Annotated in this window: 49 protein-coding genes and 1 tRNA gene (2 of these 50 cut by a window edge); 28 read left to right on the forward strand and 22 right to left on the reverse strand. The window is 62.4% G+C overall.

Features of this window, described 5'->3' with window-relative positions; translation table 11 throughout:
• The 4 genes from NKJ28_RS15490 to NKJ28_RS15505 form a co-directional block, all read left to right on the forward strand.
• Positions 1-428, forward strand: the final stretch of a protein-coding gene (locus tag NKJ28_RS15490) for a succinylglutamate desuccinylase/aspartoacylase family protein (RefSeq protein ID WP_352636377.1). The gene continues 580 nt to the left of window position 1, outside the view; only the last 428 of its 1,008 coding nucleotides appear in the window; the start codon falls outside the window, past its left edge; its stop codon occupies positions 426-428.
• 55 nt (positions 429-483) lie between these two features.
• Entirely contained in the window at positions 484-1,662 is a 1,179-nt protein-coding gene (locus tag NKJ28_RS15495) for a hypothetical protein (RefSeq protein ID WP_352636378.1), read from the forward strand.
• A gap of 371 nt (positions 1,663-2,033) precedes the next feature.
• Positions 2,034-2,186, forward strand: a complete 153-nt coding sequence (locus tag NKJ28_RS33005; RefSeq protein ID WP_502896956.1) for a helix-turn-helix domain-containing protein — start codon at positions 2,034-2,036, stop codon at positions 2,184-2,186.
• Positions 2,186-3,493, forward strand: a complete 1,308-nt coding sequence (locus NKJ28_RS15505) for a type II toxin-antitoxin system HipA family toxin (RefSeq protein ID WP_352636379.1) — start codon at positions 2,186-2,188, stop codon at positions 3,491-3,493. Before NKJ28_RS33005 ends, NKJ28_RS15505 begins: the two co-directional genes overlap by 1 nt.
• A gap of 267 nt (positions 3,494-3,760) precedes the next feature.
• On the opposite strand, the gene NKJ28_RS15510 is transcribed toward NKJ28_RS15505, so the two are convergent.
• On the reverse strand, positions 3,761-4,204 hold the full coding sequence (locus NKJ28_RS15510; RefSeq protein WP_352636380.1) for a MarR family winged helix-turn-helix transcriptional regulator: 444 nt from the start codon (positions 4,202-4,204) through the stop codon (positions 3,761-3,763).
• A 97-nt stretch (positions 4,205-4,301) separates the two neighbouring features.
• Here NKJ28_RS15510 and NKJ28_RS15515 point away from each other — a divergent pair, with 97 nt between their 5' ends.
• Positions 4,302-5,903, forward strand: a complete 1,602-nt coding sequence (locus tag NKJ28_RS15515; protein WP_352636381.1) for an FAD-dependent monooxygenase — start codon at positions 4,302-4,304, stop codon at positions 5,901-5,903.
• Positions 5,904-6,136: 233 nt separating this feature from the next.
• Here the strand turns inward: NKJ28_RS15515 and NKJ28_RS15520 are convergent, their stop codons facing one another.
• The gene (locus tag NKJ28_RS15520) at positions 6,137-6,649 is read right to left on the reverse strand and encodes a phosphatidylglycerophosphatase A family protein (RefSeq protein WP_352636382.1); all 513 of its coding nucleotides are present in this window, start codon (positions 6,647-6,649) and stop codon (positions 6,137-6,139) included.
• A 235-nt stretch (positions 6,650-6,884) separates the two neighbouring features.
• On the opposite strand from NKJ28_RS15520, the gene NKJ28_RS15525 reads away from it, so the two are divergent.
• The 3 genes from NKJ28_RS15525 (at position 6,885) to NKJ28_RS15535 (ending at position 8,493) form a co-directional block, all read left to right on the forward strand.
• Positions 6,885-7,511: a CDP-alcohol phosphatidyltransferase family protein gene (locus NKJ28_RS15525; RefSeq protein WP_352569917.1), complete on the forward strand. Its 627-nt coding sequence runs from the start codon at positions 6,885-6,887 to the stop codon at positions 7,509-7,511.
• Positions 7,512-7,579: 68 nt separating this feature from the next.
• Complete coding sequence (locus NKJ28_RS15530) at positions 7,580-8,014, forward strand: antitoxin Xre-like helix-turn-helix domain-containing protein (RefSeq protein ID WP_352570002.1); 435 nt, start codon at positions 7,580-7,582, stop codon at positions 8,012-8,014.
• The gene (locus NKJ28_RS15535) at positions 8,011-8,493 is read left to right on the forward strand and encodes an RES family NAD+ phosphorylase (RefSeq protein WP_352569916.1); all 483 of its coding nucleotides are present in this window, start codon (positions 8,011-8,013) and stop codon (positions 8,491-8,493) included. Before NKJ28_RS15530 ends, NKJ28_RS15535 begins: the two co-directional genes overlap by 4 nt.
• A 51-nt stretch (positions 8,494-8,544) precedes the next feature.
• Here the strand turns inward: NKJ28_RS15535 and NKJ28_RS15540 are convergent, their stop codons facing one another.
• The 6 genes from NKJ28_RS15540 to NKJ28_RS15565 all read right to left on the reverse strand — a co-directional run bounded on the left by NKJ28_RS15540 (position 8,545) and on the right by NKJ28_RS15565 (position 13,944).
• Positions 8,545-9,564: an LLM class flavin-dependent oxidoreductase gene (locus tag NKJ28_RS15540; protein ID WP_352569915.1), complete on the reverse strand. Its 1,020-nt coding sequence runs from the start codon at positions 9,562-9,564 to the stop codon at positions 8,545-8,547.
• A 161-nt stretch (positions 9,565-9,725) separates the two neighbouring features.
• Positions 9,726-9,932: a hypothetical protein gene (locus tag NKJ28_RS15545; protein ID WP_352569914.1), complete on the reverse strand. Its 207-nt coding sequence runs from the start codon at positions 9,930-9,932 to the stop codon at positions 9,726-9,728.
• A gap of 18 nt (positions 9,933-9,950) precedes the next feature.
• On the reverse strand, positions 9,951-11,093 hold the full coding sequence (locus tag NKJ28_RS15550; protein ID WP_352569913.1) for a DegT/DnrJ/EryC1/StrS family aminotransferase: 1,143 nt from the start codon (positions 11,091-11,093) through the stop codon (positions 9,951-9,953).
• A gap of 252 nt (positions 11,094-11,345) precedes the next feature.
• Positions 11,346-12,269: a carbohydrate kinase family protein gene (locus tag NKJ28_RS15555; protein ID WP_352569912.1), complete on the reverse strand. Its 924-nt coding sequence runs from the start codon at positions 12,267-12,269 to the stop codon at positions 11,346-11,348.
• Positions 12,266-12,712, reverse strand: coding sequence for an RbsD/FucU family protein (locus tag NKJ28_RS15560; protein ID WP_352569911.1), 447 nt, complete (start codon positions 12,710-12,712; stop codon positions 12,266-12,268). Before NKJ28_RS15560 ends, NKJ28_RS15555 begins: the two co-directional genes overlap by 4 nt.
• A gap of 2 nt (positions 12,713-12,714) precedes the next feature.
• A complete protein-coding gene (locus tag NKJ28_RS15565) occupies positions 12,715-13,944 on the reverse strand; it encodes an ROK family transcriptional regulator (RefSeq protein WP_352636383.1) in 1,230 nt (409 codons plus the stop codon).
• A gap of 229 nt (positions 13,945-14,173) precedes the next feature.
• Here NKJ28_RS15565 and NKJ28_RS15570 point away from each other — a divergent pair, with 229 nt between their 5' ends.
• From NKJ28_RS15570 to bglA, 10 genes are all read left to right on the forward strand, one after another.
• Positions 14,174-15,190 carry a sugar ABC transporter substrate-binding protein gene (locus NKJ28_RS15570; RefSeq protein WP_352449223.1) on the forward strand — a complete coding sequence of 339 codons (1,017 nt, stop codon included), beginning with the start codon at positions 14,174-14,176 and terminating at the stop codon, positions 15,188-15,190.
• An 88-nt stretch (positions 15,191-15,278) separates the two neighbouring features.
• Positions 15,279-16,361 carry an ABC transporter permease gene (locus NKJ28_RS15575; protein ID WP_023679302.1) on the forward strand — a complete coding sequence of 361 codons (1,083 nt, stop codon included), beginning with the start codon at positions 15,279-15,281 and terminating at the stop codon, positions 16,359-16,361.
• Positions 16,358-17,146 carry an ATP-binding cassette domain-containing protein gene (locus tag NKJ28_RS15580; protein WP_023679303.1) on the forward strand — a complete coding sequence of 263 codons (789 nt, stop codon included), beginning with the start codon at positions 16,358-16,360 and terminating at the stop codon, positions 17,144-17,146. The genes NKJ28_RS15575 and NKJ28_RS15580 overlap by 4 nt, the downstream gene beginning before the upstream one ends.
• A 175-nt stretch (positions 17,147-17,321) precedes the next feature.
• Positions 17,322-19,790 carry a glycogen/starch/alpha-glucan phosphorylase gene (locus NKJ28_RS15585; RefSeq protein ID WP_352636384.1) on the forward strand — a complete coding sequence of 823 codons (2,469 nt, stop codon included), beginning with the start codon at positions 17,322-17,324 and terminating at the stop codon, positions 19,788-19,790.
• 146 nt (positions 19,791-19,936) lie between these two features.
• Complete coding sequence (glgB, locus tag NKJ28_RS15590; protein ID WP_352636385.1) at positions 19,937-22,150, forward strand: 1,4-alpha-glucan branching protein GlgB; 2,214 nt, start codon at positions 19,937-19,939, stop codon at positions 22,148-22,150.
• A gap of 35 nt (positions 22,151-22,185) precedes the next feature.
• Positions 22,186-23,451: a glucose-1-phosphate adenylyltransferase gene (glgC, locus tag NKJ28_RS15595; protein ID WP_023679306.1), complete on the forward strand. Its 1,266-nt coding sequence runs from the start codon at positions 22,186-22,188 to the stop codon at positions 23,449-23,451.
• 3 nt (positions 23,452-23,454) lie between these two features.
• A complete protein-coding gene (gene glgA, locus NKJ28_RS15600; protein ID WP_352636386.1) occupies positions 23,455-24,900 on the forward strand; it encodes a glycogen synthase GlgA in 1,446 nt (481 codons plus the stop codon).
• Between the two features lie 3 nt (positions 24,901-24,903).
• Complete coding sequence (locus tag NKJ28_RS15605) at positions 24,904-26,532, forward strand: alpha-D-glucose phosphate-specific phosphoglucomutase (RefSeq protein WP_352636387.1); 1,629 nt, start codon at positions 24,904-24,906, stop codon at positions 26,530-26,532.
• On the forward strand, positions 26,532-28,565 hold the full coding sequence (gene glgX / locus NKJ28_RS15610; RefSeq protein ID WP_352636388.1) for a glycogen debranching protein GlgX: 2,034 nt from the start codon (positions 26,532-26,534) through the stop codon (positions 28,563-28,565). The genes NKJ28_RS15605 and glgX overlap by 1 nt, the downstream gene beginning before the upstream one ends.
• Positions 28,555-30,183 (forward strand): beta-galactosidase BglA, encoded by a 1,629-nt coding sequence (bglA, locus tag NKJ28_RS15615; RefSeq protein WP_352636389.1) that lies wholly within the window; start codon positions 28,555-28,557, stop codon positions 30,181-30,183. The genes glgX and bglA overlap by 11 nt, the downstream gene beginning before the upstream one ends.
• A gap of 16 nt (positions 30,184-30,199) precedes the next feature.
• Here the strand turns inward: bglA and NKJ28_RS15620 are convergent, their stop codons facing one another.
• Together NKJ28_RS15620 and NKJ28_RS15625 are read right to left on the reverse strand one after the other, a co-directional pair.
• Complete coding sequence (locus NKJ28_RS15620) at positions 30,200-31,984, reverse strand: pilus assembly protein TadG-related protein (RefSeq protein WP_352636390.1); 1,785 nt, start codon at positions 31,982-31,984, stop codon at positions 30,200-30,202.
• Between the two features lies 1 nt (position 31,985).
• Complete coding sequence (locus NKJ28_RS15625; RefSeq protein WP_352636391.1) at positions 31,986-32,465, reverse strand: TadE family protein; 480 nt, start codon at positions 32,463-32,465, stop codon at positions 31,986-31,988.
• Positions 32,466-32,846: 381 nt separating this feature from the next.
• Here NKJ28_RS15625 and NKJ28_RS15630 point away from each other — a divergent pair, with 381 nt between their 5' ends.
• The 4 genes from NKJ28_RS15630 to NKJ28_RS15645 all read left to right on the forward strand — a co-directional run bounded on the left by NKJ28_RS15630 (position 32,847) and on the right by NKJ28_RS15645 (position 38,255).
• Positions 32,847-34,439 carry a peptide ABC transporter substrate-binding protein gene (locus NKJ28_RS15630; protein WP_352636392.1) on the forward strand — a complete coding sequence of 531 codons (1,593 nt, stop codon included), beginning with the start codon at positions 32,847-32,849 and terminating at the stop codon, positions 34,437-34,439.
• A gap of 160 nt (positions 34,440-34,599) precedes the next feature.
• Positions 34,600-35,523, forward strand: a complete 924-nt coding sequence (locus NKJ28_RS15635) for an ABC transporter permease subunit (RefSeq protein ID WP_352636393.1) — start codon at positions 34,600-34,602, stop codon at positions 35,521-35,523.
• Complete coding sequence (locus tag NKJ28_RS15640; protein ID WP_352636394.1) at positions 35,516-36,634, forward strand: ABC transporter permease; 1,119 nt, start codon at positions 35,516-35,518, stop codon at positions 36,632-36,634. Before NKJ28_RS15635 ends, NKJ28_RS15640 begins: the two co-directional genes overlap by 8 nt.
• A gap of 1 nt (position 36,635) precedes the next feature.
• A complete protein-coding gene (locus NKJ28_RS15645; protein ID WP_352636395.1) occupies positions 36,636-38,255 on the forward strand; it encodes an ABC transporter ATP-binding protein in 1,620 nt (539 codons plus the stop codon).
• A 70-nt stretch (positions 38,256-38,325) separates the two neighbouring features.
• Here NKJ28_RS15645 and NKJ28_RS15650 read toward each other — a convergent pair.
• Positions 38,326-38,402 (reverse strand) — tRNA-Pro (locus tag NKJ28_RS15650).
• 205 nt (positions 38,403-38,607) lie between these two features.
• On the opposite strand from NKJ28_RS15650, the gene NKJ28_RS15655 reads away from it, so the two are divergent.
• Positions 38,608-40,122: a phosphomannomutase/phosphoglucomutase gene (locus NKJ28_RS15655; protein ID WP_502902194.1), complete on the forward strand. Its 1,515-nt coding sequence runs from the start codon at positions 38,608-38,610 to the stop codon at positions 40,120-40,122.
• A 17-nt stretch (positions 40,123-40,139) separates the two neighbouring features.
• Entirely contained in the window at positions 40,140-42,410 is a 2,271-nt protein-coding gene (locus tag NKJ28_RS15660) for an AGE family epimerase/isomerase (protein ID WP_352636397.1), read from the forward strand.
• On the opposite strand, the gene betB is transcribed toward NKJ28_RS15660, so the two are convergent.
• From betB to betI, 5 genes are read right to left on the reverse strand one after another with little or no spacing between them, the layout of a single operon-like run.
• On the reverse strand, positions 42,374-43,837 hold the full coding sequence (gene betB / locus NKJ28_RS15665) for a betaine-aldehyde dehydrogenase (protein ID WP_352569894.1): 1,464 nt from the start codon (positions 43,835-43,837) through the stop codon (positions 42,374-42,376). The two genes, NKJ28_RS15660 and betB, sit on opposite strands and share 37 nt — an antisense overlap.
• 59 nt (positions 43,838-43,896) lie before the next feature.
• Positions 43,897-45,549 (reverse strand): choline dehydrogenase, encoded by a 1,653-nt coding sequence (gene betA / locus NKJ28_RS15670; protein WP_352636398.1) that lies wholly within the window; start codon positions 45,547-45,549, stop codon positions 43,897-43,899.
• Between the two features lie 3 nt (positions 45,550-45,552).
• The gene (locus NKJ28_RS15675; protein ID WP_502897384.1) at positions 45,553-46,560 is read right to left on the reverse strand and encodes a threonine/serine dehydratase family protein; all 1,008 of its coding nucleotides are present in this window, start codon (positions 46,558-46,560) and stop codon (positions 45,553-45,555) included.
• Positions 46,560-48,089: a choline-sulfatase gene (gene betC, locus NKJ28_RS15680; protein WP_352618566.1), complete on the reverse strand. Its 1,530-nt coding sequence runs from the start codon at positions 48,087-48,089 to the stop codon at positions 46,560-46,562. Before betC ends, NKJ28_RS15675 begins: the two co-directional genes overlap by 1 nt.
• Complete coding sequence (betI, locus tag NKJ28_RS15685) at positions 48,086-48,676, reverse strand: transcriptional regulator BetI (RefSeq protein ID WP_352454288.1); 591 nt, start codon at positions 48,674-48,676, stop codon at positions 48,086-48,088. Before betI ends, betC begins: the two co-directional genes overlap by 4 nt.
• A 224-nt stretch (positions 48,677-48,900) precedes the next feature.
• On the opposite strand from betI, the gene NKJ28_RS15690 reads away from it, so the two are divergent.
• Complete coding sequence (locus NKJ28_RS15690) at positions 48,901-50,067, forward strand: acetyl-CoA acetyltransferase (RefSeq protein WP_352454289.1); 1,167 nt, start codon at positions 48,901-48,903, stop codon at positions 50,065-50,067.
• A 26-nt stretch (positions 50,068-50,093) separates the two neighbouring features.
• Positions 50,094-51,098, forward strand: coding sequence for an asparaginase (locus tag NKJ28_RS15695; RefSeq protein ID WP_352576889.1), 1,005 nt, complete (start codon positions 50,094-50,096; stop codon positions 51,096-51,098).
• Here NKJ28_RS15695 and NKJ28_RS15700 read toward each other — a convergent pair.
• On the reverse strand, positions 51,091-52,467 hold the full coding sequence (locus NKJ28_RS15700) for a TIGR03808 family TAT-translocated repetitive protein (protein WP_352636399.1): 1,377 nt from the start codon (positions 52,465-52,467) through the stop codon (positions 51,091-51,093). The genes NKJ28_RS15695 and NKJ28_RS15700 overlap by 8 nt on opposite strands.
• A 92-nt stretch (positions 52,468-52,559) precedes the next feature.
• On the reverse strand, positions 52,560-53,150 hold the full coding sequence (locus NKJ28_RS15705) for a TetR/AcrR family transcriptional regulator (RefSeq protein ID WP_352636400.1): 591 nt from the start codon (positions 53,148-53,150) through the stop codon (positions 52,560-52,562).
• 156 nt (positions 53,151-53,306) lie between these two features.
• Between NKJ28_RS15705 and NKJ28_RS15710 the strand changes: the two genes are divergently transcribed.
• Both NKJ28_RS15710 and NKJ28_RS15715 read left to right on the forward strand, forming a co-directional pair.
• The gene (locus NKJ28_RS15710; protein ID WP_352636401.1) at positions 53,307-54,185 is read left to right on the forward strand and encodes a class I SAM-dependent methyltransferase; all 879 of its coding nucleotides are present in this window, start codon (positions 53,307-53,309) and stop codon (positions 54,183-54,185) included.
• A gap of 74 nt (positions 54,186-54,259) precedes the next feature.
• Positions 54,260-54,733 (forward strand): GreA/GreB family elongation factor, encoded by a 474-nt coding sequence (locus tag NKJ28_RS15715; protein ID WP_352449075.1) that lies wholly within the window; start codon positions 54,260-54,262, stop codon positions 54,731-54,733.
• Here NKJ28_RS15715 and NKJ28_RS15720 read toward each other — a convergent pair.
• From NKJ28_RS15720 to NKJ28_RS15735, 4 genes are all read right to left on the reverse strand, one after another.
• Positions 54,730-55,119 carry a type II toxin-antitoxin system death-on-curing family toxin gene (locus tag NKJ28_RS15720; protein WP_352576897.1) on the reverse strand — a complete coding sequence of 130 codons (390 nt, stop codon included), beginning with the start codon at positions 55,117-55,119 and terminating at the stop codon, positions 54,730-54,732. The two genes, NKJ28_RS15715 and NKJ28_RS15720, sit on opposite strands and share 4 nt — an antisense overlap.
• Positions 55,116-55,337 (reverse strand): AbrB/MazE/SpoVT family DNA-binding domain-containing protein, encoded by a 222-nt coding sequence (locus tag NKJ28_RS15725; RefSeq protein WP_352636402.1) that lies wholly within the window; start codon positions 55,335-55,337, stop codon positions 55,116-55,118. The genes NKJ28_RS15720 and NKJ28_RS15725 overlap by 4 nt, the downstream gene beginning before the upstream one ends.
• Positions 55,338-55,410: 73 nt before the next feature.
• On the reverse strand, positions 55,411-57,534 hold the full coding sequence (scpA, locus tag NKJ28_RS15730; RefSeq protein ID WP_352636403.1) for a methylmalonyl-CoA mutase: 2,124 nt from the start codon (positions 57,532-57,534) through the stop codon (positions 55,411-55,413).
• Positions 57,531-57,671: the end of a methylmalonyl-CoA mutase subunit beta gene (locus tag NKJ28_RS15735; protein WP_352569883.1), read on the reverse strand. 1,302 nt of this gene lie beyond the right edge of the window; 141 of the gene's 1,443 nt are visible here — the last part of the coding sequence; the start codon falls outside the window, past its right edge — the gene reads right to left on this strand; the stop codon is at positions 57,531-57,533. The genes scpA and NKJ28_RS15735 overlap by 4 nt, the downstream gene beginning before the upstream one ends.

Here is a 57,671-nt window from a genome sequence, read left to right on the forward strand (position 1 = left end):
TGGGTGCGGCGCGCCGGGCCGGCGCCATCGGCGTCAGCGGAGAGTTCGGCGGCGGTGGCACTGTCACGGTCGATACGATGGAGATTACCGCCCGCGCACTCGACGCCCTGATGGCCGCCTTGGGAGTGGTTGAGGCGCCGGTTCTTGCACCGGCAACCGGGCCTTCGGCGCCGACGCGGCTTCTTTCGTTGTCTCGGCATAGTCAGGGCCTTTATGCCACAAGCCGTGGTTGGTTCGAGCCGGCAGTCAGGCTGGGCGACAGCGTGACTTCAGGCCAACTGGCGGGCTGGTACCACGACCTCGAACGGCTCGACCTCGCCGAGCAAGCCCTGCACTTCGTCGAAAGCGGCATTGTGCTTTCGCGCCGGCTGCACACGATGTGCGAGGCGGGAGACTGCCTCATGCAGGTCGCCGAGCCGGTCGACTGATAAGAAGCCCTCCCGACCATACGCTCATATCGGGATCAAGACTGAGGATAACCGGATGCAACTGTCCATGTGGACCTATCCTTGGGATGTCCAGGATCTGGGCTTGGAGACGGTCGAGCGCGATCTTGTCGAGCGTGCCGGGCTCAACATGATCAGTCTGGCGACTTCGTATCACGCTGGCCGGTTCCTGCAGCCGCGCAGCCCGCGCCGGAAAGCCTATTTTCCGGAAGACGGAACCATCTATTTCAAGCCAGATGCGGCACACTGGGCCGACCTTGCCATCCAGCCCAAGGTGGCGGACGTGATCATGGAAGGCGGCGATGTGCTTGGCGACCTTGTCCGCCGGCGCGAGGTAGGCGGGCTCGGCGTTTCGTGCTGGACGGTCTGCTTGCACAACACCCGGCTCGGCATGCTTCATCCGCAGGCCGTAACCCGCAACGCCTTCGGCGATGCCAACTACTACAATCTCTGCCCATCACATCCGGAAGCGCGCGCTTATGTCCGCGCGCTGATCGCCGATATCTCGCACAGCTACAGGCCGGACCGGATCGAGCTTGAAAGCCCGTCCTTCATGGGCTTCGCCCACGAATACCATCATGAGAAAGATGGTGTCGGGCTGACGCCGGAAGACGATTTTCTGTTGTCGATATGTTTCTGTCCGTCCTGCCTTGCGCGCGCGGCCGAGGCCGGCGTCGACGGCGAAGTAGCGCGCAAGCTCGTCGGGCAATGGATCGTCGAGACCTGCGAGCGCGCCGTGCCCGAACAGCGCTTTCCAGACTTTCCGGGGAGCGGCCTCGACACTTTTTTGCCATGGCCGGAACTCCATGGCTACCTGCTGTGGCGGTTCGAACCGGTGACCAGCCTGGTCGCCGAACTGCGCGAGGTGGCCAATCCGGCGACCCGCGTTGTCATCATCGATTTGAAAGACGGTTGGCTTGGCGGCTGCGATCTCGCGGCGCTCGGCAAGGTCTGTGACGGGGCAATCCTGTGTGCCTACGACATGCAGCCCGGCGATGTCGCCAGCCTGATGGCGGCCGGACGCGCAGCCCTTGGCGTGGAAAAGTTCCTCGGCGCCGGCTACCGGCTGTTCTATCCGGAAATGGCAGGCCCCGACATCCTCACCGCCAAGGTGAAAGCTGCGACGGCGCCGGATGTCGACGGCATCAATTTTTACAATTATGGCCTTGTCCCTGCCGCACGACTCGATTGGGTGAGTGCCGCAACATCCGTTTGAAAAACCGATCCGTTGCCCCAGTCTGCTAAGACTGACCTCACTTTGCCGTGGAGCTTTATGAGCATGCCGACTATTCGCTTCGGTCACATTGGCCGGCGGCGGCCGGACAAGCTGAAAGCATGACCGTGACGGTCCATGCGGATCGAAGATCATACGCCCCCACCATAATTTTGCTGCCTATACGCTTCCGAGTATACACAATTCTGATACGGCGAAGCGTATATTGAAATTTACCTACGCGAGCGTATAATACCATGGCCAGAGAGGTAGCTGTGGACCAAATCGCCCGAACACCCAAGCAAATTGGAGATGCCGTCCGCCGGCAGCGTCGCAAGCTCCGCCTGAACCAGACCAATGTCGGGGACCAAACGATGCTGCGTCAGGCGACCATCTCGGCCGTCGAGAGTGGCGCGCCTGGGACCCAGCTCGGGACGCTTTGCGACATTCTCGCAGCGCTCGACCTCGAATTCGTCGTCCGCCCTCGGACCAAGGCAAAGCCGGCCGAGATCGAGGACATCTTCTGATGGCTCGTCCGCGGCGGCACATCCCGCTAAATGTCTTCTTGAACAGCCGTCTCGTCGGGCGGCTGAATAGACAATCCAGCGGCGCGATCGATTTTCAGTACGATCCGTCCTGGCTTGCTTGGGAGCACGCGCTGCCCGTCTCGCTATCACTGCCTCTGCGTGAAGATCGTTATATCGGTGCGCCCGTCATCGCCGTCTTCGACAATCTCCTGCCCGACAACGTCCCCATTCGCCGCCGTATGGCGGAGCGTGTTCATGCTCAAGGAATAGACGCCTACGACCTGCTTGCCGCTGTCGGACGCGATTGTGTCGGCGCATTGCAATTCCTGCCGGATGGTGTCGAGCCAGGCCCCGCCGGTATTGTCAACGGCAAACCCGTTGACGATACCGAGATTGCTCATCTTCTCCGCGATCTGGCATCGGCTCCCCTTGGGCTTGGCGAGGACGAGGACTTCCGGATCTCGATCGCTGGCGCTCAGGAAAAGACTGCGCTCTTGTTCTGGAAAGGACGTTGGTACAAGCCGCTGGCGACGACTGCCACGACGCACATCCTCAAACCACAGATTGGACGGTTGCCAAATGGCATCGACCTTTCCTTCAGTGTCGAGAACGAATTTTTCTGCCTCAAGCTGACAAGCGCCCTAGGACTCCCGAGCGCCGTCGTCGCAATCGAGGAGTTCGAAGGCAATCGCGTGCTCGCGGTCGAGCGGTTCGATCGCCGATGGACCAGTGACAATCGTCTCCTGCGTTTGCCCCAGGAAGACTGCTGCCAGGCCCTTTCTGTGCCGCCGTCACTGAAATACGAATCCGACGGCGGGCCTGGCGTTCCGGCTATCCTCAATTTGATGAAGGGAAGCGACCAACCGGAGGTAGACCAAGCTGCGGTTTTAAAGGCCGTGGTTGCCTTTTGGCTTCTCGGCGCCACAGATGGGCACGCCAAGAATTTTAGCGTCTTTCTTTCTCCCGGCGGCCGGTTCCGCATAACGCCGCTCTATGATGTGATTTCAGCGCAGCCCAGCCTTGATGCGGGACAGATCAAGCGCAACAAAATGAAACTGGCGATGGCTATTGGTGACACACGCCACTACCTCGTCGACAGCATCATGCCACGCCATTTTATCCAGACCGCCGCCAAAGCAGGGATCGGTCCGAAACCCGTCAAGGCGATCTTTGATGAGCTGCGCCAACAGGCGCTAGCGGCGGTCGAACTGGTTTCTGCATCGCTCCCAAAGGATTTTCCTGCGGAAGTCGCTGATGCCATCGGCAATGGGGTCAGGGCTCGTGTACGCAGACTGGAAGAGGCGTGATGCTGAAAGTCGAGACGCAACCAGACTGATGTCGCCATCTTCTCAGCAGCAGCAGCATCCCGGCGGCCACGGCCGCCGCTGCGTCGTCCAGCATGATGCCGAACCCACCCCTTACCTTCTCATGCGCGATAGGATGGGCCAAGGTTTGACCACGTCAAAAAAACCGGAAAGCAAGGAACCTGCCGACCACCAGAGCGGCGCGAGCGGCAGCATGGAAAGTGTGACGCGGCGCTACGCGATCCTAGCCAGTGCCTTTCCGGGATAGGATCAACTCACGGATTTGCCAGCCTGTAACTTTCTTACGAGGCCGATCAACTGATCCAGATCCGCGCGTGTAAGCGCAAGCATCTCGGCAGGGGGCTTGTGATATTCCCTTGTCAATTCCTCAATGGTTGCAGCACCCTTGGCCGTAAGCTTGACAAGCTTCACACGGCGATCGCCTGGCGACGGAATCCGTTCGGCGAGCCCGGCCTGCTCAAGCCGGTCGACCAGCCAGGTCGCCGTCGAAGGGTCGCAGTGCCATTGAGCGGCCAATGCGCCGATCGGCTTGCCCGCATCTTTGTCGAGCGTGAAGAGGGCGCGCGAGTCGTTGGGCGTCAGGCCCAATTTCTGCTGGATCGCCAACCGGTCCGGTGCGGACCGCATCAGGAAATCAAACATCAGGCGCCATGCCTCGGTGGCGTGCTGCAAGCGATCTTGGCTCGGTCTCATTCCACGCTCCTTCGAGTCTTGACACATACTTGGACCAATCATATGATTTGATCAATCAAAATGTTTTTGTGGTCAAACCAATGAGAGGAGATCCGAGATGACCAATACCACGGTTCTCGTCGTCGGAGGCGGCCTGAACGGTCTGACGGCGGCCGCCCTATTGGCTCACAACGACATTGCGTGTGTCCTCGTCGAGCGTCATCCCGACACGTCAATCCAGTACAAGTTTGCCGGCATCTCCCCGCGCAGCATGGAGATATTCCGAAGCCTCGGCCTCGAGGCGGAGATTCGTACAAATCGGACGGGGGACCAGCAGGCAGGCGCTATTGCGCGCGCCAGGAATCTCGCCGATCCGGAGATTCAATGGGGCGGACCGGCGTGGCCGGATGCAAGTGCCCTCAGCCCCACGCAACCGGCGACGTGTGATCAGCACGTCCTGGAACCGATTCTGCGCCGCTACGCCGAGCGGAACGGTGCAGACGTGCGTTTCAGCACGGAGCTGGTGACTTTCGATCAGGACGAGACCGTCGTCCGCGCGGAAATTCGCGATATCGCGACCTGCGCAAAGGAGGTCATCTCGGCCGACTATCTGATCGTCGCGGACGGTGCGAACGGTTCCCTGCGAGAGAGGCTGGAGATCAGCCGCAGCGGGGCAGGCGGCCTTCAGCACTGGATGAATGTAGTCTTTGACACGGACATGCCTCCGACGATAGGCGGCAAGCGCTTCACGTCGTGCTTCGTGACGGACCTCAACGGGATCTTCACGCCCAGGGAGGGTGGACGATGGCTTCTGGCGCTCCAGTACTTTCCCGAAAAGGGCGAGAACCCCCAGAATTTTGATGAAGCCAAGTACAGGGAACTGATCATACGAGGTGCGGGCCGGTCGGACATCACGACGAGGCTTGTCGATGCGCGCTCCTGGGAAGTGGCCGTCCTCACAGCGCGCCAATTCCGCCGAGGCCGCGCGTTTCTTGTGGGGGATGCCGCACATGTGATGCCCCCAACAGGCGCTTTCGGTGGCAATTCAGGTATCCACGACGCCCATAACCTTGCCTGGAAGCTTGCGATGGTAGCACGCGGGCATGCCGATCCCTCGTTGCTGGATAGCTATGACATGGAGCGCCGGCCGGTCATCGAGGCTACGTTGGCGCAAGCGCTCGCCCGCCTACAGAAATGGTTCGACGATCCGTCGAAGCGGCTGCCTCCTCCTGTTGCGATCGTCGAGGATTACGACGTGGTATTTGGCCAACGCTACACTGCAGGCATCGTGGCTCGGGAATCCACACCGGACGATCACCCGTTCCAAAAATCCGCCAAGCTGTCGGGTCGCCCTGGCACGCGTTTACCGCATTTCGCGGTCGGGCGCGCCGGCCGGCGGATTTCGAGTCTCGATTTGTGCGATCGCGATCTTCTTCTCCTCTGCGCCGACGAAGCATGGTGTCAGGCCGCTGACGCCGTAAGCCAACGCCTCCGTATGCCGCTGACCTGCCACGCCTTGGGTGCCAATGGGGATCTGATTGACTTGGACCATCGGTGGCCTTCCGCGCTCGGGGTTGAAAGCGGCGGTGCCGCCTTGGTCAGGCCGGACGGCTTTGTCGCGTGGCGGTCAATGCACGGTGTGCCTGATCGCGTACAGGTGCTGATCGAAACACTTGACGGGTTTGGTTTCCGTACGCAGGCACACGAACACCATCGGTGAGCGGCGGCGAGTGCCGATGCCTCCTGCGTTCTGGCACGCCGATGTCGTCGCCGGGAATGCGGGCGATGCCAAGGGCGCAGACGGCCAGCGCACGAAGCCCGGCCGCTACGACTCCCTTGCCGATCCTATCGCCTGGAATGGCCGCGATCCTGTGGCTTCGCATCGGTCCGGTCTTCCCTTGTGGCGCTAAACTCCGATGAACCACCGTGGCCTTGGCAGACCGAATGTCGCCGTTACCGCAAATGGTCAATCAAACCGTTCAGCAGGAGCAGCAACGCCCCAGCGACGACAGCCGCGGCCGCGTCGTCCAGCATAATGCCGGCCCCACCCCTTACCTTGTCATGCATGATACGGATGGGCCAAGGCTTGACGACGTCGAAAAACCGGAAAGCAAGGAAGCCTGCTGCCCACCAGAGTGGGTCGATCGGAAGCATGGAAAGTGTCGCGGCGGCGCCGAAGGTCTCATCAATGACGACGATCTGCGGATCCTCCGCCCCGGTACGGGAGATAACATGCGATGACGCCCATACGCCAACGGCGAACAGGGCCGCATAGGCAAGCACGGTCAGCCAAGGCGATGCAGGTATCAGAGCTGCGGCAACAGCCACTCCAACTATTGCGCCGACCGTGCCCGGCCATATTGGAGATAATCCCGCGCCGACAGAGGTCGCGAGCAGGTAGGCGAACTTGGGTGGAAATTTATGCATCGAGTTTCGGCCGGCTTCCCACGGATCGCAAGCGATCATAGTCACATCGTTCGGGTGCTGCCGCCAGACTGCCGTTCGATTTGCTCCGTCAGCTTGGCGAGCGCCTTATTCCGCCGGCCGCATTCGCCAAAAAGAAATCGCTGTTGCGGCGAGTTGAGAATGTTGCTGAGCCCGGTCTCGGCCCGCTTTGACCAATTGGAACGGTAGCGACGGTGGAACAAACCCGCAAATTGCTGGTAAAGCTCGGTGAAACGACATCATCAGAGGAGCCGCCATGATCGCCGGTCTCATGAAAAGTCGCATCGACCCGCTATGGGAGCAGGCCGCCTCTCCGCTGATCGGGATCGGCATGACGCCGAACCAGGTTACGGCTAGCGGGCTCGTGCTCGTCGCTTTGTCGTCGGCCGCCTATGTCTATCACCATTCAAGTCTTGCCTTTGGCCTTTGCCTGGCGTTTGCCTTCACCTTCGATGCGCTGGACGGTGCGGTAGCCCGCCGGACAAATATGAGCACCAAGGCCGGTGGCTATTTCGATGCCGTCGTCGACCGTTATCAGGAATTGGCCGTCTTTGCGGCAATCGGCTGGGTCGCCGATCTGTGGGCGATCGCAATGTTCGCGTTCGCCGGCGGGATACTCACAAGTTACGCCAAGGCACGGACGGCGCTGGAAATTCCCGTAGAAAACCATGGTTGGCCGGATTTCTTCGAGCGGATGGAACGTCTGGTGTTCATTTGCGTGCTGCTCGCCGCGGACGGAGTCGCGACCGCCATGGGCGCGGCTTCGCCCTGGATTCTGGCGGGTGGGTTCGCGCTGTACGCAGTGCTGGCCAACGCCACAGCGCTACAACGGATCAGTCGTGCATTTGCGATGCTTAAACGAGCCGACGGCAACCAGCCGTGAGACCGCAAGAACGTTTGCATTCAGCCTCATGTGAGGCTATATACTGCTTCATATGAATGGAAGCAGAGATGTTAGCATTTGGAAATATAGCCGACGTGCTGGGGCTGTCGCCCAAGGAAACGGCTGCACGGTCGCCATTCGGGCTGATGGCTCGAATTGAAGGCGGATTGCCCATCGGCGCGCTCGAACGCGTCTCACAATTGCTGGCACCGGCCGATGCCCAATTCAAATACCGCCTCGTTCCAAAGGCAACCTATGAACGTCGCAAGAGGGGCGCTCTTCGACTGTCTTCGGAGGAGGGCATGCGGGTGGCACGGGTGGCTCGTGCATGGGACTTGGCCCTCGACGTCTGGAAGATCGAAGATGAGGCTCGTGACTTTCTATTTCGACCTCATCCCATGCTGGAAGACCGACGCCCGATCGAAATGGTCATCCGAAACGAGATCGGCGCCGAGCTGGTGATCGATATCCTTGCAGGCCTGAAATACGGCACTGCCGCTTGACGGCGCAGATACTCGATCGGACGCTGCCGTGCTTCAGGATCGGCGATCCTGCCGGCATCCATCCGTTCTTTGACGCGACGGGCTCGACGATCGCGCCCGGCCGCTGGAACACGCCTGGCAGCCCAGTGATTTACACCAGCGAGCACTATTCGACAGCGTTGCTGGAAAAGCTGGTGCACGGCAGCGGCAGACTGCCGCCCAACCAGCACTACGTCCAGATCATGGTTCCGCGCGGGCTAAGCTACGAGATATTTTCGCAGCCGTCGCTGCCGGGGTGGGATATGATGCCGGCAAAGGTGAGCAAGGAATTCGGCGAGACGTGGTATGTCGAGCGCCGCAGCGCGATCTTGATCGTGCCAAGCGTCGTGGCTCGCCTCGACAACAACGTGTTGATCAATCCGACCCATCCGGAGTTTGCCTTGATCACAGCCAGCCTGCATCAACCCGTATATTGGGACAGTCGCCTGTTCGGCTCCTGAGCAGGTCAGGAGGGGCAGGTTCCTGCCTGTGGCGTCGATTGTTCAAACTCGTCAGCGCCAGGCCAAGCCTGGGGCGACATGGGTCAGAATCGCCTCGATGACATGGGCGTTGTAGTCGACCCCGAGCTGGTTGGGGACGGTAAGCAGCAGCGTATCGGCCTCGGCGATGGCTTCGTCGCCCTTTAGCTGCTCGATGAGGATGTCCGGCTCGGCGGCATAGGAGCGGCCGAAGACGGCGCGCCTGTCTGCCTCGATGTAACCGAACTGATCTCCGCTCTCATTGCCGCCGAAATAGGCGCGGTCGCGATCGTCGACCAAGGCAAAAATGCTCCGGCTGACCGACACCCGCGGCTCGCGCGTGTGTCCGGCCGTCTTCCAGGCCTCACGAAAAGCCCGGATCTGTTCGGCCTGCTGGATGTGAAACGGCTTTCCGCCTTCATCGAATTTGAGCGTGGAGCTTTGCAGGTTCATCCCCAGCTTCGCCGCCCATTCCGCCGTGGCGTTGGTGGCGGCGCCCCACCAGATGCGGTCGCGCAGGCCCTCCGAGTGTGGTTCAACGCGAAGCAGGCCGGGCGGGTTGGGAAACATCGGCCGCGGATTGGGCTGCGCAAAGCCTTTGCCCAGCAACACTTCGAGCAGCACTTCGGTGTGTCTGCGTGCCATGTCGGCATCGCTCTCGCCCTCTTGCGGGGCATAGCCGAAGTAGCGCCATCCCTCGATTACCTGCTCCGGCGAGCCGCGGCTGATGCCCAGCTGCAGACGCCCTCCGGCGATTAGGTCGGCGGCGCCGGCGTCCTCGGCCATGTAGAGCGGGTTCTCATAGCGCATGTCGATCACCGCCGTGCCGATCTCGATTCGGCTGGTCTTCGCCCCAACCGCTGCCAGCAGCGGAAAGGGCGAGGCGAGCTGACGGGCGAAATGATGCACGCGGAAATACGCGCCGTCCGCACCCAGCTCCTCGGCCGCGACGGCCAGCTCGACGGACTGCAAAAGCGCGTCGGATGCCGTCCGCGTCTGCGATTGCGGCGAGGGCGTCCAGTGCCCGAACGAGAGGAAACCAATCTTCTTCATGAGAACCAGCCTAAAGGGGAGCCAGGTGCAGACTATGCTGCGGCGCGCAGCAAAGCATCGCAAAATCGGTGCCGATGATCGCCTGCCTTGACGCGCAAAGCTTGAATCGGCGGTTGTTGATCAACGATGCCGACCGTGCCGAGCTGCCGTCGGACGCGAGTCTAGGAAGGTGCCGCGAACGCGAGCAATATCGCGATGAGGATCAACAGCGGTCCCATCCATTTGAAGTGAACCCCAAAGTTGGTCCACCATGCTTGCTGCTGGCCCGGGCGAGCTTGGAACGGGTCCGCGAGAAATCCGAAGCCGACGCCAGCCATCCACAACCCGGCGCAGAACATGATGAACTCGTCGATGTACTCCGCGACCACGCTTCGAAACTTTCGAATTTATGCCGCCGCTACATGCGCCGAATTCGAGCCGATATAGTTACGGATCGTTTCGATGATCCGGTCCTGGTCAGCCTCGCTCAGATAGGGATGCATCGGCAGGCACAGGATGCGCTTCGGCAACTCTTCCGAAACGGCAAGGCCGGTCGGCGTGCGCGGATAATCGCGATAGGCAATCTGGCTGTGCAGCGGTTTCACATAGTAGATAACCGACGGAATGCCCTTTTCACCGAGATGTGCCTTGAGCCCGTCGCGTTTCGGCGTTTCGATGGCGTATTGCGCCCAGGCCGAGCGGCCGCCGCCCAGATTGCGCGCCGCCTTGACGATATCGCCGAGACCTTCGGCATAGCGATTGGCGACCGCTTGCCGCGCCACCATCTCGTCCTCGAGGATGGCCAGCTTCTCGATCAGGATCGCCGCCTGCAGCGTGTCGAGCCGCGAGTTGATGCCGACGCGGACATTGTCGTATTGCGTTTCGCCCTTGCCGTGGAAGGCGAACGAGCGCAACTGTTCGGCCAGCGCATCGTCATTGGTGAACATCGCACCGCCGTCGCCATAGCAGCCGAGCGGTTTTGCCGGATAGAAGCTGGTCGAGCCGACGGTGCCGAACGAGCCGCACATCTTGCCGTCAGCCGAGCCGCCGGTCGCCTGCGCCGCATCCTCGATGACCATCAGGCCTTCGCGGTTGGCGATGGCCATGATCGCCTCGTAATCGGCGGCGAGGCCGAACAGGTCGACGGGAATGATTGCCTTCGGCCTCAGCCGGCCTTCCGCCTTGATCATGGCAATCGCCGCCTCGAGGCTGGCGACGTCGATGTTGTAGCTGTCGGCATCGACGTCGACGAACACCGGTTCGGCCTTGGTCAGCGCCACCACTTCGGCCGTGGCGGCGAAGGTGAAGCTCGGCACGAACACCGCGTCGCCCTGGCCGATGCCGGCGGCAAACAGCGGCAGCAGCAGCGCATCGGTGCCGTTGGCGCAAGCGACCACATGCTTGGTGCCGATATAGGCGGCGAGCTTGTTTTCGAATTCGGTGACCTGAGGTCCGAGAATATAGCGGCCTTCGTCGACGACCCGGTCGATTGCCGCTTTCAGCCTGTCGCGGATGCGTTCGCGCTGCGCGCCAAGATCGATGAACTGCATGTCGGCCTCAAACGGTTTAGCCAGATAACCGGCCGCTGGTAGCAGACTTGGCACGGCCGAGAAAGCCGCAGGGCAAAACCCTGAATTGCTCAAGTGTCGCAGCCTGTTACCTCTGGTTTCCGATCTGCCCTCTTAAACGCGAGGAAATCCGGGCTTCGGCATGCTTGATGTGGCCTTTGTATCCCGCCCCACTGGCTGGGCGAAACATAAAGTGATCGCCGGCAAGCGGTCCGCGAGGCTGTTGCCAGCCGGTCAGGCGATTTCATGCCGCCATGGCGGGTTGGCGCCGGCCCGCGATACCGTCACCGCCGCGGCTTTGGCGCCGAGCGTCAGCGCCTTGTGGATGGCTTCTTCCGGCAAGCTGGCGATTGCCGTCTTCGAGAGCAGACCCTGCTCGTGCAAGGAGGCAAGAATGCCGGCATTGAATGTGTCGCCGGCGCCGACCGTATCGACCACCTCGACCTTGTCCGGCACGACGGTGACCCGGTGCTGGCTGCTGTAACCGACCGCGCCCTCGCTACCATGGGTGACGACGATCAGCTTCGGACCGCGCTCCAGCCAGTTCCGGACGACGTCCTCATGCGAGCCGGCTTCGCCGAACCAGTTCAGATCCTCGTCCGACAGTTTCACGATGTCGGCCATCGCCATCATGTTGCGGATGCGCCTGAGGTGCTTGGCCTTGTCCGGAATGAAGTTTGGCCGGATGTTGGGGTCGAGCATCATCACGCGGCGCTCATGCTCGCGTCGCATGAACTCTTCATAGGCCGACCCGGCTGGCTCCGAGATCAGGCTGATGGCGCCGAACAGCATGGCCTCGATCTCGCTGCCGAGTTCCGGCAGGTCCTCGATGGTCAGCATGCGTCCGGCGGTGTTCTCGTCATAGAATGTATAGGTCGCCTGGCCGTTGGTGAGCCGCACGAAGGCGAGCGTGGTCGGACGCGGCGAGGTGTGCGCATAGGTGGAACTGACCTTGCTGGCCTCCAGCGCCTCTCTGAACTGGCCCCCGAACAGATCCGACGACAGGCCGGAGAAAAAGGCAGCGGGCCCGCCGAGCCGGCCAAGCGCAATTGCCGAGTTGAAGACGGCACCGCCGACATAGGGCGCAAAGGCCGGCTCGCCCTCCGTCGTGGTGCGCGGCAGCATGTCGATCAGGGCTTCGCCGCAGCAGAGAATCATGAAGTCTTGCTTTCCGGCGGATAGATCACGCCCTTGCGAATGATGATGTTGGCATAGAGCCGCGGCTCGCTTGTCGCGACGATCGCGTGCGCGGCCTTGACCCGTGCATAGAAGTCGGCGCCGGCAAGCGCAACCACCTTGCGGCCCGGCGCACGTCTGGCGCAGATCGCTTCCATCTCATGGTGAACCGGATCGGCGAGCAGGGGATCGCCTTTGGCCGAGGCGCGAAACAGCGCCTGCGGCACGGCGTCGTCGACAGGCAATACGCTCAATACCGCATCGAGCACCGGGACGAGATGATGACCGTCGGCGCGGATCAGCCGCTGTGCCTGCTGTTCGGCCGGGTAGTTGCCGTCGACCAGCGCGATCTCGTCGCCATGGCCCATGGCGCGCAACATCGCCAGAAGCTCCGGGCCGAGCAGCGCCGGGATACCGATCAGCATGCTCAGAAGCTCCGGGAAATCGTGGTCGAGCCGATGAGGAAGCGCTCCGACAGCGGCAGGCTGGCGCCACCCAGCGCCCGCGCATGGATGCCGACCGTTCCCTCGCGAACGGCCGGCAGCCTCAGGCCTTCGCCGTCGATCCTGCCGATCGCCTGGATGACGGCATCGACAAGCCGCCTGCGCACGCCGAGCGGCATCCATCCGTCGATCACCGCGGCTTCGAAATCGATGACGGACGACGCCGCAACGATGGCATAGGCGAGCGCCTGCGAGGCGCTGGCGATCCAGTCGTCAAGCTCGGCACCGATCTCGCCCCAGTCCCCCGGTGAGGTCCACAGATGCGAGGCCTCGACGCCGCGTGCGTTGAGCGCCTTCTCCAGCATGGCGATCGACGCCACGTCAATCAACTGCGTCGGCTTGCCGTCAGGCCCGGGCACCGGCATTGAGCCCAGCGCGCCGGCATTGCCGGTTGGGCCGCCAAACAGCCGGCCGTTCAGCACGATGCCGCCGCCGGCAAAGGCGCCGATGTAGAAATAGACGAAATCGCGCGCCGCGCCCGCCGCGTGGCCGAACACGAGCTCGGCGCCGCAGGCCGAGGTGGCATCGTTCTGCAGATAGACTGGAAATTCGCATTGCGCCTGGATGTCGGCGCGGATGTCGCGATGGCGCCATTCGTCCATGATTTCACGCGGCGCGCCGGCGGTATCGGCCCAGTTCCACAATTCGAACGGCATGGCGATGCCAAGCCCGGCGATGCGTTTGTCCTGCGCAGGGGTGAGTTCGCCGCGCATCTTCTTCATGCCGCTCGTGACGAATTCCACCGTCTCGCGCGGCGCCGGATAGCGGTACGAATGCTGCAGCATCGAGCGCACATTGCCGAGGAAATCGATCAGCACCAGCTCGGCGCTGCGGCGGCCGATCTTCAGGCCGATGAAATAGGCGCCGTCGGGATTGAGCGCCATGGGTATCGAGGGCTGGCCGATCTTGCCGCGCAACGGCGCCTGGCGGACGAGCAGGTCGTCCTCCTCCAGCTCGCGCATGATGACGGACACTGTCTGCGCCGAAAGGCCCGTCATGCGCGCAATATCGGATTTGGCCAGGCTGCCGTGCTGACGCACCAGCGACAGCACCAGCCGCTCATTGTGGTCCCGCATGCCGCTTTGATTGGTGCCGCGGTGCAGACGGCTTTCGGCCGCATCGGGCGAACCGTGCCTCGTAACGCCGGTCTCCACCCCTGTTCCTCCCGTCGTTTCCCCTCAATGCTTTTGGTCTAGAGTGGGTGAACAATCCTGCGATGTCAATAATAAATAAGAGTGATTTAATTATTGACAGTGCTGGCGGACTGGTGTCTCTTGAGATCGGCGTCGACACTGGGAGATTTCGTCGGACGCGCTGCAGGTGCCGGTTGGCCGGCATCCTAAATGGTTCCATGGGAGGAAAATCGTGACCACGTCAAAACTGTTGAAATCCACCGTGTTTGCCGCGGCCGGACTGAGCCTGATGGCCTTTGCGTCAACGGCATCGGCCGCCGGGGTCGGCGCCTGCTTGATCACCAAGACCGACACCAATCCCTTCTTCGTCAAGATGAAGGAAGGTGCCGCCGCGAAAGCCAAGGAAATTGGTGTCGATCTGAAGGCCTACGCCGGCAAGGCGGAAGGTGACAATGAGGGCCAGGTTGCGGCGATCGAATCCTGCATCGCCGACGGCGCCAAGGGCATTTTGATCACCGCCACCGACACTGCGGCCATCGTGCCGGCGGTGAAGAAGGCGCGTGATGCAGGGGTGCTGGTGATCGCTCTGGACACCCAGCTCGAGCCTGCCGACGCCGCGGATGCGACGTTTGCGACCGACAATTTCAAGGCCGGCGAGCTTATCGGCTCCTGGGCAAAGGCCACCTTGGGCGACAAGGCCAAGGACGCGCACATCGCCTACATGGATCTTATCGCCAGCCAGCCCTCTGTCGACGTGCAGCGTGATCAAGGCTTCATGAAGGGCTTCGGCATCGACCTCGGCGACCCCAACAAGATCGGCGACGAAACCGACGCACGCAATGTCTGTCACGATCTGTCGAGCGGCAATGAGGATGGCGGGCACACTGCCATGGAGAATTGCCTGCAGAAGGATCCGGATATCAACGTCGTCTACACCATCAACGAACCTGCGGCCGCGGGCGCCTACCAGGCGCTGAAGGCCGTCGGCAAGGAGAAGGACGTCCTGATTGTCTCGGTCGATGGCGGCTGCCCGGGTGTCAAGAACGTTGCCGAGGGCGTGATCGGCGCCACTTCACAGCAATATCCACTGCTCATGGCCTCGCTCGGCATCGAGGCGATTAAGACCTTTGCCGACAGCGGCAAGAAGCCTGAGCCGTCGCCCGGTCTGAACTTCTACAACACCGGCGTGACGCTGATCACCGACAAGCCTGCCGCCGGCATCGAATCCATCGACACGAAGCAAGGCCTCAGCAAGTGCTGGGGTTGATTTGATCCCCTGATCGGCTCAACTTCAAAAGAACAATAGAGAATGTGGAGCGGTTTCGGCCGCTCCACATCACAGGCGGGAGGTCGACTTGAGCGTCGAAACAACCAGGAGCAAGGGACCGCAGGAATTCGAGACGGTCCTGGCCACTAGCGACACCAGCGTCGCTTCATTCGAGACGCATTCCCGCTCGACGCTGGAGAGCATCCAACACCGCTTGCACAAAAGCCCTGCCATGGTGCCGCTGATCATCCTGATCATCTCGGTGGCTCTGTTCGCAGTCGTCGTCGGCGGACGCTTCTTTTCTCCTTTCACCCTCACCCTGATCCTCCAGCAGGTGGCGATAACCGGCATGGTCGGCATCGCGCAGACACTGGTGGTGCTCACCGCCGGCATCGACCTGTCCGTCGGCGCCATCATGGTGCTGAGCTCGGTCGTCATGGGCCAGTTTGCCATGCACTACGGTGTCCCAGCGCCGGTGGCCGTTGCCGTCGGGCTGCTTGTCGGCGCGATTTGCGGCTTGATCAACGGCATTCTCATCGCCTGGGTGAAACTGCCGCCCTTCATCGTGACGCTCGGCACCTGGTCGATCTACGCTGCCATCAACTTCATCTATTCCGGTAACGAGACCATCCGCAGCCAGGATCTCGAGACGACGGCGCCGCTGCTGCAGTTTTTCGGCGGATCGTTCAGGATCGGGGGCGCCGTCTTCACCTATGGCGTGCTGTTGGTGCTGATCATGGCGGCAATTGCCTGGTACGTGCTCAATCACACCGCGTGGGGCCGGCATGTCTATGCGGTGGGCGACGACCCGGAGGCCGCGGAACTGTCGGGTGTGCGCGTCAGCCGGATGCTGGTCGCGGTCTACACGCTGACTGGTATCATTTGCGCCATCGCCGGCTGGGCCCTGATCGGACGCATCGGATCGGTCTCGCCGCAGGCCGGGCAGTTCGAGAACATCAATTCGATTACCGCCGTGGTGATCGGCGGCACTTCGCTGTTCGGCGGCCGCGGCTCCATCCTCGGGACCATCTTCGGTGCGCTGATCGTCGGCGTGTTCGCGCTCGGCCTCAGGCTTTGGGGGACAGACCCGCAATGGACGCAATTGTCCGTCGGAGCCCTTATCATCATCGCTGTTGGTATCGACCAGTGGATCAGGAAGATCTCGGCATGAACCAAACTCACGAACCGATCCTTACCGCGCGCAGCCTGGTCAAGCGCTACGGCCGCGTCACCGCTCTCGACAGCGCAGACTTCGACCTCTATCCGGGGGAAATCCTTGCTGTCATTGGCGACAACGGCGCCGGCAAGTCGTCGCTTATCAAAGCCATTTCCGGAGCGGTCACCCCGGACGAAGGTGAGATACGGCTTGAAGGCAAGCCTATTGCCTTCAAATCACCGATGGAGGCGCGCGAGGCCGGCATCGAGACCGTCTATCAGAACTTGGCTCTGTCGCCGGCGCTGTCTATCGCCGACAACATGTTCCTCGGCCGCGAGATCCGCAAGCCCGGGTTCCTCGGCGAATGGCTGCGCATGCTCGACCGTCCGGCGATGGAAAAGCGTGCCCGCGACAAGCTCACCGAACTTGGCCTGATGACGATCCAGAACATCAGCCAGGCGGTGGAAACGCTCTCCGGCGGCCAGCGCCAAGGCGTGGCGGTGGCGCGTGCCGCCGCCTTCGGCTCGAAGATGGTCATCATGGATGAGCCGACGGCCGCGCTCGGCGTCAAGGAGAGCCGCCGCGTGCTCGAACTCATACTCGACGTCAAACGCCGAGGCCTGCCTATCGTGCTGATTTCACACAATATGCCGCATGTCTTCGAGGTGGCCGACCGCATCCACATTCATCGGCTCGGCCGTCGCCTGTGTGTCATCGATCCGAAGCAGTATACGATGTCCGACGCCGTCGCCTTCATGACTGGCGCCAAGGTGCCGCCGGAAGCGGCGCTGGCGGCTTGAGCAAGAACTTGAGGCCCATCGCCGAGGGGCCCAAACGCGATGTTTCCAAATGCCAAATTGCCGCAGGGCAACCCGGCTTGCGATCACCCGAATCGATTGAACATCCGGTGGGATGCACTAGCATTGGCAGAGATGGTGAAAGCCGCATGATCCTGGCAACGTCACGAGAGGCAGCATGACGCGCGCGATGACAACCGAAGCTCCTCTGCCCACGCTCAAAAACCCGGATCCCAAGACGCTCGCCGAGGAAGTCTTGCAAGCCCTCAAATACAGGGTCGGCAAGGGCACCAACGTTGCAACCCAGTACGATTGGCTCACCGCCTCGATCAAGGTTGTACGCGACCGCATAGTCGATCACTGGATGCAGGCGACCCAAGAGGCCTACGCCCAGCAGGAAAAGCGCGTCTACTACCTGTCACTGGAATTCCTCATCGGCCGCCTGATGCGCGATGCCTTCTCCAATCTCGGCCTGATGGACAATATGCGCGAGGCGCTGTCGTCGCTTGGCGTCGACCTCGACATCATTGCTGCGCTCGAACCGGACGCTGCCCTTGGCAATGGCGGTCTTGGCCGGCTCGCCGCCTGCTTCATGGAAAGCATGGCGACCGTCAATATCCCCGCGCATGGCTACGGCATCCGCTACGCCAACGGCATGTTTCGGCAGGAGATCCATGACGGCTGGCAGGTGGAGCTGCCCGAGACATGGCTCGATCACGGCAATCCCTGGGAGTTCGAGCGCCGCGAACGCTCCTTCGAGGTCGGCTTCGGCGGCTCGGTAGAATCGGTCACGTCGAAGGACGGCCGGCTCGAGCGCCACGTCTGGAAGCCGACCAAACATGTTCTGGCAGTCGCCTATGATACGCCGGTTGTCGGTTGGCGGGCCAACCGCGTCAACACGCTGCGTCTGTGGTCCGGCATGCCGGTCGACCCGATCCTGCTCGACAAATTCAACGCCGGCGATCACATCGGCGCGCTCGCCGAAAGCAACAAGGCCGATGCGTTGTCGCGCGTCCTTTACCCGGCCGATTCCCACAAGGCGGGCCAGGAGTTGCGGCTCAGGCAGGAGTATTTCTTCTCCACCGCCTCGCTGCAGGACATCGTCCAGCGTCATCTCAGCCAGTATGGCGACCTGCAATCGCTGCCCGACAAGGCGGCGATCCATCTCAACGACACCCATCCGGCGATCGCCGTAGCCGAGCTGATGCGCCTGTTGATGGATGTCCACGGCATGGATTTCGACCAGGCCTGGAGCATCACCAAGCGCACCTTCGGCTACACCAACCACACGCTCCTTCCCGAAGCGCTGGAAAGCTGGCCCGTGCCGCTGTTCGAGCGGCTGTTGCCGCGCCACATGCAGATCGTCTACGCCATCAACGCCGAGGTGCTGCTCGAGGCGCGCGCCTCCGACCAGTTCTCGGACGAGCAGATCAGCCGCATCTCGCTGATCCAGGAAAATGGCGATCGCCGCGTGCGTATGGGCAATCTGGCCTTTGTCGGCTCGCACTCGATCAACGGCGTGTCGGCATTGCATACAGAATTGATGAAGGAGACGGTGTTTGCCGACCTCCACAGGCTCTACCCGGATCGCATCAACAACAAGACCAACGGGATCACACCGCGGCGCTGGCTGATACAGTGCAATCCCGGCCTCACTGCACTCACCCGAGAGGCGATTGGCGACGGCTTCCTCGACGACATCGACGAGATAAAGCGGCTTGATCCTTTCGCTGAGGACGCAGCCTTCCGCGACAAGTTCGCCGCCGTCAAACGGGCGAACAAGACGAGGCTTGCCAAGCTCGTTGCCGACCGGCTCGGCATCAAGGTCGACCCATCGGCGCTGTTCGACATCCAGGTCAAGCGCATCCACGAATACAAGCGCCAGCTCTTGAACATTCTCGAAGCGGTCGCGCTTTACGACCAGATCCGCTCGCATCCGGAGCGCGACTGGATGCCTCGCGTCAAATTCTTCGGCGGCAAGGCGGCGCCCAGCTATCACAACGCCAAGCTGATCATCAAACTTGCCAACGACGTCGCCCGGGTCATCAACCGCGACCCGGCGGTGCGCGGTTCGCTGAAAGTGGTGTTCGTGCCGAACTACAATGTCAGCCTTGCCGAGATCATGATGCCGGCCGCCGATCTTTCGGAGCAGATATCGACCGCCGGCATGGAAGCGTCCGGCACCGGCAACATGAAGTTCGCGCTGAACGGCGCGCTGACCATCGGCACGCTCGACGGCGCCAATGTCGAGATCAAGGAATGCGTGGGCGACGACAATATCTTCATCTTCGGCCTGACCACCGATGAGGTCGCCGAGCGACGCAACAATGGTTACGATCCGCGCGCTGTGATCGAGGGATCGCCTGAATTGGCGCAGGCGCTGGCCGCGGTTTCATCCGGAGTCTTTTCACCTGATGATCCGGACCGTTATCGCGACCTGATCAACGGTCTTTACCAGAGCGACTGGTTCATGGTCGCCGCGGATTTCGATGCCTACGCCGCCACCCAGCGCGACGTCGATGCCGTCTGGCGCAACAGCCCGGACTGGTACGCCAGAGCCATCCGCAATGTCGCGCGCGTCGGCTGGTTCTCGTCCGATCGAACGATCCGCCAATATGCGAAAGACATATGGCACGTGCCCGCCTGATATGATTGCATGAGGCCACGAACAATGTGGTCCTAGTGGAGTGGATTTGACCCTCGCATCCCTTGGAGGGTAAGGCGGCATGCGAATGTCGAATTCAAAACTCCACTAGAAACATACACTTGGTGCCCGGGGAGGGTCACTGCCTGATGAGCAAGCCGCGCGCGACCGTTGCGACAAGCGGGCCGGACGGACTGGCGCCAGCCGGCGATGTCGCGGCGATTGTCGCCGGCACGCACGGCGATCCGTTTGCCGTGCTTGGCGTGCATGAGGCGGGAAAGGGCTTTGTCGCCCGCTGCTTCGTCCCTCATGCCGAGTTCGTCACCGCCTATACGCTGACCGGCAAGAAGGCCGGCGAGCTGTCGAGACGCGACGACCGCGGTTTCTTCGAAGGCAAACTGTCGCTGCGCAAACGCCAGCCGCTGCGCTATCACGCCAGGAATTCCGGCGGTGACTGGTGGCTGACCGATCCATATTCCTTCGGTCCCGTGCTCGGCCCGCTGGACGATTATTACATCGCCGAAGGGTCGCATCTCAGGCTGTTCGACAAGCTCGGCGCCCATCTCATCGACCATGAAGGTGCATCGGGTGTGCATTTTGCGGTGTGGGCGCCCAATGCAAGGCGCGTCTCGGTGGTCGGCGACTTCAACGAGTGGGACGGCCGCAGGCATACCATGCGCGTCCGCCGCGACACCGGCATCTGGGAGCTGTTCATTCCCGACATCGGCGCTGGCCGCCCATATAAGTATGAAATCATCGGGCCGGATGGCGTGAGATTGCCGCTCAAAGCCGATCCGTTCGCCTTCAAGTCCGAACTGCGCCCGGCCACCGCCTCGGTGACGGCACTGCCGCCGGCGCATGAATGGGGTGACGAGGCGCACCGGAACTACTGGCGCAATGCCGACCACAGGCGCGAAGCCGTATCGATCTACGAGGTCCATGCCGGGTCATGGCGGCTTCACGACGACGGCAGCTTCCTGTCGTGGGATGAGCTCGCCGACAGGCTGATCCCTTACGTGGTCGAGACCGGTTTTACCCACATCGAATTCATGCCGATCTCCGAACACCCTTATGACCCGTCCTGGGGCTACCAGACGACGGGTCTTTATGCGCCGACTGCCCGCTTTGGCGATCCGGACGGTTTTGCCCGCCTCGTCGACGGCGCCCACCGTGCAGGCATCGGCGTCATCCTCGACTGGGTGCCGGCGCATTTCCCGGTTGACGAACACGGTCTGGCAAAGTTCGACGGTACCGCGCTCTACGAACATGCCGATCCGCGCAAGGGCTTCCATCCCGACTGGAACACCGCGATCTATAATTTTGGGCGCCGCGAAGTGATTTCGTTCCTGGTCAACAATGCGCTGTTCTGGGCCGAGAAATATCACGTCGACGGACTGCGCGTCGATGCGGTCGCCTCGATGCTTTATCTCGATTATTCTCGCAAGGCCGGTGAATGGATTCCCAACGAGAAGGGCGGGCGGGAGAACCTCGAAGCGGTCAGCTTCCTGCAGCGTATGAACAAGGAGGTCTACGGCCACCATCCAGGTGTGATGACCATCGCCGAGGAATCGACCTCGTGGCCGAAAGTCTCGCAGCCGGTGCATGAAGGCGGACTGGGCTTCGGTTTTAAATGGAACATGGGCTTCATGCATGACACTTTGGAGTATTTCTCCAAGGAGCCGATCTTCCGCAAGCATCACCACAACGACATCACCTTCGGTCTGGTCTACGCCTTCAGCGAGAATTTCGTGCTGCCGCTGTCCCATGACGAAGTGGTGCACGGCAAGGGCACGCTGCTCAACAAGATGGCCGGCGACGACTGGCAGAAATTCGCGACGCTGCGCGCCTATTACGCGTTCATGTGGGGTTATCCCGGCAAGAAGCTGTTGTTCATGGGCCAGGAGTTCGCACAGCGCCGCGAGTGGAGCGAGGGGCGCGCGCTCGACTGGAACCTGCTCGATTTCCGGCTCCACCGCGGCGTCTGGCAGACGGTGCGCGATCTCAACTATCTCTACCGCTCGCGCCCCGCGCTGCATGCCCGCGACTGCGAGCCGGAGGGCTTTTCCTGGCTGATCGTCGACGACAGCGCGAACTCAGTATTTGCCTGGCTGCGCAGCGCGCCGGGCGGCAACCCGGTCGCCGTCATTTCCAACTTCACGCCGGTGCCGCGCGACAATTACCGCGTGCCGTTGCCGCACGCCGGAAAATGGCGCGAGATCATCAACACCGATGCCACGGATTATGGCGGTTCCGGCAAGGGCAATAGCGGCGTCGTCGAGGCTCGGGCGGAAGGAGCAGGCATTTCGGCGACGATGCTTTTGCCGCCGCTGTCGACGATCATGCTCGAATTCGTCCCGGACTGAGCTATGTCTGGAGCATCTAACCTGGGAGGATAGGAATGGCTGAAACAAAACGAACACAGCCGCTGGCACGCGACGCCATGGCTTATGTGCTGGCCGGCGGCCGTGGCAGCCGGCTCAAGGAACTGACCGACCGCCGCGCCAAACCGGCGGTCTATTTCGGCGGCAAGACCCGCATCATCGATTTCGCGCTCTCCAATGCGCTCAATTCCGGTATCCGCCGCCTCGGCGTCGCCACCCAGTACAAGGCGCATTCGCTGATCCGCCATCTGCAGCGCGGCTGGAACTTCCTACGGCCCGAGCGCAACGAGAGTTTCGACATTCTGCCGGCCAGCCAGCGTGTGTCGGAAACGCAATGGTATGAGGGCACCGCCGACGCCGTGTACCAGAACATCGACATCATCGAGGCCTACGGGCCGGAATACATGGTCATCCTGGCCGGCGACCACATCTACAAGATGGACTACGAAATGATGCTGCGCCAGCATGTCGAGGCCGGCGCCGACGTCACCGTCGGCTGCCTCGAAGTGCCACGCATGGAAGCTACCGGCTTCGGCGTCATGCATGTCGATCCCAAGGACACCATTATCTCCTTCATCGAAAAGCCCGCCGATCCGCCAGGCATTCCCGACAAGCCGGATTTTGCGCTGGCCTCGATGGGCATCTATGTGTTCAAGACCAAGTTCCTGATGGAGCAATTGCGTCGCGATGCGGCGGAGCCCGGCTCGAGCCGCGACTTCGGCAAGGACATCATCCCCTACATCGTCGAGCACGGAAAGGCGATCGCCCATCGCTTCGCCAAATCCTGCGTGCGCTCGACCGCCGAGAACGAGGCCTATTGGCGCGACGTCGGAACGGTCGACGCCTATTGGGAGGCCAATATCGACCTGACCGACATCACGCCGGAACTCGACCTTTACGACCGCGACTGGCCGATCTGGACTTATGCCGAGTTGAAGCCGCCGGCAAAGTTCGTGCATGACGAGGATGGCCGCCGCGGGTCGGCCGTGTCGTCTCTCGTGTCGGGCGATTGCATCGTTTCGGGCGCTTCGCTGAAGCGAAGCCTGATCTTCACCGGCGCGCGCATCAATTCCTATTCGACGCTGGAGGAGGTCGTCATGCTGCCGGACGTCCATGTCGGCCGCAACGCCAGGCTGAAGCGCGTGGTCATCGATCACGGCGTCAGGATCCCGGAGGGGCTGGTGGTCGGCGAGGATCCCGTCCTCGACGCCAAGCGTTTCCGCGTTTCGGAAAAAGGCATCTGCCTCGTCACGCAGGACATGATCAACAGGCTGGGATCGTAGTGCATGCAGGTTCTGTCGGTGGCGCCCGAGATCTTTCCGCTGGTCAAGACGGGCGGGCTCGCCGACGTGACCGGCGCCTTGCCCGTGGCATTGGCCGGCAAGGGCGTCACCATGCGCACGCTCGTCCCCGGCTATCCTCAGGTGATGGGCGCCTTCAGGAAAAAAAAGCCGGTTCAGCAATATCCGTTGCTGCAGGGCGGCAAGGCCTCGGTGCATGCCGTCCAGATCGCCGGGCTCGACCTGTTCGTGCTTGACGCGCCGCATCTTTTCGACCGTCCCGGCGGCCCATACGGCAACGCGACCGGCGCCGACTGGCCGGACAATTGGCGGCGGTTCGCGGCCTTGAGCCAGGTAGGCGGCGATATTGCCGGCGGCGCAATCTCGGGCTACCTGCCCGATATCGTCCATGCCCATGACTGGCAGTCGGCAATGACGCTTGCCTACATGCGCTACGGCAAGGCGGTCGGCACGCCGTCGATGATCACCGTGCACAACCTCGCCTTCCAGGGGCAGTTCGGCGCCGGCATCTTTGGCGAGCTTGGCCTGCCGGCGGCGGCGATGGCGCTCGACGGCGTCGAATATTACGGCGGCGTCGGCTTCCTCAAGGCCGGCCTGCAGGCGGCGTGGGCGATCACCACGGTCAGCCCGACCTATGCGCAGGAAATCCGCTTGCCCGAATTCGGCATGGGCCTCGACGGCCTGATCAACATGCGCTCCGTCGATCTCCATGGCATCGTCAACGGCATCGATACCGAGATATGGAACCCGGAAACCGACAAGCATCTGGTTTCCAACTACACCGCAAAGACGCTCAAGGCACGGATGCCCAACAAGGCCGCGGTCGAGGACCGCTTCAGCCTCGATCGCGATGACAGCCCGATCGTTTGCGTCATCAGCCGTTTGACCTGGCAAAAGGGCATGGACATATTGGCGGCGGCCGTCGACGGCATCGTTGCAAGAGGTGCGCGGCTGGCGATCCTCGGCTCCGGCGATGCCGGGCTCGAAGGCGCATTGCTTGCCGCCGCAGCCCGCCATCGCGGCCGCATCGGCGTCGTCGTCGGCTATGACGAGGGACTCTCCCACACCATGCAGGGCGGCAGCGACGCCATCATTATCCCATCGCGCTTCGAACCTTGCGGGCTGACACAGCTTTACGGCCTGCGCTATGGCTGCGTGCCGGTGGTCGCGCGCACCGGCGGCCTTGCCGACACGATCATCGATGCCAACGAAGCCGCCATCTCTGCCGGCGTGGCGACCGGTTTCCAGTTTGCGCCCGCCAATGCCGGCGCGTTGCTGCACGCCGTCCGCCGCCTTGTCGAGGCGCATGCCAATCCCGCAGTGTGGACGTCGATGCAGCGGCAAGGCATGAAGGCCGACGTTTCGTGGGACAAAAGCGCCGAAAAATATGTCCAACACTATCGCTTGCTGCTTTCGAAAAGGGCTGCCTGACTGATGATCCGCACCGTCGCCACCAAACCCTATCCCGACCAGAAGCCCGGCACCTCCGGGCTGCGCAAGAAAGTCCCGGTGTTCCAGCAGGAGCACTATGCCGAGAACTTCATCCAGTCGATCTTCGATGCGCTGGACGGGTTCGAGGGCAAAACCCTGGTGATCGGCGGCGACGGCCGCTTCTATAACCGCGAGGTCATCCAGAACGCCATCGCCATGGCCGCGGCAAACGGCTTCGGCAAGGTGATGGTCGGGCAGGGCGGCATCTTGTCGACGCCGGCCGCTTCGCATGTCATCCGCAAATACAAGACCTTTGGCGGCATCATCCTGTCGGCTAGCCACAATCCGGGTGGCCCGCATGAGGATTTCGGCATCAAGTACAATGCCGGCAATGGCGGCCCGGCGCCGGAAAAGCTGACCGACGCGATCTTCGAAAAAACCAAGGCGATTTCAAGCTTCAAGATCGCCGATATCGGGCAGGTCGACATCGACACGATCGGCACGGTCAAGACGGGGGACATGACCGTCGAAATCATCGATCCTGTCGCCGACTATGCCGAACTGATGGAAAGCCTGTTCGATTTCGACGCATTGCGGGCGCTGTTCAAGTCGGGCTTCCGCATGCGCTTCGACGCCATGCATGCGGTGACCGGCCCCTACGCCAAGGAGATCCTCGAAAACCGGCTCGGCGCGCCCAACGGCACCGCCCGCAATTTCATTCCGCTGCCGGATTTCGGCGGCCATCATCCCGATCCCAATCTGGTGCATGCAAAACACCTCTACGACGAGATGATGGGGCCGGATGCGCCAGACTTTGGCGCCGCCTCGGATGGCGACGGCGACCGCAACCTGATCATCGGCAAGGGAATTTTCATCACCCCGTCTGATTCGGTGGCGATGCTCGCCGCCAACGCCCATCTGGCGCCGGGCTACAAGGCCGGGCTGAAAGGCATCGCCCGCTCGATGCCGACCAGCGGTGCTGCCGACCGGGTCGCCGAAAAGCTCGGCATCGGCATCTACGAGACGCCGACCGGCTGGAAATTTTTCGGCAATCTGCTCGATGCCGGCATGGCAACGATCTGCGGCGAGGAGAGTGCGGGGACCGGCTCCAACCATGTCCGCGAAAAGGACGGCCTGTGGGCTGTGCTTTTATGGCTCAACATCCTTGCCGTGCGCGGCGAAAGCGCCAAGCAGATCGTCACCCAGCATTGGGCGGCCTATGGCCGTAACTATTATTCGCGCCACGACTACGAGGAGGTCGAGATTGATCGTGCCAACGCGCTTGTCGACGAGCTGCGCGCCAAGCTCGGCTCGCTGCCTGGCACCAGCGTGCGCGGCATGACGATCGCCAGCGCCGATGATTTCGCCTATCACGATCCGGTCGACGGCTCGGTCAGCAAGAACCAGGGCATCAGGGTGTTGTTCGAAGGCGGCTCACGCGTCGTCTTCCGCCTGTCCGGCACCGGCACCTCGGGCGCGACGCTGCGGCTTTATGTCGAGCGCTACGAGCCGGACAAGAACCGCCACGATCTCGACACCCAGGAGGCGCTTGCCGATCTGATCGCGGCGGCCGACGACATTGCCGGGATTCGCAGCCATACCGGCCGCGCCAAACCGAGCGTCATCACCTGATGTCGTCGGGACTATCCGCCGGCTATCGTCCGCGATTTGGCGGGCTTGCCGGGGAGGGCGGCATCCGCTTCGCCGCATGGTCCTCGTTGGCTCGGCGCATCTGGGTTTCGATTTTCGACGAACACGGCAACCGCGAAATCGACCGGCTGGAACTCCAGTCGGAAGGCGAGGGCGTCCACGCACTTTTTGTTGCCGGTCTCGCCGCCGGCACCCGATACGGGTTCCGTGCCGATGGCGACTACGCGCCGGAACACGGTTTCTGCTTCGATCCCGACAAGCTGCTGGCCGATCCCTATGCCGTCGAGATCGACAGGCCCTATGCCTATGACGGCCGGCTCGCCGCGCGCCGGGGCGAGGGGGCCGACACGGCGCCGCTGATGCCGAAAGCCATCGCCGGCGCCCTGCCGGAACCCTTGCCTGCCTTGCCGCCTCTGTTTCGGTCCGGCGGCCTCATCTACGAGGTGCCGGTACGCGCGTTCACAAAGCTGCATAAGGATATTCCCGAGAAGCAACGCGGCACCATTGGAGCGCTCGCTCACCCCCTCGTTGTCGAGCATCTGCAAAAACTCGGCGTGGCAGCCATTGAGTTGATGCCGGTGACTGCATCGATCGACGAACGGCATTTACCGCCGCTCGGTCTGCGCAACGCCTGGGGTTATAATCCCGTGACCTTCATGGCGCTCGATCCGCGACTGGCGCCCGGCGGTCTGGCCGAGTTGCGCGGAACGGTCGCCGCGCTGCGCGAGGCCGGCATCGGCACCATTCTCGACCTTGTGTTCAACCACACCGGCGAAAGCGACCGGCTCGGCCCGACATTGTCGCTGCGCGGCCTCGACAGCCGCGCCTATTACCGGCACGAGCCGGACGGCGCTCTGGTCAATGACACCGGAACCGGCAATACGGTTGCGTGCGATCATCCGGTCGTCCGGGAAATGGTCCTCGACACGCTTCGCCACTTTGTCCAGCGCGCCGGTGTCGACGGATTCCGCTTCGACCTGGCGCCGATCCTCGGCCGCGTCGACGGCGTTTTCGACGCCGATGCGCCGCTGCTGAACGCCATTCGCAAAGATCCTGTTCTTGGCGACCGGGTGCTGATCGCCGAGCCTTGGGATATCGGACCGGATGGCTATCAGCTCGGCAATTTTCCGCCGCCCTTCCTCGAATGGAACGACAAATACCGAGACGATATCCGCCGCTTCTGGCGCGGCGACGGCGGCATGATCGGTGCGCTGGCGACGCGGCTTGCCGGTTCGTCCGACGTCTTTTCCAAAGCAGGCCAGACAATGAGCCGCAGCGTCAATTTCATCGCTGCGCATGACGGCATGACGCTGGCCGATATCGTCGCCTATGAGCACAAGCACAACGAAGCCAATGGCGAACAGAACCGCGATGGTCACGACGACAACCTGTCCTGGAACAATGGCATCGAGGGCGAGACCGGCGACCAGTCAATCGTTACGGCCCGTTTCGATGACCAGTGCGCGCTGCTGGCGACGCTCTTTGCCTCGCGCGGCACGATCATGCTGACGGCCGGCGACGAGTTCGGCCGCACGCAGGGCGGCAACAACAACGCCTACGCGCAGGACAATGACATTACCTGGCTCGACTGGGCCGGGCGCGACCTGGCGCTCGAGCACCATACGGCTCTGCTCGCCAGGATGCGTCGCGCCGTGCCGGCGCTCTTGGACACAGCATTCCTGACCGGAGAACAGCCTGCGGGCTCGGAAATACCAGACGTAGCCTGGCTGACGGAAACCGGCGTGCCGTTCGACGAGGCAGCCTGGCACGATGCCAGGCGGCACCGGCTGGTCATGGTTCTCGGTAGCGGTGAGAACAGTCGCCTTGCGGTGGTCATCAATGGCGACCGCCGGGCCTGCATGTTCACGCTGCCGGAACGGGCGGGTTTTCATTGGCGCCCTGCCATCGAAACGGATACTGGCGACATCTCACGGCCGGTGCCTGGGCGAACGGTCATGTTCATGATCGAACGCCGGGCCGCGCGGGTGGGCGCAGGGGAGAGCCATGATGGCTGACAATGCCGAATGGTGGCGCGGCTGCGTCATCTACCAGATCTACCCGCGCTCCTTCCAAGACACGACAGGCGACGGCAGCGGCGATCTCAGCGGCATCACCTCGAGGCTGGCCCATGTCGCATCGCTCGGTGTCGACGCGGTTTGGCTGTCGCCTTTCTTCAAGTCGCCAATGGCCGATATGGGCTACGACGTTTCGGATTACTGCGCCGTCGATCCGATGTTCGGCACATCAGAGGATTTCGACGCGCTGGTTGCCGAGGCACACCGGCTCGGCCTGAAGGTGATCATCGATCAGGTCTTGTCGCATTCGTCGGATCGGCACGAATGGTTCGTCGAAAGCCGCACGAGCCGCGACAACCCCAAGGCCGACTGGTACGTCTGGGCCGATGCGAATCCCAACGGCACCGCCCCCAACAACTGGCTGTCGCTTTTCGGCGGCCCGGCCTGGGAATGGGACGCAACGCGCAGGCAATATTACCTGCACAATTTCCTTGGCTCGCAGCCGGACCTGAATTTCCACAACCCGCAGGTGCAGGACGCCTTGCTGGAAACGGTGCGGTTCTGGCTCGAGCGTGGCGTCGACGGTTTCCGGCTGGATACGGTCAACTATTATGTCCACGACCGCTGGCTGCGCAGCAACCCGCCTTTGGCGGAAAGCGTCGCCGGCACCAATACGGCAACCAGCCCCTATCTCTATCAGGAGCATCTGTTCGACAAGAGCCAGCCGGAAAACCTTGCTTTCCTCAGGCGCTTCCGGGCCTTGCTTGACGAATATGAAGGCCGCGTCGCTGTCGGCGAGATTGGCGACGAAACTCGTTCCTTGCAGACACTCGCCGCCTATACCGGCGGTGGCGACAAGCTCCAAATGTCCTACACGTTCGACCTGCTCGGCCCGCAATTCTCGGCGTCGCATGTGCGTGGCTGTGTCGAGGCCTTCGAGAGTAAGGTGTTCGACGGCTGGGTTTGCTGGGCGTTCTCCAACCACGATGTCGTGCGCCATGTCAGTCGATGGACAAGGCCGGGCGGCGATCCGGACAGGGTGGCGAAATTCTCGATCGTGCTGCTTTCTTGGCTGCGCGGATCGATCTGCCTCTACCAGGGCCAAGAACTCGGGCTGGAGGAGGCCGAACTGGCGTTCGAGGATTTGCGCGATCCCTTCGGCATCCGCTTCTGGCCGGCAATTAAGGGACGGGATGGGTGCCGAACGCCGATGGTCTGGGAGGCTGGCGCCGACAATGCCGGCTTTTCGACCGGCAAGCCGTGGCTTCCGGTCCCGGCAAGCCATCGCGCCCAGGCGGTCGACGTCCAGGACGGCGAGCAAACCTCCGTCCTGGCGAGCTACCGGGCGATGCTGGCCTTGCGCAAGCAGCATCCGGCGCTGGTTCGAGGCTCGATCCGGTTCCTCGATGCCGAAGGCGACGTCCTTGCTTTCATTCGCGAAGGCGGTGACGAAAAGCTGCTCTGTGTCTTCAATTTCGCCGACGAGCCGGCCGGCTGGCAATTGCCACCGGATCTGGAAGCGATAGAGCCGATAGACCTTGGCGGTGCTGCCGGCGTCTTGCACGAAAGAACTCTGTCGCTGCCGCCGCTGGGCTGCTTCCTCGGCCGGATCGGCTGAGCTCTATTTCATTATCTCATTGAACGAGCACGGAGCGCCCGCAAGTCGCGCCGACAACCCGCACATCGGCCTCGCCGACATGCACGCCGACAGCTGCTAGCACGTTATAGACCAGTTCGTCGACCGGCGCCGTCACGCCGTTCAGAACCGTTACCACCGCCGGCTTAACCGTTCCGAGCAGGGCCGTCACGTCCAGCCCGAGGCCCAGTGCATTGACCGAGAGCGAGAGGCCGCTGACCAGCGATGTCGTGAGTGATTGCGTCAGGTTTTTTGTGGCGACAGTTTTTATCGTCTTGTTGGCGATATCGGTGCTGTCGAACGTCAATGCGGTCGGATCGTTGTTGGTGATGGCAAGTGATGAAGAACCCTTCACATCGAGCAGATTGAGGGTGAGCAGCAGAAGCTTCACGCTTACCTGGGCAATCGTGGCATCGGAGAACGATTGCGGATTGCTGAAATCGGCGAAGGCCGATGGATTGTTGTCGGCGTCGCTGGCGGCAAGGTGCAGCGAGGCCACGCCAGGCTGCGCGGCGATCGAGACCTTGATGCTATCCGGCCGGCCCGTCGGGCAGCTGATGTCGGTCAGCTTGGCTTCCGCATAGGCGACTTCGACATGCAGAGGCAGGTTGACGGACAGCAGACTGATGCCGCCGCCCAGATTGGAATTGCCGATGCCCACTGTGGTGACCAGCTTGATGCGCGTCTGCGCGGTGCGCACCACGGTGCCTTTTTCCCCGACGGCCAGCCAGGGTGAGTATTGCATCGGTTCACCGATGGCGATGGCGAGCGTGGTGGAGGTAAGTCCCGGAATAGTGGCGCCGAGATCGACCTGGACCTGGTTTGAGCCATTGGCCAGCGAGGCGGCGGCACCCAGCATGCCCATCGCGCTTGCGTCGACGGAAAAGCCGGGAGACTTTTGTCCGAGGCCGAGCTTACCGATCGAGCCAAGATCGATAAGATGACTGAGGGGTATCTTGACTGTGTTGGTGGCCCTCGACGCGATCGTCTGCAGCACAAGTTTGCTGGCGCTGCCCGACCCGGACGCATTGGCCATGGCGGTCGCGATCTGGCCTACCGTCGCTTTTGACGCCAGAACGTCGGAATAGCTGACACCTGTCAGTTGCAACTGTACGGCAAGGGCATCGACGAACGAAAGCACGTTTACATCGGCCGAGATCAGCGCGTTGTAGTCCATGACGCTGAGCGAAATGTTGGCGCCCAGCAACTTGCTGAGAAGCGCGTTGAGGATGCCGCCATTGACGCTGAGGAGCCTGGACCCGACCGAGAACATCGCTTGCGGGGTCACACTGGCAATGGCTTCGGTGCCGACAACCGGAGTAGGGATGAGCGAACTGGCGAAATACCGGGCGGGGATTTTTCGCAGAGTGACGCGAACGGCGTTGTAAGGCGTTTTGCCGGCTTCGAAGCGCTTGTCGACACCAACGGAGGACGCCGCTGAGTATCGGCCGCCGGTGACCGACACGACGGTTTTGCCAACCGTGGGAACAATTGTCTGACCTGCCTTTTGAACAATGATGCCGGGCATTCGGTTGTCACTGAGCGTGGTTACCGCCGCGGCTTCCATATTGTTGATGTTCGACGCCGCGGTGATCGCCGCCAGATCGGTCATCGCCTGGGCTTCCCTGCGCTCCGTGTAGATCGAACCTTCGTCGACAGCGAAGGCCGCCAACCCCAGCGCGAACGGTGCTATCAGCGCCGTCATGACGGCAAAGTTCGCCTTCTCGTCGCCAACCATCGAGCGAGCGATCCGCCCGATGCTCCTCAGCAAGAACTGCGACATTTCAAATGCCTCCAATCCTGATGGTCGACCTGCGCGACATCGTGGTTTGCGGCATCGCAAGGCTTGGTAACAGGTTCCAGATCGGCAGGTTGCTGGCATCGTACTGGATCGACACGACGAACTGATTTCCGTCGGCCGTGCTGTCCGTCGCCTGATAGGTCAGCTTGCCGGAATCGACGAACGGGTATCCACTGGCATTGTTTTTGACGAAACTCGCCACCAGCGCCTGGCGCTCGGTTTGATTCAATCCGGCAATTGCGGTGCGGGCGGCATCGGCGGCGATTTGCTGCAAGGAGTTGCTTGCACCAAAATAGATACCATATGCAACCATTCCGAGCAAAAGAAGGATAAAGATTGGGGAAAGCAGGGCGAACTCGACCGCGGAAGTTCCGGACTCTTCTCCAATTTTGCGTAGATTCGTCCGTACGTGGCGCAATATTTGACGCTTCAATGCGACAGTATTACTGTCTATCTTGTTCATTGCCCTTGCCCGTTGGAACCCAAGGTCGATGTGCCAATTCCATCGAAATTTGTAACCCTTGGTTGCCTAAGAACCAATTAATACAATCCGGTAAACTGAAATGATCGGCCAGATTATTTCCCAGATCGGCGTTCTGGCCAGGAAACCCAGTCAAACTCATGGTTTCGACCATTGATTGGCCGCCCGCAAAACGACTGCCCCGGCCCCCTTACTTTGGGTGACCCCGAGAGTCTGTTGAAATAAAAAATCTCCACGTTACTGTTTGGCCACCAGCTGCCGGAAAGGGAACCGGCTGCGCGCTCGAAAGGAACCAACCAATCGGTTTCGGAGCGTCAACACTTAGAGACGTGGCCGAAGGGCGACGTCATTAGGGAGAACTCCATGCTGAAACATGTGCTGAAGGCGACGGTACTCGCCACGACCATGGTCTTGGCCGCCGGTACGTTCTACACGCCGGCTTTCGCCGAGACCGTCTACAACCGCGGAGCCGCCGCCGAAGCGGAGACGCTCGATCCGCACAAGACCTCGACGGTCTACGAAGCCGATATCATACGCGACCTGTTCCAGGGCCTCGTCATGCATGACCAGAAGACGAATCTCATTCCGGGCGCCGCCGAAAGCTGGACGGTGTCCGACGACGGCAAGGTCTACACATTCAAGCTGCGCAAGGACGGCCTCTGGTCGGATGGCAGCCCGGTGACGGCTGACGACTTCGTCTATTCTTTCCGTCGGCTGGAAGATCCGGCCACCGCTGCCGAATACGCTTCCATGCTCTATCCCGTCAAGAATGCGGAGGAGGTCAATACCAAGAAGGGCAAGCCGGAGGATATGGGCGTCAAGGCGATCGATGCTAACACCCTGGAAGTGACGCTGAAGGCGCCGACGCCGTATTTCCTGGAGATGCTGACCCACCAGGCGACCTATCCGGTCAACAAGGCGTCTATCGAAAAGCTTGGCGCCGACTGGATCAAGGCAGGCAAGCTGGTCTCCAACGGGGCCTTTACAGCGGCGGAGTGGATTCCCAACGACCATCTGAAGCTGGTCAAGAATCCGAAATTCTGGGATGCCGCGAGCGTCAAGTTCGACGTGGTCAACTACATCCCGACCGAGGATCGCTCGTCAGCGATGAAGCGCTTCGAGGCCGGCGAACTCGACAGTTACGGTGACCTGCCGACGGAACAGCTCGGCGACCTCAAGGCCAAATTCGGCGACCAGGTCCGTGTCGGGCCATATCTCGGCATCTACTATTATGCGATCAAGACCGATAAGGCGCCGTGGGATAATGTCGAGCTGCGCAACGCCATCTCGATGGCGATCGATCGCGACTTCCTGGCGGAGAAAGTCTGGCAGAATTCGATGCTGCCCGGCTATTCCATGGTGCCTCCCGGCATCGAGGGCTATACGCCGGCAATGGCCAAATACGCCGACATGCCGCAGATCGACCGCGAGGACGCTGCCAAGAAGATCCTCGAGAAACTCGGCTATACACCCGAGCATCCGCTGAAAATGCAGATCCGCTACAACACTTCGGAGAACCACAAGAACACAGCGGTCGCCATTCAGGAACAGCTGAAGCCGCTTGGCGTCGAGATCACACTCCTCAATACCGACACCAAGACCCACTACTCCTTCCTCGAGCAGAAGGGTGACTATGACGTGGCGCGCGCCGCCTGGATTGCCGACTACAAGGATCCCGAAACCTTCCTCGGCATCTCCCGCAAAGCCAGCGGCAACAACTATTCGGTCTACAACAGCCCAAAATACGAGGCGGCGATGGACAAGGCGGCGGCCGCCGGCGGCAACCCTGCAGAACGCATGAAGGAACTCGCCGAGGCCGAGCGCATCCTCATCGATGACGTCGGCGAGATCCCGCTTCTCTACTACAGCTACCACGATATCGTTTCCTCGAAGCTGCATGGCTTCGACGACAATGTGATGGACATCCACCCGTCCCGCTTCATCAGCAAGGACTGATCCCTGGCCCGGCCACCGCGCATCGAATGCGCGGTGGCTTGCCGTCGCATCGGACCTCCGTGAATCGGATCGATTTTCGGAAAGCCCGATGCGAAGATTTGAAGGCTAGAGCGCAATCGTCCAGCCGGACGCGCGTTGTTCTGGATCAAGCGGGGCACCGATGCTGCGTTACGTATTCCGGCGGCTTCTGACCGCCATTCCGACGCTGTTCGTCATCGTGACCATGGCGTTCTTTCTGATACGCGTCGCGCCGGGCGGCCCGTTCAACCAGGAGCGGGGCCTGAGCCCCGAGATCAGGGCCAATCTCGAAGCCCAGTTCGGCCTCAACGATCCGCTCTGGTTGCAGTACCTCCACTATCTAGGCAATCTTCTGCGCGGCAATTTCGGCCCCAGCTACAACATGCCGGATTTCACCGTCGGCGAGCTGTTCAGGGAAGGCCTGCCGATCTCGATCCAACTCGGCGCTTCGGCGCTCATTCTGGCGCTGCTCCTCGGCAGCGTGCTCGGCACTGTTGCCGCGCTCAACCAGAACAAGCTTGCCGACTATTCGGTGATCGCGCTGGCGACCGCCGGCAGCACCATTCCAACCTTCGTCATCGCCCCGGTGATCCAGCTTGCATTCGGATTGACCTGGAGGCTGCTGCCGATCGGCGGCTGGGGCGATGGAGCCCTCATCAATAAGGTCGGCCCGGTGCTGACGCTCGCTCTTCCGCAGATCGCCATCGTCGCCCGATTGATGCGCGGCTCAATGATCGAATCGCTGCACTCGCATCACATCCGCACCGCGCGCGCTCTCGGCCTGTCCGACTGGTCGGTCATCGTCAAGCATGCACTGCGCGGCGCCATCCTGCCGATCGTCTCCTTCACCGGTCCGGCAGCCGCAGCCCTTCTCACCGGCTCGGTCATCGTCGAGACCATCTTCTCTATCCCGGGCATCGGCCGCCATTTTGTCGTTGCTGCACTCAACCGCGACTACACACTGGTGATGGGGACGGTGGTGGTCATCGCGCTCTTCACCATTGTCTTCAACCTGATCGTCGACGTCCTCTATGGGGTCGTTGATCCGAGGGTGCGCTATGACTGATATCGCAGTTGCCGCACCGGTCGTCGGCCGGTCCCTGTGGGGTGACGCCTGGGCGCGCCTCAAGGCCAATCGCGCGGCCATGTTCAGCCTGTATTATCTTGCCTTCATCGCCGTCATCAGCGTGTTTGGGCCCTATCTCGTGCCGCACAAATACACCACCATCTATGCCGACTATGTCCGTACGCCGCCGAGCTTCTCCGCCTATCCGAAGGCCGACATGATCGAAGGCGCTCTCGATGAGGCGATCAGGCGAATGCGCGTCGACATCAAGGAGTGGCGGCAGGAGGACAGCCGTGTGTTCGTTACCGTCAAATCGTCCAAGCCGATCGATGACCGCAACATTCGCTACCTTGATCGTTCCGATACCTTTGATGACACAAAGATCGAGAGCAAATCGCCGGACGGTCTCGAAATGGTGATGAGTGCCTCGATCAAGCAGCAATATTTCCTGTTCGGCACCGACAATACCGGCCGCGATCTCCTGTCCCGAACGCTGATGGCCGGGCGCATATCGCTGGCCATCGGTCTGCTTGCCGGCATTGTGGCCGTGGTCATCGGCGTGCTCTACGGCGCCACCGCTGGCCTTGCCGGCGGCAGGGTCGATGAGGTGATGATGCGTGTCGTCGACGTGCTTTATTCTTTGCCGTTCATCTTCTTCGTCATCATGCTGGTGGTGTTCTTCGGCAGGAACTTCGTGCTGATGTTCCTGGCGGTCGGCGCGGTGCTGTGGCTCGACATGGCGCGCATCGTGCGCGGACAAGCGCTGTCGATCCGCCGGCAGGAATATGTCCAGGCGGCGGAGGCGATGGGCGTCGGCCAGCGCGGCATTCTGCTGCGCCATGTGATCCCCAATTTGCTCGGGCCAGTGGTGATCTACATGACGCTGCTCGTTCCGCAGGTCATCATCCTGGAGAGTTTTTTGTCGTTCCTCGGGCTCGGCGTCCAGGAGCCGATGACCAGCTGGGGCGTGCTGATCTCGGTTGGCGCCCAGAACATCGGCTCGGCCAACTGGCTGCTTCTGTTCCCGGCCTTCTTTCTCGTCTCCACGCTGTTCGCGCTGAATTTCGTCGGCGATGGGCTGCGCGACGCGCTCGACCCGAAGGATCGTTGAGATGGCCGCTTCCGAAACCATCCTCAGCGTCAAGGACCTTCGGGTGCGCTTCCGCACCCTCGACGGTGTGGTGGAGGCGGTGAAGGGCATCAATATCCACGTCAAATCAGGCGAGACCGTCGCCGTCGTCGGCGAATCCGGTTCCGGCAAGAGCCAGACGATGATGGCGGCGATGAGCCTGCTCGCCTCGAACGGCGAAGCCACCGGCACCGTCGATTATCGCGGCCGCAATCTTTTGACCTTGAGCAAGCCCGAGCTCAACAAGATCCGCGGCCGCAAGATCAGCATGATCTTCCAGGAGCCGATGACGTCGCTAGACCCGCTCTATTCGATCGGCAACCAGCTGATCGAGCCGATCCGCAAGCATCGCGGACTTGGCGCCGCCACGGCGCGCGAGGAGGCGCTCAAGCTGCTGCGGCTGGTCCATATTCCCGATCCGGAGCGGCGGATGAAATCCTATCCGCACGAGTTGTCGGGCGGTCAGCGCCAGCGCGTCATGATCGCCATGGCGTTGGCCAACGACCCCGACATACTGATCGCCGACGAGCCGACGACCGCGCTCGACGTCACCATCCAGGCGCAGATCCTCATGCTGCTCGCCGAATTGCAGCGCAAGCTCGGCATGGCGATCGTCTTCATCACTCACGATCTCGGCATCGTCCGGCGCTTTGCCGATCGGGTCTATGTGATGCGCTATGGCGAGGTGGTCGAGGAGGGCGAGGCGGAAGCGATCTTCGCCAACCCGCAGCACGGCTACACCAAGATGCTGCTTGCCGCCGAACCGACCGGCACCAAGGCGCCGCCGCCTCCGAATGCCCCTGTCCTGCTTGAAGGCAGGAACGTCGAGGTGACCTTCAAGATCGGCGGCGGATTTCTTGGCGGCGAGCCGCTGCTGCTGCGCGCCGTCGATCGCATTTCGATACGGCTGAAGCGCAACCAGACGATCGGCATCGTCGGCGAATCCGGCTCGGGAAAATCGACGCTCGGCCGCGCCTTGCTGCGGCTCCTGCCCAGCGACGGTATCATCCGGCTTGGTGACCGCGACATTTCCCACGCCGACCGCCAGGCGATGCGGCCGCTGCGGCGCGAATTGCAGCTGGTTTTCCAGGATCCGTTCGGCTCGCTGTCGCCACGCATGACCGTCGGCCAGATCATCACCGAGGGGCTCCTGGTCCATGAGCCCAATCTGTCGGGCAGGCAGCGCGATCTCCGCGCGGTCGATGCCTTGCTCGAAGTCGGGCTCGACCCGAACACGCGCAACCGCTATCCGCATGAATTCTCCGGCGGTCAGCGGCAGCGCATCGCCATTGCGCGCGCCATGATACTCAAGCCTAAAGTGGTGGTGCTGGACGAGCCGACCTCGGCGCTGGACCGCTCCGTGCAGAAGCAGATCGTCGAATTGCTGCGCAAGCTGCAGGCCGATCACGAACTGTCCTATCTGTTCATCAGCCACGATCTCGCCGTCGTGCGCGCCATGGCCGACTACATCATCGTCATGAAGCAGGGCAAGATCGTCGAGGAGGGACCGGCCGAGGCGATCTTCAGCAATCCGCAGGCAACCTATACGCAGACACTGATGGCCGCGGCCATCGACGTGACGCGATTTCGCCTGAGCGCATAGCGCGATTGGTCAGAACTGCGGCGGATGGTGGTTGTTTCGGGAACAAAAACAGCTAAGCCGCTGTTTTTTCTGGTCGGAGTGGCAGGATTTGAACCTGCGACCCCATCGTCCCGAACGATGTGCGCTACCAGGCTGCGCTACACTCCGTGACCAGACCGCGGGCTTATAGCCGCCGCGTTTGGTTACTGCAAGCGCCAATGGCAGCGCTTCTGTCGCATTTCTTTCGCTTTCGCCGCCACGTCATACAGGTTTCAGTTTCCTGTCGCACAAACACGGCTTAAAGGGCTTCTGGGTAACCGTCCACTTGCCTCGAAGCACCTGATTCAGCCGCCTGGAGTTTGCAGCCTTGTCGATGAAGATCGTTAGCGATGTCAGACCAAACACTTTTGAGTTTGAAAACTCGGCGCTGATCAAGCCGTCCGGGTTTCGCGAATATGATGCGCGCTGGTGGTTCGGCCATCCCGGCTCGAACGAAACGCCGGAACTCAATCTGATCGGCGTCCAGGCGCTCGGCATGGGGCTCGGCACGCTGATCCGTCGCCTGGGTGCCGGACCCGACATCGTCACCGGTCACGATTTCCGCTCCTATTCGCTTGCCATAAAGCTGGCCCTGGTTTCCGGGCTGATGGCGGCCGGCGCACGGGTCAAGGATGTCGGGCTTGCGCTGTCGCCGATGGCTTATTTCGCCCAGTTCGCGCTCGACACGCCCTCCGTCGCCATGGTCACTGCCTCGCACAACGAGAATGGCTGGACCGGCGTCAAGATGGGCGCGGCGCGCCCGCTGACTTTTGGTCCGGAGGAGATGAGCGCGTTGAAGGCAATCGTGCTCTCAGGCGATTTCGATCTTGTCGGTGGCGGCTCCTATGACTTCGTTGCGGACTTCCGCAAAACCTACCTTGACGATCTGACAGCAGGAAAGGGTATCTCCAGGAAGCTCAAGGTGGTGGCCGCCTGCGGCAACGGCACCGCCGGGGCTTTCGCTCCCGAGGCACTGGAAAGGATCGGCTGCGAGGTGATCCCGCTCGACGTCGAGCTCGATCATACGTTTCCCAATTACAATCCCAACCCCGAAGACATGCAGATGCTGCACGCCATTCGCGACAAGGTGCTGGAAACGGACGCCGATGTCGGGCTAGGCTTCGACGGCGACGGCGATCGCTGCGGCGTGGTGGACAATGAAGGCAACGAGATTTTCGCCGACAAGGTCGGCGTCATGCTGGCGCGCGACATTTCGCACCTCTATCCCGGCTCGACTTTCGTCGTCGACGTCAAGTCGACCGGATTGTTCATGACTGACAAGGTGTTGCGGGAAAATGGCGCAGTCACCGACTATTGGAAAACCGGTCACTCCTATATCAAGCGGCGCGTCGCCGAACTCGGCGCCGCCGCCGGTTTCGAAAAATCGGGCCATTTCTTCTTCAATCCGCCGATCGGCCGCGGCTATGACGATGGCCTGATCACGGCCATCGCCATATGCCAGATGCTGGATCGCAGCCCGCAAAGCAGCATGGCCGACCTCTATCGCGATCTGCCGCTGACCTTCGGCACGCCGACCATGTCGCCACACTGCGCCGACGAGCTCAAATACGGCGTCGTCGAGCGCGTCGTAGGCGATTTTCGCAAGATGAAGAACGACGGCGCGGTCTTCGCCGGCCAGAAGATCGCCGAACTGATCACCGTCAACGGCGTCAGGGTCGTGGCGGAGGATGGTACCTGGGGGTTGGTGCGCGCATCATCGAACAAGCCGGAGCTTGTGGTGGTGGTGGAGAGCCCGGTATCGTCCGAGCGGCGCCGGCAGATGTTCGAAGCCGTCGATGCGGTGCTGCGCCGCAGCCCCGAAGTCGGCGCCTACAATCAGACCTTTTGAGCACGAGGCTTGTTTTCATGACCGAACGGATCGTCAGTTTTGTGATGAGCGGCGGCGTCGGCTCGCGGCTGTGGCCATTGTCGCGCGAGGACAATCCCAAGCAGTTCCATGATTTCTCCGGCGACGGCTCAATGCTGGCCAAGACGCTGCGCCGGCTGACGGCGCGGCTGGAAGGCGAAACGCCGGTTTTCCTGATTGCCTCGGAAAGGCATGCCGACCGCGTTCATGCCGACATTGCCGGTCACGAGCTTTCCGGCGGCGGCCCGCTGTTCGAGCCGACCGGACGCAACACCGCCGCGGCCGTCGCCTTGGCAAGCCTGCGCACGCTGTCGGAATTCGGCGACAGCCTGGTGCTGGTGGTGCCGTCCGATCATGAGATCGCGACGCCACAGCAATTCTGGCGGAGCATCGAGGCCGGCACGGCGGCCGCGCGCGAAGGCAGGCTGGTGGTGTTCGGCATCAAGCCCGCCCAACCCGAGACCGGTTACGGCTACATCGAGGTGGCCGGCGAGCGCGATGGCATCTGCGATGTCTCGCGTTTCGTCGAAAAACCCGATCTCGCCACGGCGCAGAGCTATCTCGAGGCCGGCAATTTCTACTGGAACACCGGCATCTTCCTGTTTCGCGCCAGTGCCATGCGCGACGCGTTCATGGCCTTCCAGCCCGACATCTGGAGCGCCACAGAGGCTGCCTACCAGGCTGCGACATCGGATCTTTCCGGCCTCTACATGCCTCTGGAGCTCTATGCCGCCATCCCATCGACATCGATCGACTATGCGATCATGGAGCGCGCCAGCGGCATCGCCATGGTGCCGGCCAGCTTTCGCTGGAACGATCTCGGCTCCTGGCAATCGCTGCTCGATGTCGGCCCCTCCGACAGGCAGGGCAATGTCATCGTCGGCGATGTCGTCGCCATCGATTGCGAGAACTCCTATATCCGCAGCGACGGCCGCCTGCTGTCGGCCATAGGGCTGAAGGACGTCGCCATCGTGTCGACCGCCGACGCCACTTTCGTTGCTCCGGTCAGCCACAGCCAGAACGTCAAGAAGATCGTCGAGCAGCTCGAAAAAAGCGGCCGCCTTGAGACCAGGTTCACGCCCGCCGACGACCGCGTCATCGAAAGCGGCGCCTGGCAGCGCCGCGTGCACCATTGGCTGTTCGAGGAGACGGTGCCGTTGTGGTCGACGGTCGGCGTCGATGAGCGCCATGGCGGTTTCCACGAGGCGCTCGGCTTCGATGCCGCCCCGCTGATGAAACCCAAGCGCATGCGCACGCAGGCCAGGCAGATCTACGCCTTCGCCGTCGCCAAGGCGCGCGGCTGGAACGGCCCGGCCGATCGGCTGATCAGCCACGGCCTCGAATTCATGGCCAGGCACGGACGTACCGACAATGGCGGCTGGGTACGCACGCTCAACGTCGACGGCACCGTCGCCGACGCTGCCGAGGATGCCTATGACCATTCCTGCGTGCTCCTGGCGCTGGCGCATGCCCATATGTGCGGCAATCCCGATGCGTTGCGGCTTGGCCAGGAGACCTTTGCGTTCATCGACGCGCATCTCGAGGACGAACGCCTGACCGGCTTCCGCGAGACCTCGAGCGGCGAGGGCGAGCGCCGCTCCAACCCGCACATGCATCTGCTCGAGGCATTCCTGGCCTGGCATCAGGCGACCGGCGAGCGCGCCTATCTTCGCCGCGCCGCGCGCATCGTCGATCTGTTTCGCAGCCATTTCTTCGACCCGGAAAGCTGGACGCTGGGTGAGTATTTCGACCATGAATGGCGGCCGGCCCCTGGCGAGAAGGGCACGTGGACGGAACCCGGCCATCATTTCGAATGGGCCTCGCTGCTGGTCGACTTCGCCGGGCGCAGCGGCCAGAGCGGCTTGACCGGCCTTGCCCGGAAACTTTATGCGTCGGCGATTGCCAATGGCCTGAACCGCGCCACGGGCCTCGCCTACGGCGCGGTCTCGCGGCAAGGACTGCCGCTCGACCGCGTCTCGCGCAGCTGGCCACAGGCCGAAGCGATCAAGGCGGCGATCGCGCTGGACGGTTCGGGCGGTCCGGACCTGAAGCCGGAGATCGAGGCGCGCGTCGGCCGGCTATTCCGCTGGCACATCAATCCGGCACCGCTCGGCCTGTGGATCGACCGCATCGACGAGCGTGGCCGCTCCCTGGCGAGCGAGGTGCCGGCCAGCATCTTCTACCATCTGGTCTGCGCGTTGACCCAGTATCTCGACGGCACGGCCCGCAAGGATCAGTACGGGCTGGCGACATCTCCGGTCTCGACATAGACCGACTTCAGCTGCGAATAGAGTGCCAGCGCCGCGAGCGAATTCTCGCGGCCGATGCCGGACTGCTTGAAGCCGCCGAAGGGGATTTCGACCGGCGTCAGATTGTAGGCGTTGATCCAGCAGGTACCGGCCTGCAATTCGGCGATGACGCGGTGGGCGCGCGCCAGGTCGCGCGTGAACACGCCAGCGGCGAGGCCGAATTCGGTATCGTTGGCGCGCTCGATCACCTCGTCCTCGCTGTCGAATTTCAGCACGCTCATGACCGGCCCGAAAATCTCCTCGCGGGCGATGCGCATCGTGTCGACGACACCGGTGAACACCGTCGGCTCGACGAAGAAGCCGCCCTGAAAACCCTGCAGCGAAGGCACGTTGCCGCCGCAGGCGAGCACCGCGCCATCCTGCTTGCCGGCCTCGATGTAAGAGACCACCTTGTCGTGCTGCGCCTTCGAGACCAGCGGCCCCATCTGCGTGTCCGGATCGAGCGGATCGCCGATGCGGATTTTCTTCGTCCGTTCGGTCAGCCTCTCGACGAAACGGTCATGGATGCCGCTCTGCACGAAGACCCGCGTGCCGTTGGAGCAGATCTGGCCGGTCGAATAGAAATTGCCGAGCATCGCGCCGCCGACGGCGTTTTCGAGGTTGGCGTCTTCGAAGACGATCAGCGGCGACTTGCCGCCGAGCTCCATCGTCGCGTGCTTCATCTTCGAGCCGGCGAGCGACAGCACTTTGCGGCCGGTTGGCACCGAGCCGGTCACCGAGACCTTGGCGACGACATCGTGGCCGACAAGGCCGGCTCCGACATCGCCAAAACCCTGCACGACGTTGAACAGCCCGTCGGGCAGCCCGGCCTCGGTGTAGATTTCGGCGAGCGCCAGCGCTGAAAGCGGCGTGTTCTCCGACGGCTTGAACACCATCGCATTGCCCATGGCGAGCGCCGGAGCGGATTTCCAGCCGGCGATCTGGATCGGGTAGTTCCAGGCGCCGATGCCGACGCACACGCCGAGCGCCTCGCGCCTGGTATAGGCAAAGGGTCCGCCGAGATCGACGGCCTCGCCATTAAAGGCGGTGACGGCACCGCCGAAATATTCGAGGCAGTCGGCCGCCGACGGGGCGTCCGCAACCAGCGTCTCCTGGATCGGCTTACCGGTATCCAGCGTCTCGATGCGCGCCAGATCGGCATTGCGCGCGCGCAAAATGTCGGCGGCACGGCGCAGGATGCGGCCGCGCTCGACCGGCTTCAGCCGCGCCCAGGCCGGCTGTGCCGCACGCGCGGCCTCGATCGCGAGTTCCAGCACGTTCGGCGTCGCCGAGCGCAGCATGGCGATGGTCTCGCCGGTTGCCGGATAGATAACCGGCAGCGCTGCGCCGCGCTCGTCGTCGATATAGCGGCCGTTGACATAATGCGATGCCGTTGGCTGGGCGCGCATGACTGTTCTCCAAATCGTCTTGTCGCGGCATGCGGAATATGCGTCCGCCGGATCATGGCCTATCTGTCCGACACCTGCCAGCGCGGATTGATCCATGGTTCCTGGTTGGACGGTGGCAGCGGCGTACGCCCGAGAATGTGGTCGGCGGCTTTCTCGCCGGTCATGATCGACGGCGCGTTGAGATTGCCGTTGGTGACGCGTGGAAAGATCGAGGAATCGGCGACCCGAAGCCCTTCTACGCCAATGACGCGGCATTCCGGATCGACGACGCTCATCGCATTATCGGCACGGCCCAACTTGCAGGTGCCGCAAGGGTGGTAGGCGCTTTCGGCGTGGTCGCGAATGAAGGCGTCGAGCTCTTCATCCGATTGTACATGCGAGCCCGGCGACAGTTCCTTGCCTCGGTACGGATCGAAGGCCGCTTGCCCGAAGATCTCGCGGGTCAGCCGGATGCAGTGGCGGAACTCCGTCCAGTCGTCCGGATGCGACATGTAGTTGAAGCGGATCACCGGCTTCGATTTGGGATCGGGCGAGCGCAGCGTGACCGAACCGCGCGACTTCGACCGCATCGGCCCGACATGCGCCTGGAAACCATGCGCCTTGGCCGCCGCCTTGCCGTCATAGCGGACCGCGGCCGGGATGAAGTGATACTGGATATCCGGATAGTCGACGCCGGCGCGCGAGCGTACGAAGGCGGCCGCCTCGAAATGATTGGTGGCGCCGAGGCCGGACTTGAAGAACAGCCATTGTGCCCCGATCAGCGCCTTCGAGAACGGGTTCAGCACCGAGTTCAGCGTGATCTGCTTCGTCGATTCCTGCTGGATGTAGAGTTCCATATGGTCCTGCAGATTGCGACCGACGCCGGGCCGGTCGACAATCACCGGAATGCCGTTCTCCCTAAGGTGCTGGCCGGGGCCGATGCCGGACAGCATCAGGATCTTGGGTGAGTTGATCGAGGACGCGGCAACGATCACCTCGCGCCGCGCTCTGATCACCTGAATTCGTTTGCGCACTTCGATCTCGACGCCGGTGGCGCGTTGATTCTCGATGATTACCCGCCGGGCGAAACCCTTGACCAGGCTGACATTTTTCCGCCTCAGCGCCGGCCTCAGATAGGCGCTCGCTGCGGACCAGCGACGGCCGCCGCGGATGGTCTGCTCCATCGGCCCAAAGCCTTCCTGCTTCGCGCCGTTATAGTCGTCGGTCAGCTCGAAACCGGCCTGACGGCCTGCCTTGACGAAGGCGCCGTAGAGTGGGTTCGTCCTCGAGCCGCGCTGCACAGTCAGCGGGCCGCCGTGGCCGCGCCAGCCATTCTCGCCGCCATTGCTGTCCTCCATGCGCTTGAAGTACGGGAGCACATCGGCAAAGCCCCAGCCGGTCGCGCCCTGTTCGGCCCAATGGTCGAAGTCGCGGGCATGGCCGCGCACATAGACCATGCCGTTGATCGACGACGAGCCGCCGATGACCTTGCCGCGCGGCGTCGCCAGCACGCGGCCGCCGAGGTGCGGCTCCGGCTCGCTGGCAAAGCCCCAGTCATAGAGGCTCATATTGAGCGGGATCGACAGTGCCGACGGCATCTGGATCAGCGGGCCGATATCGCTGCCGCCATATTCGATGACGATCACCGAATGCTTGCCGTCCTCCGACAGCCGGTAGGCCATGGCCGAACCGGCCGAGCCGGAGCCGATGATGACGAAATCCGCTTCAAGCATGGTTCATGCGCGCCCGTGGTTCATATGCGCAATGAAATCGGCCAGCGAGACGTTGCCGCCGGTTGCCATTACGAGAACGGTCTTGCCGGTGACGTCGACCTTGCCGCCGAGCAACGCCGCCAGCGAAGCAGCGCCGGATGGCTCGAGCACCAGCTTCAGCCGCTCGAAGGCGAGGCGCATGGCGCGCCGCACCGAAGCATCGTCGACGGTGACGCCGCGAACGCCGGCGGCCTTCACCGCTGCGAACGGCGCGTCGCCGGGCCGCCGCGACATCAGCCCGTCGCAAATCGATTTCGGCCCGATCGGCATGGTTTCGATGGCGCCATGCGCCAGCGACGAGCCCATGCCGTCAAAACCTTCCGGCTCGACACCGATGATCTTCGTGGCTGGCGACAGGTAGTGAAAGGCCAGTGAAACACCGCCGATCAGGCCGCCGCCGCCGACCGAGCAGAACAAGAGATCGGCCTCCGCTTGCCTGGCGGCGATCTGGTCGAGTGCCTCCAGCCCGGCACCGGCTTGGCCGGCGACGATCTCCGGATCGTCGAACGGGTGTAGCAGCGCCAGGCCTTCGCTCGCAGCGATCTCGCGCGCCTTGGCGGCGGCGACTTCCTCACGCGCGCGCTCGCCATGGTCAGTCAGCACCACGCGCGCGCCGTAACCCAATGTGGCGTCGCGCTTGGCGGCCGGCGCGTCGATCGGCATGACGATGGTGACGGGAATGCCAAGCGCTTGGCCAGCCGCCGCTAGCCCCTGCGCAAAATTGCCGGAGGAGTAGGCGACGACGCCCTTTTTGGCTTCGTCAGGCGAGAGCTTCTTCAGCCGCCAGTAGGCGCCGCGCACCTTGAACGATCCTGCCCATTGCAGCGATTCGGCCTTGACGAAGACGCGGGCGGCGCCGGTCTCGCGCGCGAGTGCCGCCGATTCCAGCAGCGGCGTGACCTGCGTCGCCTTGGAGGTGACGGCATAGGCCTGCCTGAGATGGTCGAGCGAGGGGACGAGACTATCTGCCATCATTCGCCTCGCGGAAAGCGCTTCTGCTCTTCGAGCAGGTCGAGGTTCATGTGGTTGCGCATGTAGCGCTCCGATGCCTTCTGCAGCGGCTGGAATTCCCAGGGATAATGGGTGCCGTTGCGCAGCGCCGGGTAGACCACCCAGCGGCGTGCCTGGCTGGCACGCACCGCCGCGTCGAAGGCCGCCATGTCCCAGCGCGCCCGCACCTTGTCGGTGAAAGCGGCCACCAATGCCGCATTGGCCGGATCGGCGGCGAGATTGGTCAGTTCCTGCGAATCCGATTCAAGATCAAACAGTTGCGGCGGATCGATCTCGCAATGGATGAATTTGTAGCGGCCCTCGCGCATCGCCACCATCGGCGCATTGGAGCCTTCGGCGGCATATTCCATCAGCACCAGCGCGGAGCGTTTCTTTCCGTTCAGCAACGGCAGCAGCGACTGGCCGTCGGTCCACGGCGCAATCGCGCTGATGTCGATGCCGGCGAGGTCGCAAAGCGTCGGCGTCACGTCGAGATTGGAGACCGGCGTGCCGATCAGGCCGGCGGCGATGCCCTTGCCGGCGATCATCAGCGGCACCCGCGCCGAACCTTCGAAAAAGCACATCTTGAACCACAGGCCGCGCTCGCCCAGCATGTCGCCATGGTCCGAGCAGAACAGGATGATCGTGTCGTCGAGCATGTGTGTGTGCTCGAGCACCGACATCAATTCGCCGAGCTTGTCGTCGAGATAGGAGATGTTGGCGAAATAGCCGCGCCGTGCGCGGCGTATCTGCTCAGCGGTGATGTCGAACCTGTCATAGTCGCTGGCGCGGTAGAGCCGCTGCGAATGCGGGTCCTGCCTGTCGTAGGGAATGAAGCCGACCTCAGGCTCGAGCGCCGGGCAATCCTCGTAGAGGTCCCAGTATTGCCGCCGTGCGACGTAAGGATCGTGCGGATGGGTGAAGGAAACCGTCAAGCACCAGGGCCGATGTGCGGCATCGTCGGAGACGCGGGCAAAATCATAAAGCTTCTGCACCGCATGGAAGGCGACCTCGTCGTCATATTCCAGCTGGTTGGTGATCTCGGCAGTACCGGCGCCGCTGACGGAGCCGAGATTGTGATACCACCAGTCGATGCGCTCGCCGGGTTTGCGATAGTCGGGTGTCCAGCCGAAATCGGCCGGATAGATGTCGGTGGTCAGCCGCTCCTCGAAACCGTGCAACTGGTCCGGCCCGACGAAATGCATCTTGCCGGAGAGGCAGGTGTGATAACCTGCGGCGCGCAGATGATGGGCAAAGGTCGGGATCGAAGACGCGAATTCGGCGGCGTTGTCATAGACTCCGGTGCGTGACGGCAACTGGCCGCTCATGAATGCGGCGCGGCCCGGCGCGCAGAGCGGCGAGGCCGTGTAATTGTTGCAAAAACGCGCCGAACGCGCGGCGAGCGCCTTCAGATGCGGCGCGTGCAGGAAGTCCGCCGGCCCATCCGGAAACAGCGTTCCGTTGAGCTGATCGACCATGACGATCAGGATGTTGGGTCGCTTGGATGTCACTGCTTCTGCCGTCCGCTGAGCTTCGTTTCGAGATAGTCCTCGACCAGTGCAATCGCGGTCGCGGCATCAGGAACACCGTCCTTCAGCGCGCGCCTGATATAGAGCCCGTCGATCAGCGCCGCGGTCGCTTCGGCGACCCGGTCGGCCTCGCTTCTCGGCAGGATGCCGGCCAGCCCGCTGAGCAGATTGGAATGCAGCCGGCGCGCATAGACCTTGAGCAGCCGGCGGAGTGCTGCCGATTTCTGCGCCTCGACATAGAAGGCGAGCCAGGCGGCGATCGTTTCGGGCTGGAACTGGATGTCGGAGAAATTGACCGCGACCACCGCCGAGACGCGCTGGCGCGCCGTGCCGGCCGCGCGAAGTGCACGGCGCGTATCGGCGGTGAGCTCGCTCAGGATGTGCCGCATCGTCGCCAACAGCAATTCGTCCTTGACGCCGAAATAATGGTGGGCAAGCGCCGAGGACACGCCGGCGCGCCCGGCGATTTCCGACATCGTCACATCAAGCGAACCGCGCTCGCCGATCGCCGAGATCGTTGCGTCGATGAGCGCCCTGCGGCGCAACGGCTCCATTCCGAGTTTCGGCATTCCTGCTCCGGCCTGTTGGGACAAGATTATTTTTTATTGACGCATCAATCAACAAAAATCCGGCCTGATTTGCTGGCAAAAGCCAGGCACTATGACCAGATGATCAAGATCAAGCGATTGTGCGGTTCTGGCCCCTTCACGAGGCCGGCGAAACGGTTCATGCTTGAACAATGCTGATGCGCGCGCAGTATCGCGTAGCCCGGGTCCACAGGATGGAGATCGCCATGACAGCATGCATCGTCGGTTGGGCGCATTCGCGCTTCGGCAAGCTCGAAGGCGAGACGCTGGAGGGCCTGATCACCAAGGTGGCAGTCGAGGCGCTCGATCATGCCGGCATCGGTCCGGATGACGTCGACGAGATCGTGCTCGGCCACTTCAACGCCGGGTTTTCCGCCCAGGATTTCACCGCGAGCCTGGTCCTCCAGGCCGATGACCGGCTGCGCTTCAAGCCGGCGACCCGCGTCGAGAACGCCTGCGCCACCGGCTCGGCGGCGGTCAGGCAAGGCATCCGCGCCATCGACGCCAATGCCGCCCGTATCGTGTTGGTGGTCGGCGCCGAGCAGATGACGACGACGCCCGGTCCCGAGATCGGCAAGAACCTGCTCAAGGCCTCGTATCTGCCGGAGGACGGTGACACGCCGGCAGGCTTCGCCGGCGTCTTCGGCAAGATCGCCCAAGCCTATTTCCAGCGCTACGGCGACCAGTCGGATGCGCTGGCGATGATCGCCGCCAAGAACCACAAGAACGGCGTCGACAATCCCTACGCGCAGATGCGCAAGGATTTCGGCTACGAGTTCTGCCGGCAGGAAAGCGAAAAAAACCCCTTCGTCGCCGGTCCGCTGAAGCGCACAGATTGCTCGCTGGTTTCGGACGGTGCCGCCGCGCTTGTCCTTGCCGACACGGCCACGGCGCTGAAGATGCGCCGCGCCGTCGCCTTCCGCGCCAATGAGCATGTTCAGGATTTCCTGCCGATGTCGAAGCGCGACATTCTCGCCTTCGAAGGCTGCGAGCAGGCCTGGAACCAGGCGCTGAAGCAGGCGGGCGTGACGCTCGGCGACCTGTCCTTCGTCGAGACGCATGACTGTTTCACCATCGCCGAACTGATCGAGTATGAGGCGATGGGCCTGGCCAAGCCGGGCGAGGGCGCCAAGCTGGCCCTGGATGGCGAGACGGCGAAAGATGGAAGGCTGCCGGTCAATCCGTCCGGTGGACTGAAGGCCAAGGGCCACCCGATCGGTGCCACCGGCGTATCGATGCATGTGCTGAGCGCCATGCAGCTTGTCGGCGAGGCGGGCGGCATCCAGGTGCCGGGAGCAAAACTCGGCGGCATCTTCAACATGGGTGGTGCCGCGGTCGCCAACTACGTTTCCATTCTCGACCGGATCAGATAAACCCGCCCGCATTTGCGGGAGGTGACATGACAAATCCGGTTCTGGTCGAAGTCTTGCGCGGCGCGATCGTCGAGAGCGCCCATCGCGGTGCTGTTGCCGTCTTCGACGCCGACGGCAAGCCCGTCTGGGAGATCGGCGACACGGCACAGCCGGTGTTCCCGCGCTCGGCGGTCAAGGCGATCCAGGCGCTGCCGCTGGTCGAGAGCGGCGCTGCCGATGCCTACGGCTTCGGTGACCGGGAGCTGGCGCTGGCCTGCGCCTCGCATTCCGGCGAGCCGCCACATGTCGAGCTCGCGCGCGCCATGCTGGCGAAGGCCGGCCTGGACGAGACGGCACTCGAATGCGGCGCGCATTGGCCGTCGAGCCATGGAGCGACGCTGGCACTTGCCCGCGCCGGCCGTGCGCCGAACACCTTGCACAACAATTGTTCCGGCAAGCACTCAGGCTTCCTATGCACCTGCGTTCACAGCGGCATCGCCCATCGTGGTTACGTCAAGGCTGGCCATGCTTCGCAGGAGATGGTGCGCGAAGCGATGCAGGCGGTGACCGGTGCTGCCCATGACGCCGATCACCGCGGCACCGACGGCTGCTCGATTCCGACCTATGCCGTGCCGTTGCGCAGCTTTGCCCTTGGCTTTGCCCGCATGGCGACAGGTGCCGGCTTCGAGCCGGTGCGCGCCCGGGCGGCGAAGCGGCTGCTTTCTGCCTGCATGGCCGAGCCGTTTTTCGTCGCCGGCACGGGCAGGTCCGATGTCGCGATGATGGAGGCCGCGCCGGGCCGGATTTTCGTCAAGGGAGGCGCCGAAGGTGTTTTTTGCGCCGCCGTTCCGGAGCTCTGCCTTGGCATCGCGCTGAAATGCGACGATGGCGCCGGCCGCGCCGCTGAAGTGATGGTCGCGGCCGTGCTGGCAAAGCTGCTGCACGCCGACCACGCGCTCGCTGCGAAACTGACCGAACAAGCAAATCCGCCTATCGAGAGCCGGATCGGCGCCAAAGTCGGCGCGCTCCGACCGACGGCCACCCTCAACTGACGTGGTTGCGCTCGACGGTCAAATGCGCATAGCCGGCATTGCCTGATGCGGCGAGGTCGCCGGTCACTCGCTCGGCCCAGCGTTGGCCGACGATCGCGCCGTTCTGGACTCCGTCGATGACATTGTCGGAGATGATTGCCGTTCCGGCACCTTCAACCACGCTGACGACGATGCCGGTTCCGGCCTTGCGGACGATGTTTCCCGTGGCGACCACATTGCGCATGAACGGTCCCCAGCCGATCTGCATGCCGTAGAGCGGCGCATTCTCGACGACGTTGCCGGAAACGGTGGTGTCGGCCTCGACGCTGATGCCGACGCCGAAGCCGGGCGCGTCCGCAGGGTAGGGGCCGCTGGTCGCCAGATTGCGGACGATGTTGCCGGAGCACACGCCCATGCGGCCGCCTTCGTTGAAATTGACGATCGAAATACCGTTCGCAGCACCATCGACGATGTTGTTGCCGATGACGGCGCCTTCGAACGAGAATTCGGAATACACGGCCGTCTCCCCCGAACGCGAGCAGGTGTTGCCGGTGATCTGCAAATTGCGGGAACTGTTGGCGCGGATCGCCGAGAACGCGCAATCCGAAACAATATTGCCGGAGATGATGACGTTACCGACGCGGAAGGCGTTGATACCGTTGCCGTTCTGGCCGGTTCCGCCGCCGCGCGCCTGGATGCGTTCGATCCGGTTGCCGCTGATGATGGTGCCGTCTTCCGCTGCCTGCCAGCGGTGCACGAGGATGCCGCCATTGGCGCAGTCGGAGACGCTATTGCCTGATATTTCCAGGCCATCGGCCTCGACCGAATAGATGCCGGCATCGGCCGCACCGGATATCTCCGAGCGCTGGATGCGGCCCGAGGCGTGTTCGAGCGCCAGACCGTTCTTGCCGCTGCCGGTCATCTGGCAGTTGTCGACGACCAGATGGGCGATGCGGCGCAGATCGAGCAGGCCTTGCGTGTAGTCGCCCATCCAGCGGTTGCTGCCATCGAACACCAGCCCGCTGAGTTCGATATGCTCGGCCCGTTCGGCCATGATGAGATGGCCATTGCCGCCATAGACGATCCGCGATGCGCCCGGCACGCCGGACAGGCGCACCCGGCCGGGCAGCGACAGGTTGGAAACGATATAGATCCCCGGCGGCAGGAACACCGGCATGTCGCGGTCGTGCGCGTCGCGCAGCAGCTTGGTGAAAGCCTTGCTCTGATCGTCTAGCGCGCCGGGCCGGACGCCGCGCTCGGTCGCGTTGATCGCGCAACGCATCGCGGCTTTCTCAATGCCGGGAAGGTTCTTCGCCGCTGCCTTGCCGAGCGAAAGCCCCATGACGGCAAAGCCGGCGGTCTGCGCAAGCAGCGTTCGTCTGTTCAACATCGGCACAGATCCCTTGCGTCCAACGCTCACGCCGCAGGATTCGTGCCAGACTAGCCCGGTCGAACTCGTGGTGAAAATCTGACGCTTGGCCCCTATTCGATCCTCGTTGGCTCAGCGATCACCGCATTTACCCCGTTGAAGGCAAGTTGCAGGAATATCTGGTCGATCTCCGCGGGAGACAGCTTCGTATCCCTCTCAAGCCACCAGTGCATCACTTCAAAGAACGCGCCAACGATGAAGCGTGTGGCGATCTCAAGTCTGACTCCGCCTTCATCACCTCGGATATTCGCCAACTCATGGCGAACCTGCCTGCTTATCCAGCCGCGGATCTCTTCTGGCATTTCGCGCTTTTTCCCGCCCATCAGCGCACGGTGCATCTCCCGCGTGGCAAGAGCATGCTCGAACACCGGACCGCTGAAGGAAAAGCCCTTGGCATTTCTCTGCGAATGGCGTTCGGCACCACGTGCCTGCAAGCCCTTCATATGCTCGTCGATCGTTGCTTTCCTCAAGTAGTCCTTGTCGGGATAGTGCGTGTAGAAAGTCGAGCGGCCGACATCGGCTTCCCTGCAGATATCCTCGACCGTGATCGCCGTATACCCCTTCTCGGCGGTCAGTCTGAAAAGCGCCTGCTGCAGTCGGCTGCGGGTCCTGGCGACCCGACGATCGATCGATCCGGCTGGCATCGGCAACGTCCTTTTCCGGTCATAGGACACCAAATCGTCCAGTATTGGGCGCGTCGGTGCTATGTGGCCAGTAAAACCGATACTGGACACACTGTCCAGTATCATATGCTCTTGCGGAAGGCCCGGCGCGATGCACGGCTGGCCGGAGATAAAGCAATGCACCAACGTATTTTCGGAATAATAGTCGGAGGGCATGCGCTAGTCGCGCTCGTCAAAGTGGCCGTGGTGCTCGCGGCATTTTTCTCGTTGGGACAGGCAAATGCGGTCTTTTCCTTGGGAGTTCCCGTCCTCCTGCTTCATGCTGGTGCACTCGTCGTAGTCGCGAGCTTATTGATATGGCAAAGCGCTCACGGGCGGCTGTCCGCCAAGGACCGCAGACCGGCCGCCGGCGAGGAGAAGGCGCCGCATGTCGGCATCACGCTTCATTCCGCCGCCCTGTACGATATGCTGGCGTGGCTTCTGACCTTCGGTCGCGAACGTGCTTTTCGCGAAAGGATATTAAGCTTTGCGGAGCTGAATCCGGGAGAAGTGGTCCTGGATGTCGGGTGCGGCACCGGCACCACCGCGCTCCTCGTCAGACAGAAGGTGGGGCCGGAGGGGCGTGTGGACGGCGTCGACGCCTCCGCCGAAATGGTTGCGCGCGCAACGGCAAAGGCCCGGCGGGCAGGGTTACAAGTCGGGTTCTCGACCGCCACCGCTCAGGAACTGCCTTTCAAGGACGGGGAATTTGATGTCGTCCTCAGCACGCTGATGTTCCACCATCTTCCAAAGAAGGGCCGCGAGGAATTCGGCAGAGAAGCCTTCCGCGTCCTGAGGCCGGGCGGTCGTGTGCTTATCGTCGATTTTGCGAAACCGCCGCGCCGGAAGAGCACCTTTCGGCTCCACCGGCATGGTTACGTCGATTTGGACAAAGTTGCAGCGGATCTCGGTCGGCACGGCTTCAATATCGTTGAGCAAGGCGACGTCGGAACCAAGGGGCTCCGCTACCTAGTTGCGCAACCGGACCCCAAGCGGCTGTTAAACGTCGGGTATTGAACCCAGATTTCCGTCACCATCCTCTTCTTCAGCAATGGCTTGTGGAGTCGTCGCGCCGGGCCTAAGTTCGTCGGATGAGCAGGGCCTTCACCCGCGAGGAAGACAGCGAAAACGCCATTGCCGGCATCGGCGAGCGGCCGATCAGCCATCACCGCAATCTGGTCACGGAACGCGGCATGGCGCTGATCGATGCCGAGGTGGCCGCTCTGCGTGACGAACTGGGCAGAGCCGAGAAGAGGGCCGACCGCGAGCGCATCGCGCTGGTCTCGCGCGATCTCCGCTATTGGACGGCACGGCGGGAAAGCGCCGAGCTTTCGGTGCCGGAACCGGGCAGCGACCTGGTTCGTTTCGGCATGGGTGTCACCCTGGAAAGCGACGACGGCAAGAAGGTGCACTGGAAGATCGTCGGCGAGGACGAAGCCAATCCGGGCAAAGGGACAATTTCCCATATGTCGCCGATGGCGATGGCGCTGTTCGGCAAGAAGATCGGCGAAATTGCCGTGGTCAACGGCAAGGAATGGGAGATCGTCAAGCTCTCCGACAGTTAGTCTTCGAGCTTGACGACATGATCGCGGAAGAACGCCGCGGCACCAGCTTCGTCGATTTCGCCGGCGGCGACGCCCATGACGAATTCGTAAAGCATGCCGTTATTGGCCGTCAGGGCATAACCATTCACAATCAGAAATGCGCCGGCAGCGACAATGGCCGTGCGTTTGTTGCCGTCGACAAAGGCATGATTTCTGGCAATGCGGAAGACATAGGCGGCTGCGAGTTCCTCAACCGACGGGTCTCCGTAGTTGGCCTTGTTTTCGGCGCGAGCGAGCGCCGATTCGAGGGCATTTTCATCCCTCAAGCCTTGTGCTCCGCCGTGTCGGCGCAACTGCTCCGCGTGCATGGCTTCGACTGCACGCCGCGTCAGAAACTCCCAGCTCATTCGGCGAGCTTCTGAAGCGCGACCTTGTATTTGTCCATCACCTCGCGGGCAGCTTTCATTTGCCGCTCGAAGCTGTCGTCCACCGGCTTCAGCGCAAGACCGTCACCTGTTTCAACGATTTGAAGCTGGTCGCCGGCCTTCAGGTTCAGACGATCGAGAAGCTCCCTCGGCAGGATCACGCCTTCGGAATTGCCGATCTTGCGAATGGTCGTCTTCATGGTGAGGCATCCTGTTGCAACGCTGATTATAACTCAGTGTGTTTCTTGTTACAACAGACATTATAACAAAGCGTCAGCCGACCTGCAGCAGCCGGTCCATCAGCCGCTCCGCCGCTTCCGGGATAACCGTGCCGGGCGGGAAGATTTCAGTGGCGCCTGCCTGCCGGACTGCGTCGTAATCCTGCGGCGGGATGACGCCGCCGGCGACGATCAGCATGTCGTCGCGGCCCAACTTCTTCAGTGCAAGCCTGAGTTCGGGAATGAGCGTCAAATGGCCTGCTGCCAGCGACGAGGCGCCGACGATGTGCACGTCATGCTCGACGGCCAGCCTGGCGATCTCGTCCGGAGTCTGGAACATCGGCCCGACGGTGACGTCGAAGCCGAGGTCGGCAAAGGCGGTGGCGATCACTTTCTGGCCGCGATCATGGCCGTCTTGCCCCATCTTGGCGACCAGAATGCGCGGCTTGCCGCCGGACTTCTCCTCGAACGCGACGATCTTGTCCTGCAGCCGGTCGACCACCGGATTGTCGCCGAGCGCGTTGCGATAGACGCCGGAGATCGTCTGCACCGAGGCGACATGGCGGCCGAAAACCTTTTCCAGCGCCAGCGAAATCTCGCCGACCGTGGCGTTGGCGCGTGCGGCCCGGATGGCGAATTCCAGCAGGTTTCCGTTACGCCCGGCAGCACGGGTAAGCGCATCGAGCGCGCTCTCGACGGCGGCGACGTCACGCGTGCCTTTCAGCCGCTGCAGCTTCGACAATTGCCGCGCCCTGACTTCGGCATTGTCGATCTTCAGCACGTCGACGTCGATGTCCGTGCCGGGACGGTGAGCATTGACACCGACCACGATCTGTTCGCCTGAATCGATGCGCGCCTGGGTGCGCGCGGCAGCCTCTTCGATGCGCAGCTTCGGTAGGCCCTTTTCGATCGCCGCGGCCATGCCGCCGAGGCTCTCGACCTCCTCGATATGCGCAAGCGCACGCGCCGCCAGATCATGCGTCAGCCGTTCGAGATAGGCAGAGCCGCCCCACGGGTCGATAATCCGCGTCGTGCCGGATTCCTTCTGCAGGATGAGCTGCGTGTTGCGGGCGATGCGGGCTGAGTGGTCGGTTGGCAGCGCCATTGCCTCGTCGAAGGAATTGGTGTGCAGCGACTGCGTGTGGCCTTGAGTGGCGGCCATCGCCTCGATCATGGTGCGGATGATGTTGTTGTAGGGATCCTGCGCCGTCAGCGACCAGCCCGAAGTCTGGCAATGGGTGCGCAGCGACAGCGAGCGCTCGTCTTTTGGCGAAAAGTTCTTCAGCATCAGGCTGGCCCACAAAAGGCGCGCTGCTCTCAGCTTCGCGACTTCCATGAAGAAATTCATGCCGATCGCCCAGAAGAAGGAAAGGCGCGGCGCGAAACGGTCGATGTCGAGACCGGCCGCGACGCCGGCGCGCGCATATTCGATACCGTCGGCAATCGTGTAGGCGAGCTCGAGATCCGCCGTCGCTCCCGCCTCCTGCATGTGGTAGCCGGAGATCGAGATCGAATTGAACTTCGGCATGTGCTTCGACGTGTAGGAAAAAATGTCCGACACGATCCGCATCGAAGGTTTTGGCGGATAGATGTAGGTGTTGCGCACCATGAACTCTTTCAGGATGTCGTTCTGAATGGTCCCAGTGAGATCCTTCTGCGCGACGCCCTGTTCCTCCGCCGCCACGATATAGAGCGCCATGATCGGCAGCACCGCGCCGTTCATCGTCATCGATACCGTCATCTCGTTAAGCGGGATGCCGTCGAACAACTGGCGCATGTCGAGAATGGAATCGATGGCGACGCCGGCCATGCCGACATCGCCGGCGACGCGCGGATGGTCGCTGTCGTAGCCGCGATGCGTGGCGAGATCGAAGGCGACCGACAGGCCCTTCTGGCCGGCGGCAAGGTTGCGACGGTAGAAGGCGTTGGACTCTTCGGCCGTCGAGAAGCCGGCATATTGCCGGATCGTCCAGGGTTGCTGGACATACATCGTCGGATAGGGGCCGCGCACGAAAGGCGGCAGGCCCGGATAGGTATCGAGGTGCGGCAAGCCCTTGAGATCGCCCTGGTTGTAGAGATGCTTGACGGCAATGCCTTCCGGCGTCATCCGCTGGCCTTTGACCTCGACCGGCACCCGCCGTGGCGGCGACCAGCCGATCTGGCTGAAATCCGGGATCATGGTACGGCTCCGATCGACTGATCGATGCGGATCGGAAATAGCGGCTCGCACACCGCAACGCCTTCGGTGAAGGCAGGCCGCCGCTCCGCCGCCAGCGTCTCGACCGGACGCTCAGTCTTCGACGGGTGCAGCGTCGT

Source organism: Mesorhizobium sp. M0145 (assembly GCF_040322355.1).
Taxonomy (GTDB): domain Bacteria; phylum Pseudomonadota; class Alphaproteobacteria; order Rhizobiales; family Rhizobiaceae; genus Mesorhizobium.

Excerpts from the sequence above, each read along its gene's own strand:
- NKJ28_RS15495 (WP_352636378.1), top strand. The coding sequence starts at position 484 with ATGCAACTGTCCATGTGGACCTATCCTTGGGATGTCCAGGATCTGGGC.
- NKJ28_RS33005 (WP_502896956.1), top strand. The coding sequence starts at position 2,034 with ATGCTGCGTCAGGCGACCATCTCGGCCGTCGAGAGTGGCGCGCCTGGG.
- NKJ28_RS15505 (WP_352636379.1), top strand. The coding sequence starts at position 2,186 with ATGGCTCGTCCGCGGCGGCACATCCCGCTAAATGTCTTCTTGAACAGC.
- NKJ28_RS15510 (WP_352636380.1), bottom strand. The coding sequence starts at position 4,204 with ATGAGACCGAGCCAAGATCGCTTGCAGCACGCCACCGAGGCATGGCGC.
- NKJ28_RS15515 (WP_352636381.1), top strand. The coding sequence starts at position 4,302 with ATGACCAATACCACGGTTCTCGTCGTCGGAGGCGGCCTGAACGGTCTG.
- NKJ28_RS15520 (WP_352636382.1), bottom strand. The coding sequence starts at position 6,649 with ATGATCGCTTGCGATCCGTGGGAAGCCGGCCGAAACTCGATGCATAAA.
- NKJ28_RS15525 (WP_352569917.1), top strand. The coding sequence starts at position 6,885 with ATGATCGCCGGTCTCATGAAAAGTCGCATCGACCCGCTATGGGAGCAG.
- NKJ28_RS15530 (WP_352570002.1), top strand. The coding sequence starts at position 7,580 with ATGTTAGCATTTGGAAATATAGCCGACGTGCTGGGGCTGTCGCCCAAG.
- NKJ28_RS15540 (WP_352569915.1), bottom strand. The coding sequence starts at position 9,564 with ATGAAGAAGATTGGTTTCCTCTCGTTCGGGCACTGGACGCCCTCGCCG.
- NKJ28_RS15550 (WP_352569913.1), bottom strand. The coding sequence starts at position 11,093 with ATGCAGTTCATCGATCTTGGCGCGCAGCGCGAACGCATCCGCGACAGG.
- NKJ28_RS15555 (WP_352569912.1), bottom strand. The coding sequence starts at position 12,269 with ATGATTCTCTGCTGCGGCGAAGCCCTGATCGACATGCTGCCGCGCACC.
- NKJ28_RS15560 (WP_352569911.1), bottom strand. The coding sequence starts at position 12,712 with ATGCTGATCGGTATCCCGGCGCTGCTCGGCCCGGAGCTTCTGGCGATG.
- NKJ28_RS15580 (WP_023679303.1), top strand. The coding sequence starts at position 16,358 with ATGAACCAAACTCACGAACCGATCCTTACCGCGCGCAGCCTGGTCAAG.
- NKJ28_RS15585 (WP_352636384.1), top strand. The coding sequence starts at position 17,322 with ATGACGCGCGCGATGACAACCGAAGCTCCTCTGCCCACGCTCAAAAAC.
- glgB (WP_352636385.1), top strand. The coding sequence starts at position 19,937 with ATGAGCAAGCCGCGCGCGACCGTTGCGACAAGCGGGCCGGACGGACTG.
- glgC (WP_023679306.1), top strand. The coding sequence starts at position 22,186 with ATGGCTGAAACAAAACGAACACAGCCGCTGGCACGCGACGCCATGGCT.
- glgA (WP_352636386.1), top strand. The coding sequence starts at position 23,455 with ATGCAGGTTCTGTCGGTGGCGCCCGAGATCTTTCCGCTGGTCAAGACG.
- NKJ28_RS15605 (WP_352636387.1), top strand. The coding sequence starts at position 24,904 with ATGATCCGCACCGTCGCCACCAAACCCTATCCCGACCAGAAGCCCGGC.
- glgX (WP_352636388.1), top strand. The coding sequence starts at position 26,532 with ATGTCGTCGGGACTATCCGCCGGCTATCGTCCGCGATTTGGCGGGCTT.
- bglA (WP_352636389.1), top strand. The coding sequence starts at position 28,555 with ATGATGGCTGACAATGCCGAATGGTGGCGCGGCTGCGTCATCTACCAG.
- NKJ28_RS15620 (WP_352636390.1), bottom strand. The coding sequence starts at position 31,984 with ATGTCGCAGTTCTTGCTGAGGAGCATCGGGCGGATCGCTCGCTCGATG.
- NKJ28_RS15625 (WP_352636391.1), bottom strand. The coding sequence starts at position 32,465 with ATGAACAAGATAGACAGTAATACTGTCGCATTGAAGCGTCAAATATTG.
- NKJ28_RS15630 (WP_352636392.1), top strand. The coding sequence starts at position 32,847 with ATGCTGAAACATGTGCTGAAGGCGACGGTACTCGCCACGACCATGGTC.
- NKJ28_RS15635 (WP_352636393.1), top strand. The coding sequence starts at position 34,600 with ATGCTGCGTTACGTATTCCGGCGGCTTCTGACCGCCATTCCGACGCTG.
- NKJ28_RS15640 (WP_352636394.1), top strand. The coding sequence starts at position 35,516 with ATGACTGATATCGCAGTTGCCGCACCGGTCGTCGGCCGGTCCCTGTGG.
- NKJ28_RS15645 (WP_352636395.1), top strand. The coding sequence starts at position 36,636 with ATGGCCGCTTCCGAAACCATCCTCAGCGTCAAGGACCTTCGGGTGCGC.
- NKJ28_RS15655 (WP_502902194.1), top strand. The coding sequence starts at position 38,608 with ATGAAGATCGTTAGCGATGTCAGACCAAACACTTTTGAGTTTGAAAAC.
- NKJ28_RS15660 (WP_352636397.1), top strand. The coding sequence starts at position 40,140 with ATGACCGAACGGATCGTCAGTTTTGTGATGAGCGGCGGCGTCGGCTCG.
- betB (WP_352569894.1), bottom strand. The coding sequence starts at position 43,837 with ATGCGCGCCCAGCCAACGGCATCGCATTATGTCAACGGCCGCTATATC.
- betA (WP_352636398.1), bottom strand. The coding sequence starts at position 45,549 with ATGCTTGAAGCGGATTTCGTCATCATCGGCTCCGGCTCGGCCGGTTCG.
- NKJ28_RS15675 (WP_502897384.1), bottom strand. The coding sequence starts at position 46,560 with ATGGCAGATAGTCTCGTCCCCTCGCTCGACCATCTCAGGCAGGCCTAT.
- betI (WP_352454288.1), bottom strand. The coding sequence starts at position 48,676 with ATGCCGAAACTCGGAATGGAGCCGTTGCGCCGCAGGGCGCTCATCGAC.
- NKJ28_RS15690 (WP_352454289.1), top strand. The coding sequence starts at position 48,901 with ATGACAGCATGCATCGTCGGTTGGGCGCATTCGCGCTTCGGCAAGCTC.
- NKJ28_RS15695 (WP_352576889.1), top strand. The coding sequence starts at position 50,094 with ATGACAAATCCGGTTCTGGTCGAAGTCTTGCGCGGCGCGATCGTCGAG.
- NKJ28_RS15700 (WP_352636399.1), bottom strand. The coding sequence starts at position 52,467 with ATGTTGAACAGACGAACGCTGCTTGCGCAGACCGCCGGCTTTGCCGTC.
- NKJ28_RS15705 (WP_352636400.1), bottom strand. The coding sequence starts at position 53,150 with ATGCCAGCCGGATCGATCGATCGTCGGGTCGCCAGGACCCGCAGCCGA.
- NKJ28_RS15710 (WP_352636401.1), top strand. The coding sequence starts at position 53,307 with ATGCACCAACGTATTTTCGGAATAATAGTCGGAGGGCATGCGCTAGTC.
- NKJ28_RS15715 (WP_352449075.1), top strand. The coding sequence starts at position 54,260 with ATGAGCAGGGCCTTCACCCGCGAGGAAGACAGCGAAAACGCCATTGCC.
- NKJ28_RS15720 (WP_352576897.1), bottom strand. The coding sequence starts at position 55,119 with ATGAGCTGGGAGTTTCTGACGCGGCGTGCAGTCGAAGCCATGCACGCG.
- NKJ28_RS15725 (WP_352636402.1), bottom strand. The coding sequence starts at position 55,337 with ATGAAGACGACCATTCGCAAGATCGGCAATTCCGAAGGCGTGATCCTG.
- scpA (WP_352636403.1), bottom strand. The coding sequence starts at position 57,534 with ATGATCCCGGATTTCAGCCAGATCGGCTGGTCGCCGCCACGGCGGGTG.